General features: G+C 63.0%; 42 protein-coding genes and 3 pseudogenes (2 of these 45 cut by a window edge). 24 read left to right on the top strand and 21 right to left on the bottom strand.

The genetic code is table 11. The features are described 5' to 3' along the window. Positions 1-329, top strand: the 3' end of a protein-coding gene (locus BACI349Y_RS02325) for a mandelate racemase/muconate lactonizing enzyme family protein (protein ID WP_159630101.1). It extends 772 nt beyond the left edge of the window; the window shows 329 of its 1,101 coding nt (coding positions 773-1,101); its start codon lies beyond the left edge, outside the window; the stop codon is at positions 327-329. A gap of 28 nt (positions 330-357) precedes the next feature. Next, positions 358-636, top strand: coding sequence for a muconolactone Delta-isomerase (gene catC / locus BACI349Y_RS02320; protein WP_159635072.1), 279 nt, complete (start codon positions 358-360; stop codon positions 634-636). Between the two features lie 29 nt (positions 637-665). On the opposite strand, the gene BACI349Y_RS02315 is transcribed toward catC, so the two are convergent. From BACI349Y_RS02315 to benA, 5 genes are all read right to left on the bottom strand, one after another. Further along, positions 666-3,497 (bottom strand): AAA family ATPase, encoded by a 2,832-nt coding sequence (locus tag BACI349Y_RS02315; protein ID WP_159630099.1) that lies wholly within the window; start codon positions 3,495-3,497, stop codon positions 666-668. Between the two features lie 60 nt (positions 3,498-3,557). After that, entirely contained in the window at positions 3,558-4,385 is an 828-nt protein-coding gene (locus tag BACI349Y_RS02310; RefSeq protein ID WP_159630097.1) for a 1,6-dihydroxycyclohexa-2,4-diene-1-carboxylate dehydrogenase, read from the bottom strand. Continuing rightward, positions 4,385-5,956, bottom strand: coding sequence for a benzoate 1,2-dioxygenase electron transfer component BenC (benC, locus tag BACI349Y_RS02305; protein WP_159630095.1), 1,572 nt, complete (start codon positions 5,954-5,956; stop codon positions 4,385-4,387). Before benC ends, BACI349Y_RS02310 begins: the two co-directional genes overlap by 1 nt. A gap of 122 nt (positions 5,957-6,078) precedes the next feature. Beyond that, positions 6,079-6,615 (bottom strand): benzoate 1,2-dioxygenase small subunit, encoded by a 537-nt coding sequence (gene benB / locus BACI349Y_RS02300; RefSeq protein WP_159630093.1) that lies wholly within the window; start codon positions 6,613-6,615, stop codon positions 6,079-6,081. A 35-nt stretch (positions 6,616-6,650) separates the two neighbouring features. Further along, positions 6,651-8,036, bottom strand: a complete 1,386-nt coding sequence (gene benA, locus BACI349Y_RS02295; RefSeq protein ID WP_159630091.1) for a benzoate 1,2-dioxygenase large subunit — start codon at positions 8,034-8,036, stop codon at positions 6,651-6,653. A gap of 329 nt (positions 8,037-8,365) precedes the next feature. Here benA and catA point away from each other — a divergent pair, with 329 nt between their 5' ends. Both catA and BACI349Y_RS02285 read left to right on the top strand, forming a co-directional pair. Beyond that, a complete protein-coding gene (gene catA, locus BACI349Y_RS02290; protein WP_201302374.1) occupies positions 8,366-9,247 on the top strand; it encodes a catechol 1,2-dioxygenase in 882 nt (293 codons plus the stop codon). 91 nt (positions 9,248-9,338) lie between these two features. Further along, a complete protein-coding gene (locus BACI349Y_RS02285; protein ID WP_159630087.1) occupies positions 9,339-10,622 on the top strand; it encodes a benzoate/H(+) symporter BenE family transporter in 1,284 nt (427 codons plus the stop codon). Positions 10,623-10,666: 44 nt separating this feature from the next. Here the strand turns inward: BACI349Y_RS02285 and BACI349Y_RS02280 are convergent, their stop codons facing one another. Continuing rightward, the gene (locus BACI349Y_RS02280; RefSeq protein WP_159630085.1) at positions 10,667-10,855 is read right to left on the bottom strand and encodes a hypothetical protein; all 189 of its coding nucleotides are present in this window, start codon (positions 10,853-10,855) and stop codon (positions 10,667-10,669) included. Positions 10,856-11,004: 149 nt separating this feature from the next. Here BACI349Y_RS02280 and BACI349Y_RS02275 point away from each other — a divergent pair, with 149 nt between their 5' ends. The 6 genes from BACI349Y_RS02275 (at position 11,005) to BACI349Y_RS02250 (ending at position 20,215) form a co-directional block, all read left to right on the top strand. After that, a complete protein-coding gene (locus BACI349Y_RS02275) occupies positions 11,005-11,631 on the top strand; it encodes a TetR/AcrR family transcriptional regulator (RefSeq protein WP_159630083.1) in 627 nt (208 codons plus the stop codon). Between the two features lie 100 nt (positions 11,632-11,731). Continuing rightward, positions 11,732-13,270 (top strand): aldehyde dehydrogenase family protein, encoded by a 1,539-nt coding sequence (locus BACI349Y_RS02270; protein ID WP_159630081.1) that lies wholly within the window; start codon positions 11,732-11,734, stop codon positions 13,268-13,270. Continuing rightward, entirely contained in the window at positions 13,271-14,911 is a 1,641-nt protein-coding gene (locus BACI349Y_RS02265) for a GMC family oxidoreductase (RefSeq protein WP_159630079.1), read from the top strand. Between the two features lie 148 nt (positions 14,912-15,059). Next, entirely contained in the window at positions 15,060-16,634 is a 1,575-nt protein-coding gene (locus tag BACI349Y_RS02260) for an APC family permease (RefSeq protein WP_236560693.1), read from the top strand. Positions 16,635-16,784: 150 nt separating this feature from the next. After that, positions 16,785-17,354, top strand: a complete 570-nt coding sequence (locus BACI349Y_RS02255; RefSeq protein ID WP_236560691.1) for a hypothetical protein — start codon at positions 16,785-16,787, stop codon at positions 17,352-17,354. Continuing rightward, complete coding sequence (locus BACI349Y_RS02250) at positions 17,351-20,215, top strand: ATP-binding cassette domain-containing protein (RefSeq protein ID WP_159630075.1); 2,865 nt, start codon at positions 17,351-17,353, stop codon at positions 20,213-20,215. The genes BACI349Y_RS02255 and BACI349Y_RS02250 overlap by 4 nt, the downstream gene beginning before the upstream one ends. Here the strand turns inward: BACI349Y_RS02250 and metH are convergent. Continuing rightward, positions 20,205-23,852 carry a methionine synthase gene (gene metH / locus BACI349Y_RS02245; protein WP_159630073.1) on the bottom strand — a complete coding sequence of 1,216 codons (3,648 nt, stop codon included), beginning with the start codon at positions 23,850-23,852 and terminating at the stop codon, positions 20,205-20,207. The genes BACI349Y_RS02250 and metH overlap by 11 nt on opposite strands. A gap of 150 nt (positions 23,853-24,002) precedes the next feature. On the opposite strand from metH, the gene BACI349Y_RS02240 reads away from it, so the two are divergent. Then, complete coding sequence (locus BACI349Y_RS02240) at positions 24,003-24,470, top strand: nuclear transport factor 2 family protein (protein ID WP_159630071.1); 468 nt, start codon at positions 24,003-24,005, stop codon at positions 24,468-24,470. After that, positions 24,470-25,036, top strand: coding sequence for a TetR/AcrR family transcriptional regulator (locus BACI349Y_RS02235; protein WP_159630069.1), 567 nt, complete (start codon positions 24,470-24,472; stop codon positions 25,034-25,036). Before BACI349Y_RS02240 ends, BACI349Y_RS02235 begins: the two co-directional genes overlap by 1 nt. A gap of 229 nt (positions 25,037-25,265) precedes the next feature. Here BACI349Y_RS02235 and BACI349Y_RS02230 read toward each other — a convergent pair whose 3' ends face one another. Further along, positions 25,266-25,601, bottom strand: coding sequence for a YegP family protein (locus tag BACI349Y_RS02230; protein WP_159630067.1), 336 nt, complete (start codon positions 25,599-25,601; stop codon positions 25,266-25,268). A gap of 231 nt (positions 25,602-25,832) precedes the next feature. Next, positions 25,833-26,324, bottom strand: a complete 492-nt coding sequence (locus BACI349Y_RS02225) for an Hpt domain-containing protein (protein ID WP_159630065.1) — start codon at positions 26,322-26,324, stop codon at positions 25,833-25,835. A gap of 564 nt (positions 26,325-26,888) precedes the next feature. On the opposite strand from BACI349Y_RS02225, the gene BACI349Y_RS02220 reads away from it, so the two are divergent. Further along, complete coding sequence (locus BACI349Y_RS02220; RefSeq protein ID WP_159630063.1) at positions 26,889-27,089, top strand: hypothetical protein; 201 nt, start codon at positions 26,889-26,891, stop codon at positions 27,087-27,089. A 119-nt stretch (positions 27,090-27,208) separates the two neighbouring features. Here the strand turns inward: BACI349Y_RS02220 and BACI349Y_RS02215 are convergent, their stop codons facing one another. Beyond that, positions 27,209-27,505: a DUF4193 domain-containing protein gene (locus tag BACI349Y_RS02215; protein ID WP_159630061.1), complete on the bottom strand. Its 297-nt coding sequence runs from the start codon at positions 27,503-27,505 to the stop codon at positions 27,209-27,211. Positions 27,506-27,703: 198 nt separating this feature from the next. Between BACI349Y_RS02215 and BACI349Y_RS02210 the strand changes: the two genes are divergently transcribed. The 4 genes and pseudogenes from BACI349Y_RS02210 to BACI349Y_RS20495 form a co-directional block, all read left to right on the top strand. Then, on the top strand, positions 27,704-28,270 hold the full coding sequence (locus BACI349Y_RS02210; protein WP_159630059.1) for a recombinase family protein: 567 nt from the start codon (positions 27,704-27,706) through the stop codon (positions 28,268-28,270). A 425-nt stretch (positions 28,271-28,695) separates the two neighbouring features. After that, positions 28,696-29,499 carry a LacI family DNA-binding transcriptional regulator gene (locus BACI349Y_RS02205; RefSeq protein ID WP_223917533.1) on the top strand — a complete coding sequence of 268 codons (804 nt, stop codon included), beginning with the start codon at positions 28,696-28,698 and terminating at the stop codon, positions 29,497-29,499. A 174-nt stretch (positions 29,500-29,673) separates the two neighbouring features. Continuing rightward, the gene (locus tag BACI349Y_RS02200) at positions 29,674-30,249 is read left to right on the top strand and encodes a nitroreductase family protein (protein ID WP_159630057.1); all 576 of its coding nucleotides are present in this window, start codon (positions 29,674-29,676) and stop codon (positions 30,247-30,249) included. 786 nt (positions 30,250-31,035) lie between these two features. Further along, positions 31,036-31,224: pseudogene (locus BACI349Y_RS20495) on the top strand (hypothetical protein); the annotation flags it as partial. 470 nt (positions 31,225-31,694) lie between these two features. Here the strand turns inward: BACI349Y_RS20495 and BACI349Y_RS02190 are convergent. Continuing rightward, positions 31,695-32,387, bottom strand: coding sequence for an SGNH/GDSL hydrolase family protein (locus BACI349Y_RS02190; RefSeq protein ID WP_159630055.1), 693 nt, complete (start codon positions 32,385-32,387; stop codon positions 31,695-31,697). A 613-nt stretch (positions 32,388-33,000) separates the two neighbouring features. Next, complete coding sequence (locus BACI349Y_RS02185) at positions 33,001-34,509, bottom strand: APC family permease (protein ID WP_159630053.1); 1,509 nt, start codon at positions 34,507-34,509, stop codon at positions 33,001-33,003. A 1,511-nt stretch (positions 34,510-36,020) separates the two neighbouring features. On the opposite strand from BACI349Y_RS02185, the pseudogene BACI349Y_RS02180 reads away from it, so the two are divergent. Further along, positions 36,021-36,410 (top strand): annotated as a pseudogene (locus BACI349Y_RS02180) (NADPH-dependent FMN reductase); the annotation flags it as partial. Positions 36,411-36,658: 248 nt separating this feature from the next. On the opposite strand, the gene istB (BACI349Y_RS02175) reads toward BACI349Y_RS02180, so the two are convergent. The 5 genes and pseudogenes from istB (BACI349Y_RS02175) to BACI349Y_RS02160 form a co-directional block, all read right to left on the bottom strand. Beyond that, a complete protein-coding gene (gene istB, locus BACI349Y_RS02175) occupies positions 36,659-37,447 on the bottom strand; it encodes an IS21-like element helper ATPase IstB (RefSeq protein ID WP_159630051.1) in 789 nt (262 codons plus the stop codon). Beyond that, positions 37,444-38,976 carry an IS21 family transposase gene (istA, locus tag BACI349Y_RS02170; protein WP_223993174.1) on the bottom strand — a complete coding sequence of 511 codons (1,533 nt, stop codon included), beginning with the start codon at positions 38,974-38,976 and terminating at the stop codon, positions 37,444-37,446. The genes istB (BACI349Y_RS02175) and istA (BACI349Y_RS02170) overlap by 4 nt, the downstream gene beginning before the upstream one ends. Positions 38,977-39,247: 271 nt before the next feature. Beyond that, a pseudogene (locus BACI349Y_RS20490) lies at positions 39,248-39,385 on the bottom strand (ACP phosphodiesterase); the annotation flags it as partial. A 360-nt stretch (positions 39,386-39,745) separates the two neighbouring features. Further along, entirely contained in the window at positions 39,746-40,090 is a 345-nt protein-coding gene (locus BACI349Y_RS02165) for a cupin domain-containing protein (RefSeq protein ID WP_159630049.1), read from the bottom strand. Then, the gene (locus tag BACI349Y_RS02160; RefSeq protein ID WP_159630047.1) at positions 40,087-41,352 is read right to left on the bottom strand and encodes a flavin monoamine oxidase family protein; all 1,266 of its coding nucleotides are present in this window, start codon (positions 41,350-41,352) and stop codon (positions 40,087-40,089) included. The genes BACI349Y_RS02165 and BACI349Y_RS02160 overlap by 4 nt, the downstream gene beginning before the upstream one ends. A gap of 884 nt (positions 41,353-42,236) precedes the next feature. Here BACI349Y_RS02160 and BACI349Y_RS02150 point away from each other — a divergent pair. The 3 genes from BACI349Y_RS02150 to BACI349Y_RS02140 all read left to right on the top strand — a co-directional run bounded on the left by BACI349Y_RS02150 (position 42,237) and on the right by BACI349Y_RS02140 (position 45,303). After that, positions 42,237-43,742 (top strand): NAD-dependent succinate-semialdehyde dehydrogenase, encoded by a 1,506-nt coding sequence (locus tag BACI349Y_RS02150; protein ID WP_159630043.1) that lies wholly within the window; start codon positions 42,237-42,239, stop codon positions 43,740-43,742. A gap of 84 nt (positions 43,743-43,826) precedes the next feature. Further along, positions 43,827-44,519, top strand: coding sequence for a fumarylacetoacetate hydrolase family protein (locus BACI349Y_RS02145; protein WP_236560689.1), 693 nt, complete (start codon positions 43,827-43,829; stop codon positions 44,517-44,519). 604 nt (positions 44,520-45,123) lie between these two features. Further along, the gene (locus BACI349Y_RS02140) at positions 45,124-45,303 is read left to right on the top strand and encodes a hypothetical protein (protein WP_159630039.1); all 180 of its coding nucleotides are present in this window, start codon (positions 45,124-45,126) and stop codon (positions 45,301-45,303) included. 260 nt (positions 45,304-45,563) lie between these two features. On the opposite strand, the gene BACI349Y_RS02135 is transcribed toward BACI349Y_RS02140, so the two are convergent. From BACI349Y_RS02135 to BACI349Y_RS02120, 4 genes are all read right to left on the bottom strand, one after another. Further along, on the bottom strand, positions 45,564-46,493 hold the full coding sequence (locus BACI349Y_RS02135) for a bifunctional methylenetetrahydrofolate dehydrogenase/methenyltetrahydrofolate cyclohydrolase (RefSeq protein ID WP_159630035.1): 930 nt from the start codon (positions 46,491-46,493) through the stop codon (positions 45,564-45,566). Positions 46,494-46,589: 96 nt separating this feature from the next. Beyond that, a complete protein-coding gene (locus tag BACI349Y_RS02130; RefSeq protein WP_159630033.1) occupies positions 46,590-49,064 on the bottom strand; it encodes a GcvT family protein in 2,475 nt (824 codons plus the stop codon). Between the two features lie 56 nt (positions 49,065-49,120). After that, positions 49,121-49,984: a formyltetrahydrofolate deformylase gene (purU, locus tag BACI349Y_RS02125; protein ID WP_159630031.1), complete on the bottom strand. Its 864-nt coding sequence runs from the start codon at positions 49,982-49,984 to the stop codon at positions 49,121-49,123. A gap of 852 nt (positions 49,985-50,836) precedes the next feature. Next, a complete protein-coding gene (locus BACI349Y_RS02120; RefSeq protein WP_159635063.1) occupies positions 50,837-52,165 on the bottom strand; it encodes an APC family permease in 1,329 nt (442 codons plus the stop codon). A 702-nt stretch (positions 52,166-52,867) separates the two neighbouring features. Here BACI349Y_RS02120 and pmfR point away from each other — a divergent pair. The 3 genes from pmfR to istB (BACI349Y_RS02105) all read left to right on the top strand — a co-directional run. Next, positions 52,868-54,280, top strand: coding sequence for a transcciptional activator PmfR (pmfR, locus tag BACI349Y_RS02115; RefSeq protein WP_223917529.1), 1,413 nt, complete (start codon positions 52,868-52,870; stop codon positions 54,278-54,280). A gap of 1,416 nt (positions 54,281-55,696) precedes the next feature. Next, entirely contained in the window at positions 55,697-57,373 is a 1,677-nt protein-coding gene (gene istA / locus BACI349Y_RS02110; RefSeq protein WP_159630029.1) for an IS21 family transposase, read from the top strand. After that, positions 57,370-57,671 carry the 5' end (the start) of an IS21-like element helper ATPase IstB gene (gene istB, locus BACI349Y_RS02105; RefSeq protein ID WP_159630027.1) on the top strand. The gene runs 517 nt beyond the window's last position, so only the first 302 of its 819 coding nucleotides appear in the window; its start codon is at positions 57,370-57,372; the stop codon falls past the right edge of the window. Before istA (BACI349Y_RS02110) ends, istB (BACI349Y_RS02105) begins: the two co-directional genes overlap by 4 nt.

Raw genomic sequence — 57,671 nt, 5'->3', positions numbered from 1 at the left:
GCGGGGCCAACCTGCTATCCGTCAAGACCGCCCGGTCAGGCTTCACCGAAGCCGCCAAAATCGTTGGCATGGCTGAGGGCATGGGCATCGACGTCTACATCGGCAACCAGATCGACACCCAGGTGGGCACGGTTGCCTCGGTGGTGTTCGGCGCAGCCTTCGCCCACACGGCCAAGCGCGCGGCGGAGCTGTCCAACTACCTCGACATGACCGATGACCTGCTGGCCCGGCCGCTGGCGATCACCGGCGGCCGGATCCGCGTTCCTGAAGGTGCCGGCGCGGGCACTGACGTGGATGACGACAAGCTCGCCCACTACCGCACCGACTGACACCCACCCCTTCAACCGAAAGGTCACCATGAAGTACCTGGTCCGCATGGACGTCAACCTGCCCGCCGGCATGCCCGCCGAAGAAGCCGCCGCAATCAAGGCCACGGAGAAGGCCTACTCCCAGGAACTGCAGCGCTCCGGCAAATGGCCCGAGATCTGGCGTGTGGTGGGCGAATACGCCAACTACTCCATCTTCGACGTCGAATCCAACGACGAACTGCACGGCATCCTGCAGGGCCTTCCCCTGTTCCCGTACATGGACATCACGGTGGTTCCGCTGGCCAAGCACCCGTCGGACGTCAAGTAACCACGGGTTAGCACCGGAGCGTTGCCGGGTCAGTCCTTGGCCCGGAACGCCGCCGCGAGTTCGCTGCGTGACCGGATTCCCATCTTCCGGTACAGCCGCGTCAAGTGGTACTGCACCGTCTTTTCAGCCAGGAACAGGGCCCTGGCCGCCTCCTTGTTGGTTGCCCCCGCAGCCACCAGCTCGGCCACGGCCCGTTCCTGGGCCGTGAGCTGTTGATGGTGGCCGCCCACCGAAGAAAGCACCGGGTCCGCCGGGTCCGGCAGGTTCCCCACGTCCAGGCCGGTGGCCTTCAGCTCGCGGTCGCACCGTTCCACGTACGTTGCCGCGCCGAGGGTGTCATACAGGTCCCGGGCCGCCCGCAGCACTGAAGACGCCAGGCGGCGCTTTCCGGCCCGGCGCATGCTTTGCCCGAACGCGAAACTGATCCGTGCCCGCAGGTAGGGGCGGTTGAGCCCGCGGAGGTGCCCGAGCGCCGCCTCGAAGTACTCCCTTGCCGTGTCCGGGTCCCCCTGTGCGGCCAGCAGCCGGCCCCTGGCCCACGCCACGCGGGCAAGGTCGGAGGGGACTTCCCGCTCGCGGTGCACTCCTTCGAACGCAGTGAGGAACGTCTCTGCGGCGTCGAGCTTGTCAGTCATGACCAGCGCATTGACGTAGGTGTCCTGCCACGGCCAGAAGGACACCCGCTGATCGGTCCAGGGGTCCAGTTCGGCCAGCGGCTGCAGGGCGGCCAGGGCACTTTCGTAGTCGGCCCGTGCCTCGTGGAAGCGGGCGCGCGCCAGGCTGGCCGGGACCTGCATGGCACGGTAGGTTCCCGGCTGCACCGCGGCCTGTGAGACGTAGTAGCGTGCCCGGTCCCAGTCGCCCCGCATGGACCACAGCTCTGCGGCCGTCCAGTACAGCAGCGGCCGGATCAGCGGCATCCGCGAGGTCTCCAGCCGGACGCTTGCCCGGGAGATGGTGGCGGCGGCCGCGTCCCAGTTGCCCAGCACAAGGTGGGTGCGGGCCAGCCAGGCCTCGGCCCACAGGGAAATCCGCAGCGATCCCCCGCGGTACTCGGTGGGGGCGGCCGACTCAAAATTCACCAGCGCGGACTCGGCGTTGTCCAGGCGCAGGGCCAGCCAGCCGGCGCCCATCTGCACCCGCTGCTTCTGGGCATTCTCGGCCGCCTGGGCGGAGGCCCGCTGGTAGGAAGCCTCGGCGTCCGCAATCCGGCCCTGGGCGTAGAGGCCCAGTCCGTAGATGGCCTCCGACTCGATGTGCGCCGGAGTTCCGGGCTCAGTCAGCGCCATGGCGCGTTCAGCCCAGCCGGTAATCATCGGACCGTCCCAGGAAGCTACCCCGTGGAGGACAAACCGCTGGGCCACCTGCGCTGCCGCGGAGGGTTCATGCTGCGGATTGCTGGTGCGCCAGGCCATCTCCAGCTGGCTTTGGGCGCTGTCATTCTGGCCGGACACCGTGGACAGGTACCCCAGCACCGAGGAGCGCAGGGGCGACGGCGGCAGGGCGTCCACCGCGCCGGCCCAGGCCTGCGCCTGGGCCACGTTGCCGGAGCCCACCAGGGCGTCGACGGCTTTCAGGAGCCGGAGGTTGCGGGCGCGGATGTCAGGGGAGAGCCGCGAGGCGGAGAACAACGCGGTGGAGGCATCCTGCCATGCGCCCACCGTGGCCTGCCGCCGGGCGAATTCCTCCAGTTCGGCGGCCAGGGTTTCGTCCGCGGCCGGGGTGGCCGCAACGCGGTGGCCCAGCTGTTCGCCCTCGGACTGGACGACCTCGGCGGCCTTCCGGTGCAGGGCAATGCGCCGGCTGGGGACGATCTGTTCGTAGACGGCTTCCGCGGTGCCGGGTTCCAGGAAGGCGATGGCGGAGCGGGACTGGTCCACGGACAGTCCCAGCAGCCCGGCGCGGTGCCCCTCATCGAGCGCCGGCATGACGGATTCCAGGCCGCCCACCCTGGCCACCTCGGCCAGGCCCGCGCCGGGGCCGAGCACCGCAGCGGCTTCCGCGGCGGCCACCAGGGCAGGGGACGCGGCCGCCAGGACACTGCGGACCCTGGCGCGCACCCGGGAAGTGGGCGGAAGGGACGGGAACCACGACTGCCAGGTCTCCGGCGGCAGCTCACGGAGCAGCTCCACGATGGACTGGGCTATCCCGCCGGTGTGCGTCACCAGGCCGTGGGCCGCCGTCGCACTGAGGTCCAGGCCGAACAGGCTCCGGGCCACGTCCTGGACCTGCTGCGGCGAGAGGGGCTCCAGCGGAATGCGGACCACCTGGTGGCCGGTGAGGAAGTCGAGCACGCCGGCGGGGACGCGGGGCGCGTCTACAGGGTTGAGGGTCAGCAGGAACAGGACCCGCTTGTCGTGCAGCCTGCGCATGACGAAGGTGAGGATGCGCAGGCTCTCCTCGTCGAGCTTGTGGACGTCGTCGACGGCGACCACCACGCTGCCGTGCGTCTGCAGGCCTTCGAGATGGGTGCTGAGGGTGGAGGCGTAGTTGACCACCTGGTCGGGGGTCAGGGAAGCGACGGGCCCCGGCGCGGGGGCCGGGCCGCCGTCGTAATCCTTTGCCGTCCGGAGCGGCAGGGTCCGCATCAACTGGGAGTAGCCGGCCAGGGCGAACTGGGCTTCCCAGTCGTCCCCCATGGCGGACAGCACGCGGACGCCGCGGGCTGCCGTGCGGCAGTGGTCAAGGAAGAGTTCCAGGAGCGCGGTTTTGCCGGACCCGGACGGTCCGGAGAGGACCACGGTGCCCACCTTGCCCTTGCGGACGGTGCGGAGGATTTCCAGCAGCTGCTCGAACGCCGCGGCCCGGCCCGCCAGCGGGAAGTCCTCCGCCATCTCGCCCTGGGTGGAGCCCGCTGTCATGGCCGCCATCCTACCGGAGCGGCCCGGGCGCCCCTGGTGCCGCGCGTCGAGCACCTGCCCCTACCCCAGGTCGCCGCCGGCCACCGGGAGGATGCTGCCGGTCAGGTAGGACGCCTCGTCCGAGGCAAGGAACACGATGGGCGCCGCCTGCTCGTCCAGGGTGCCGTAGCGCTTCATGAACGAGGACTCCACCGTCTGGTCAACGATGGTCTGGTACCAGTCCTTCTCGGTGGCGGATTCGGCGTCCGGCCCGCGCTTGACCTTCCGCGGCGGGGCTTCCGTGCCGCCCGGGGCGGTGGCCACCACCCGGATGCCGTGCCCGGCCACCTCCATCGCCAGCGACTGGGTCAGGGCGTTCACGCCACCTTTCGCCGCGGCATAGGGCACCCGGTGCATTCCGCGGGTGGCTACCGAGGAGACGTTCACGATCGTGCCGGAGCCCTGCTCGATCATGGCCGGCAGGACTGCCCGGCAGGTCCAGAGCGTGGGGAAGAGCGAGCGGCGGATTTCCTTCTCGATCTTGTCCTCGTCGTACTCCTCGTAGGGGCGGGCCCAGATGGTCCCGCCCACGTTGTTGACCAGGACGTCCACCCGCCCGTGGGCCGCGAGCGCGGCCTTGATGGCCTGGGTGGCGCCGGCGAAGGTCTCCAGGTCTGCGGTGACGGCCGTGGCCGAGCCCCCGGAATCCGACGCCCTGGCGGCCTCGCCGATGCCGCGGGCAACGTCGTGGACCAGGTCCGCGCGGTCCACCAGGACCACGGCGCCGCCTTCGGCGCCGATGCGTTCGGCCACCTTCTGGCCGATCCCCTGGGCTGCACCGGTGACGACGGCGACCTTGCCGCCGAACCGGCCAGGGGTCACGTATTGCCCGGCGTACGGCGCAGCCATCAGCGGGCGGCCTTGGCGTCGATGGCCCCGGCCATGGTGTCCTTCGCGTCCTGGGCATGGGCGGTGATGACGGCGCGCAGGTGGTCCTTGTCGCCGCGTTCGAAGGCATTCACGATCTCAAGGTGGTCCTGGGTGACGCGTTCGAAGATCGGCGTGCCGGCCTCGAAGGCCGCGGCCATCTGGGCGTGGACGTCCAGGCGCCGGTAGGACTCCAGGAGCATCGGGTTGTCGCAGACCATGAAGAGGTACTCGTGGAATTCCTCGTTGGTGCGCGCGAACTCCTCGGGGTCGGTGATGTTCCCGCCCTGCACCGAGCCGGTGGTGGCTTCCGCGAGCCGGCGGAACTGGCGCAGCTGCTGCTCGCTGAGCCTTCCCAGCAGCAGTTCGCTGACCGCAAGTTCCAGGCCCATGCGGGCGTCCAGCTGGGCGAAGCTGTCCTCCTTGCGGAAATCCAGCCGGCCGGTCTCCAGCGAGGAGACGGCCTCGCCGCGGCTCATGGTGTCGCCTTCGGCCTGGATCTTCCCGGCCGGTGCCGGGGCACCGGTTTCGGCGTCGCCCCCGGTGGTCTCCTTCGGCGCGAAACGTTCGAAGTAGAAGTTGGCGGGCTTGATGCCTTCGGTGTCCAGCCACTTGGAGACGGCGTTGACCATGGGCGGAGGGCCGCAGAGGTAGATGTCCACGTCGCCGTCGTTGAGGTGCTTCGGTTCGATGATCTGGGTGACGTAGCCGGTGTGCGGGGCGGAGGTGCCGGGCTCGGAGGCGATGTAGTCCCAGCTGAAGCCGGGCAGTTTCGCCTCGTAGGCGCGGAGCCAGTCCAGGCCCACGATGTCCGCCTCGCGGGTGAGCCCGTAGATGAGGTGGACCGGGGTGGACGGCGGGTTCTCGGCAAGCTTCTCCAGGATGGACAGCAGCGGGGCCAGGCCGGTGCCGCCGGCCAGGAGCAGCAGGGGCCGCTTCGGCTCGCGCAGGAAGAAGGATCCGTACGGGCCCGTGAATTCGATGGCGTCGCCTACCGCGGCGCGGTCGCGCAGGTACTCGGACATGGCGCCCTGCGGGGTCACGCGGACCATGAAGGACGCGTCCTGGACCTCGGGGCCGCTGCTGAAGGAGTAGGAGCGCTCGGCGTCGGTGCCGGGGACTTTGAGGTTGACGTACTGCCCGGGGAGGAAGGCCAGCGCGTCGCGGTTGTCCACCTCAAGGGTGAAGGAGACCGTGGTGTCCGTGTGCCGGTTGAGCTCCTTGATGGTGGAGCTGAAGGTGGCGGCCGCCGTCTTGGCCGACTCGGACGTGGCCGGGATCTGGATGGCCAGGTCGGACTCCGGGACGGCCTGGCACGTCAGCAGGTAGCCCTTTTCGAGCTCCTCTTCGGTCATGGCGTCGTCGATGAAGTCGCCCGGGTCGAAGGAGCCTGAATCGCAGAACGCCTTGCAGGTGCCGCACGCGCCGTCGCGGCAGTCCGACGGAATGTTGATCCGCGCCTTGTAGGCCGCGTCCATGACGGTCTCATAGTCGCCGACCTTGATGACTTTGGTGACGCCGTCTTCGAAGCTGAGGGCTACTTTGTGGCCCATGGGGTCCTCCTGACTGGGCGGGCGCGTCGTCGCGTCCGGGGAAAAGTTGGGGCGTGCCCGGCGGGCACGGAATGGGACCTGCCGTGCGGCGCCCGTACGTACCGGGCGCCGGCTGGGGCAGGTCAGATCATGTAGACGTCCACCACGTGGTGGATGTAGTCGTTCTTCAGGACCACTTTCTTCTTCAGGATCACCGGCTGCGGGCCGGAAAGGTCCACCGTGTAGTAGCTGGTGCCGAAGTACGTGTCCGTCGTGTTGTAGCGGAAGTACAGGGTGAACCAGTTGAAGCGCACCTCCACCTTGCCGCCGTCGTTCGCCAAAACCTCCACGTCCGTGATGTTGTGGCCGGTGCGCGGCTCCGGGAGGGAGGTGGCCGATGACCTGTCGGTCTTGATCCGGAATACCCGGTCCTCGATGCCGCCGCGGTTGTCGTAGTAGATCAGGGAGATCTCGTTCTGGGGGTCCTGTGTCAGCTGGTCGTCCACGTCCCAGGCCGGCATCCAGAATTCGGAGTCCGGGTGGTAGCACTCCAGCCATTCATCGAACTGGCGGTCATCCAGCAGGCGGGCTTCCCGGTAGAGGAACGCCCGGACGGTTTCGAGGGTTGCGATTTCCTCCGCGGTCTTCAGGACCGGGGCGGTGTGGGTCAGGTTGGTCATGGGTTCTGCGCTCTCTGTGGTTCCGGCGGGCTCTCTCAGGCGGTGACGGGAACGGAATCCAGGGCGGAACGCTCCTCTTCCTCCGCCAGCGCCCGGTCCATGACTTCCTTCCAGTACCCGTGCTGGATGGGGTAGAGCCCCTCATCTTCGGTGCGCACGCCGGAGGCGATCACCCGGTTCATGCCCAGGGCCTGCGCCTGCTCATCCGGTCCGGCGATCTCGTGGGTGGAGCCGCGGGTCATGTCGTTCCACGGTGCGCTGGTGGCCCAGTAAGTCTTGTTGCAGGAGCGGAATTCCTCCAGGTCGTCCGGGGTGGCCATGCCCGTGGCGTTGAAGAAGTCCTCGTACTGGCGGATGCGCTTTGAACGGTTCTCCTGGGACTCGCCCTTGGGGGCGATGCAGTAGATGGTCACCTCGGTCTGGTCCGCGGAGATCGGCCGGAAGTGGCGGATCTGCGAGGAGAACTGGTCCATGATGTAGACGTTCGGGTACAGGCAGAGGTTGCGGGAGATGTTGATCATGAAGTTGGCCATCTCCTCGCCGTACTTGGCCACAAGCTCGTCGCGGCGGTCCCAGAGCGGGCGGTCCTGGGGGTTGGTCCATTCCTGCCACAGCAACAGGTGGCCGTGGTCGTAGGAGTAGAAGCCGCCCTTGACCTTGCCCCACTTGCCGGCGTCCATGGCCTTGGTCTTGTTGGCGGAGTCACCGGCGCTGCGGCGGGCCGTGGTGGCTGCGTAGTTCCAGTGCACGGCGGTGACGTGGTAGCCGTCGGCGCCGTTCTCGGCCTGGACCTTCCAGTTGCCGTCATAGGTGTAGGTGGAGGAACCGCGCAGCACTTCCAGGCCTTCGGGCGACTGGTCAACGATGGAGTCGATGACCTTGGTGGCGTCCCCGAGGTGTTCCTCGAGCGGGAGCACGTCGGCCTTCAGCGAGCCGAACAGGAAGCCGCGGTAGGACTCGAAGCGGGCCACCTTGGTGAGGTCGTGTGAGCCTTCCTTGTTGAAGGTCTCGGGGTAGCCGGCGTTCCGGGAGTCCTTGACCTTCAGCAGCTCGCCGGAGTTCTTGAAGGTCCAGCCGTGGAACGGGCAGGTGAAGGTGGTGCGGTTGTCCGTCTTGCGGCGGCACAGCATGGCGCCGCGGTGCGAACAGGCGTTGACCAGGCAGTTCAGCTGCCCGTCCTTGTCCCGGGTGATCATCACGGGGGTCCGGCCGATGTAGGTGGTGAAGTAGTCCCCCACGTTGGGGATCTGCGACTCGTGGGCGAGGTACACCCAGTTGCCTTCGAAGATGTGCTTCATCTCGAGTTCGAAGATCTCCTGGTCGGTGAAGATCTCGCGCTTGGCCCGGATGACGCCGTTCTCGCGGTCGTCGATCACGGCGTCGGCAAGGACCTCGCGGGCATGGATCAGGTTCTCGGTCATGGCGTGCTCCTTCATTGGAGATTGCTGGACGGATGGGCGGAGGTCCACTCGGGAAGAGGCTTCGGCGGCGGACGTTGTCCAGCAATTCTTGCCGCTCGTGATTGGCCTCACATCAGGCAAATGCCTAGGTTCCACCAAGGGTGTCTTTATGTACTGATAATGACTCAAAAGACGCCTAGTTGATATTTGTAGCGTCCTTATCTCCGGGCCTACGCTTGAGACCAAGATCACGCGGTGCCGAGCAGGGCAGGTGGAACGTCCCGCCCCGCGGGCCGCGTGCGGAGCAGGAGCCCTTCCTGTCCCATTCAATGAAGAAGGTGGACATCGTCATGACCCAAACCCCAACGGACAGCCGCACGGAAAACGAAGGCACCGCCGTCGAAGCAGGCTCCAAGGCAACCGAACGGTTCGCCGCGTCAGGCAAGCTCTCCCGGGTGGATGTATCCAAGGAACGGGTGAGCCTGCTGGCCGGCGCACTGATCAAGGCCGCCAACGACATCGTCGTCGAGCACCACGTCACCTACGAGGAATACAACGCCCTCAAAGCCTGGCTGATCAAGGTGGGCACGGACGGTGAATGGCCGCTGTTCCTCGACGTCTGGCTGGAACACACCGTTGAGGACGTGAACTCCCAGGACCGTCCCGGCACCGTCGGCACCATCGAGGGTCCCTACTACGTTCCCGGCTCTCCGGAACTCCAGACGCCCGCCACCGTGGAAATGCGCGACGACGAAGAGGGCACTCCGCTGCGGTTCACCGGCCAGTTCACCGACACCGACGGCAACCCCATCCAGGGTGCCCAGGTGGAGATCTGGCACGCGGACGCCGCCGGCTTCTACTCCCAGTACGCCCCGGGCATGCCCGAGTGGCTCTTCCGGGCCACCGTCAAGGCCTCCGACGACGGCCGGTTCGAGATCAACACCATGCGTCCGGCGCCCTACCAGATCCCTACGGACGGCGCCTGCGGGCAGCTGATCAACGCCGCGGGCTGGCACGCCTGGCGTCCCGCGCACATCCACATCAAGGTGTCCGCGCCGGGCTACGAGCCGGTCACGCAGCAGCTGTACTTCCCCGGCGATCCCCACAACTCGGACGACATCGCCTCGGCAGTGAAGCCTGAACTGATGCTGGACCCGCGCCCCCGTACCGACGGCAAGGGCGAGGAAGTAGTTTATGACTACGTCCTGGCAAAGCAGGGCCAGAAGAAGTAGCACGCAAACTGGGAGACACCCCCGCACGGAGGCGCTCCGGAGCTGATGCTTCGGAGCGCCTCCGGTTTTTCCGCGCCAGCCAGGAGTTCCGATGAGCCATCCCCGCCCCGACCCGGCCGCCACATCCGTCGGGTCAGCCCCGCCGGCGCCGGCGCCGGAACCCCTGCTGGAACGCCCGGGGGTCCGGCCCGCGGGTCCCCGCCGGATTCTTCGCGACCTGGAACTGTCCTATGTCTCCAACGGGGCCATCGGGCTCATTTTCGCGGCGTCCGGACCCATCGCCGTCACCCTGGCCGTGGGGACGGCCGGCGGCCTGACCCAGGGCCAGCTGTCGTCCTGGGTTTTTGGCATCCTCTTTTCCGGCGGGGCGGCCACGCTGCTGATGTCGCTCATTTACCGGCAGCCCCTGGGCTTCGCCTGGTCCATCCCCGGCACGGTGCTCCTGGGACCGTCCCTTCAGCACCTGGCCTTCCCCGAAGTCGTCGGGGCCTTCTTCACCTCGGGCGTGCTGATCCTCGCCCTGGGTGCCACCGGGGTGGTGCGTAAAGCCATGGCACTGGTGCCCATGCCGCTGGTGATGGCCATGGTGGCCGCGGTGTTCCTGAAGTTCGGCACAGACATCGTTGCCTCCACCCAGGACAACCCGGCCGTGGCTGCTCCGATGGTGGCCGCGTTCCTGGTCCTCACCGCAGTTCCCGGGCTTGGCAGGTTCCTGCCGCCGGTCCTGGGCACCCTGGTGGCAGGCTGCATCGCCGTGGCGGCCAGCGGGCAGTTCAGGCTGTCCCCCGGCGGGCAGCTCCTGGCCACCCCGGTGTTCACCGCCCCTGAATTCACGTGGGCTGCCCAGCTGGAACTGGTGGTTCCCCTGGCCCTCACCGTGCTGTTTGTCCAAAACGGCCAGGGCATCGCCGTCCTCCGCGCCGCCGGGCACCGTCCGCCCGTGAACGCCTTCGCCATTGCCTCCGGCGCTTTTTCAGTGCTCAATGCCGGTTTCGGCGCCGTTTCGGCCTGCGTCACAGGCCCCACCAACGCCCTGCTGACCTCGTCCGGGAAGAGGGAGCGCCAATACACGGCTGCCGTGGCGTACGGTCTCCTGGCCCTGGTGTTCGCAGCGTTTGCCCCCACCCTGACCCGGCTGATGCTGGCCGCGCCCAAGGAGTTCGTCCTGGCACTGGGCGGCATCGCAATGCTGCGGGCCCTACAGCAGGCCTTCGTCACGGCCTTTGCCACCAGCTTCACCATGGGTTCGCTGGTGACGTTCGTGGTGACCATTTCCGGCATGAACCTCTTCAACATCCACGCAGCGTTCTGGGGCTTGGTCATCGGCTACGGGGTGTCCCGCCTGCTGGAGCGCGCCGACCACGCCCAGCCCTGAGCCGGGCCGGCCATGTTACGGCGCCCGGCAGGGCTTCTTCTGCGTCAGCGCGGGTCCGGTTCCAGCGCCCAGGCCAGCCGGTGCAGGAAAGTCGCCGTCCTGCTCCTGAACGCCAGCCACGCGGCCCGCTTCCACCCGGGCTTCGCGCTGAGTTGCGGCGCGTGGGGCTGCGCACTTTCGCCCGCGCGGACGGCGCCGGCAAACAAGAGGGCAATAAGGCTTGCGCTTTCCATCGTTCTCCAAGCTGTACTGGTCAATCCCGGTGTACAACCACCGTGCCCTGCGGAAGAAGGCTTCAAACATCATCAGCCCCATCGGGCTGCGGGGAGGGCGTGGCGGTACCGCGTTATGCACGTGCAGTGTTAGGCAATAGTCTGGCCAGATGGGGACCAGTGCCGTGACTTCCGGCGAACAAGTGGACAGGCAGACCCGCATCCTCGAAGCGGCAATGGACCTGCTGTCCCGCCACGGGATTTCGGGCGTGAGCATGCGCGCCGTGGCGCGGGAAGCCGGCGTGGCACTGGGCCTGGTCAACTACTACTACGACGACAAGACCACCCTGATCCGCGCTGCCCTACGCCGCGTGGATGAGCATGACCTTTTACTGGTCGCCCCAGACCCGTCGGTTACCCCCGATGAACAGCTGCGCCGCGCGCTCCGGCGCGTTGCCGGCGCTGACCTGCTGACCACCCGCTACCTGTCCCTGCGCCTGCACCTGTGGGCCCTGGCCCAGGCGGACGAGGACTACGCACAGATCAACGCCGCCGCCTTCGACCGGTACATCGACGGGCTCGCGGCGCTGGTGTCCAGCGCCAGGCCCGGACTGTCCTGGGAAGCGTGCAGGGAGCGGGCGTCGGACATCGTGGTCATCCAGAACGGCGTGTGGCTGACGGCGCTGCTCGGGGTGGACAAGGCCTCCATCCAGCGGAGCATTGCGCGCACGGAGCAGATCGCGCTCGCACCGGTCCCGGACGACAACCGCGACGCCCAGGGCCCCTCACAGCCCTGAAACACCCACTCCAGGGGCAACAGTAGCCGCGCGATGAGCATTGAACAAGTGTTCAAGGAAAGTATTGAACACTTGTTCAACGTGCATTACTGTCCTTCCTATGACTTACGCCACACCGGCCCAGGAAGCCGCCCCCAGCACTGAAACCAAGCCCGCCTCCTCCCTGTTCATCAACGGCAGGTGGGAGCCGGCGGCGTCCGGCGCGGTGCGTGAAATCCGCAACCCCGCAGACGGGGAGCTGGTGGCCACCGTGTCCGAGGCAGGCCGGGAAGATGCCGAACGTGCCATCGCGGCGGCCCGCGCCGCCTTCGACTCCGGCGCCTGGTCCAGCGTCCCGGCACCGGAGCGTGGCGCCTTCCTCCTGAAAGTCGCCGCCGGACTGCGGGAACGCCGGGAAAAGTTTGCCCGCGCGGAATCGCTGGACACCGGCAAGCGGATGGTGGAAAGCCGCATCGACATGGACGACATCGCCGCCTGCTTCGAGTACTTCGGCAGGCTCGCCGGGCAGCAGGCGGGCCGGGTGGTGGACGCCGGGGACGCCGCCGTCGTCAGCAGGATCGTCTACGAACCCGTGGGCGTCTGCGGACTCATCACGCCGTGGAACTATCCCCTGCTCCAGGCGGCGTGGAAGATCGCCCCCGCACTGGCCGCCGGCTGCACGTTCGTCCTCAAGCCCTCCGAGCTGACCCCGTCCACCAGCATCCTGGCCATGCAGCTGCTGCAGGACCTCGGCCTCCCGGACGGCGTGGCCAACCTCGTCACCGGTGCCGGCGCCCAGGCTGGCGCCCCGCTCTCGGAACACCCCGACGTCGACCTTGTCTCCTTCACCGGCGGCCTGGAAACCGGCAAGCGCATCGCCGCTTCCGCTGCGGCCACCGTCAAGAAGGTGGCGCTGGAGCTCGGCGGCAAGAACCCCAACGTGGTGTTCGCCGACACGGACTTCGACGCCGCCGTGGACAACGCCCTGAACGGCGCGTTCGTCCACTCCGGCCAGGTTTGCTCCGCAGGCGCCCGGCTGCTGGTGGAGGAATCCATCGCGGACCGCTTCGTGGACGAACTGGTCCGCCGCGCAGAGGGCATCCGGCTGGGTGGCCCCTTCGACGACGAGGCCGAGACCGGCCCGCTGATCTCCGCCGCCCACCGGGACAAGGTCCATGCCTACGTCCAGCGCGGCATTCAGGAGGGCGCGCGGCTCCGCACGGGCGGCGCGGCACCGTCCGGGGAGAAGTACGACGCCGGGTTCTACTACCAGCCCACCATTCTGGACCGCGTCTCCCGCGGCATGTCCGTGGTCACCGACGAGGCGTTCGGCCCGGTGGTCACGGTGGAAACCTTCCGCACCGAGGACGAGGCCGTGGCCACTGCGAACGACACCATCTACGGCCTGGCCGGCGCGGTGTGGACCCAGGACGCCGGCAAGGCGCAGCGCGTCGCGTCCCGGCTGCGGCACGGCACCATCTGGATCAACGACTACCACCCCTACCTCCCCCAGGCCGAGTGGGGCGGCTTCGGCCAGTCCGGCGTCGGCCGCGAGCTGGGCCCCACGGGCCTGGCTGAGTACCAGGAAGCCAAGCACATCTACCAGAACACCAGCCCGCTGGTCACCGGCTGGTTCGCTGACCACAGCAAGGAGAACTAGATGCACTACGACAACATCGAGGACGTGAGCGACCGTGGGTTCGACTACGTCGTCATCGGCGGCGGGTCCGCCGGGGCCGCCGTGGCGGCACGGCTCAGCGAGGATCCGGACGTGACCGTGGCCCTCGTCGAGGCGGGCCCGGACGACCGGAACATCCCCGAGATCCTGCAGCTGGACCGCTGGATGGAACTGCTGGAATCCGGGTACGACTGGGATTACCCCATCGAGCCGCAGGAAAACGGCAACTCCTTCATGCGCCACGCCCGTGCCAAAGTCATGGGCGGCTGCTCCAGCCACAACTCCTGCATCGCCTTCTGGGCCCCGCGCGAGGACCTGGACGAATGGGAGTCCAAGTACGGCGCCACCGGCTGGAACGCCGATGCCGCCTGGCCGCTCTACAAGCGGCTGGAAACCAACCAGGACGCCGGCCCCGACGCTCCGCACCACGGGGACTCCGGCCCCGTGCACCTGATGAACGTGCCCCCGGCGGACCCTGCCGGCGTCGCCCTTTTGGACGCCTGTGAACAGGCGGGCATCCCCCGCGCGAAGTTCAACACCGGCACCACCGTGGTGAACGGCGCGAACTTCTTCCAGATCAACCGCCGCGCAGACGGTACCCGTTCCTCCAGTTCCGTGTCCTACATCCACCCCATCGTGGACCGCCCCAACTTCACCCTGCTGACCGGCCTGCGGGCCCGCCAGCTGGTGATCGACGCGGACAAGCGCTGCACCGGCGTGGACGTGGTGGACGGGGCGTTCGGCCGGACCCACCGGCTTACCGCCCGCCGTGAGGTCATCGTGTCCACCGGCGCCATCGACTCCCCCAAGCTGCTCATGCTCTCCGGCATCGGCCCGGCGGAACACCTGGCCCAGCACGGCATCGAGGTGCTGGTGGACTCGCCCGGCGTCGGTGAGAACCTGCAGGACCACCCGGAAGGCGTGGTGCAGTTCGAGGCCAAACAGCCCATGGTGCAGACCTCCACCCAGTGGTGGGAGATCGGCATCTTCACCCCCACGGAGGACGGCCTGGACCGCCCTGACCTGATGATGCACTACGGCTCGGTCCCGTTCGACATGAACACGCTGCGTCACGGCTACCCCACCACGGAGAACGGGTTCAGCCTCACCCCGAACGTCACCCATGCCCGCTCCCGCGGCACCGTTCGGCTGCGCAGCCGCGACTTCCGCGACAAGCCGATGGTGGACCCCCGCTACTTCACGGACCCGGACGGCCACGACATGCGCGTCATGGTGGCCGGCATCCGCAAGGCCCGCGAGATCGCCGCCCAGCCCGCAATGGCGGAATGGACCGGCCGGGAGCTCTCGCCAGGCATCGAGGCGCAGACCGATGAGGAACTGCAGGACTACATCCGCAAGACCCACAACACCGTCTACCACCCCGTGGGCACCGTCCGCCTGGGCCCGGCCGACGACGACATGTCGCCGCTGGATCCAGAGCTGCGGGTCAAGGGCGTCACCGGCCTCCGCGTGGCCGATGCGTCCGTCATGCCCGAACACGTCACCGTCAACCCCAACATCACCGTCATGATGATCGGCGAGCGCTGTGCCGATCTCATCAAGGCGGACTATGCCGGCGCCGACGCCCTGGAAGAGAAGGAGCTCACCACGTCCCTCGCCTGAGCGGCGGGTCATCAAGGGGCCGCATTGCCCAACAATGGCGGCCCCCGCAGAACGTTATCTCGCCGCACCCCAGGGCGGCCGGTCCCATCGTGCTTTTCTGATCTAGGAGTCCATATTGGAACCCAGCAAGAGTATTGATTCAAGCGGCATGGATGAATTTGGCTACACCCAGACCCTCGACCGGAGCATCGGCAAATTCGCCAGCTTCGCCGCCGGTGTCAGCTACATCTCCATCCTCACCGGTGTCTTCCAACTGTTCTACTTCGGCTTTTCCATGGCCGGCCCGGCGTACGCCTGGTCCTGGCCCATCGTGTTCGTCGGCCAGCTGATGGTTGCCCTCTGTTTCGCCGAGCTGGCCGGCCGCTACCCCGTGGCGGGCTCGGTCTACAACTGGGCCAAGCGGCTGTCCTCCGGGACCTCGTCCTGGCTGGCCGGCTGGCTGCTGCTGCTGTCCTCCATCATGGCGCTGGGCTCGGTGGCACTGGCCCTGCAGATCACCCTCCCCCAGCTGTGGTCCGGCTTCCAGTTCGTCGGTGACGGCACCGGCCCTTACGACTTCGCCATGAACGGCGTGGTGCTGGCCACCATCATGATCACCATCTCCACGCTCATCAACGCGTTCGGCGTGAAGCTGATGACCCGGATCAACAGCATCGGCGTCTTCGTGGAGCTCATCGCCGCCGTGCTGCTGATCCTGGCACTGGGCTGGCACGTGGTGCGCGGGCCGGAGGTCTTCTTTGATACGGCCGGTTTCGGGGAAGGCAAGGACCTGGGCTTCTTCGGCGTCTTCCTGATCGGTGCCATGGCCTCCGGGTACGTCATGTACGGCTTCGATACAGCCAGCTCGCTGGGCGAGGAAACCAAGGACCCCAAGAAGACCGCTCCCAAGGCCATCCTGCGCGCCGTCACGGCGTCGTTCCTGCTGGGCGGCGGAATCCTGCTGTTCGGCATCCTGGCCGCACCGGACCTCAGTGACCCGCAGATCGGCTCCCCCGACGGCGGCCTGCAGCACATCGTGCTCTCCGTCCTGGGCGGCCCCTTCGGCAAGGCCTTCCTGGCCTGCATCGTGGTGGCCGTGGTGGTCTGCACCCTGGCCGTCCACGCCGCCGCGATCCGCATGATGTTCGCCATGGCCCGCGACAACAACCTGCCCTTCAGCCGCCAGCTCAGCAAGGTGGATCCGGTCCGCCGGACCCCGACGGTGGCGGCCATCGTCATCGGCGTCATCGCTGTCATCCCGCTGCTGGTCAACGTGATGCAGCCGGCCATCTTCACCATCCTATCCAGCATCAGCATCGTGCTGATCTACCTGTCCTACCTTCTGGTCACGGTCCCCCTGCTCCGCAAGCGGTTACAGAAGAAGTGGCCGCTCGTCGCAGACGGATCCGAGCCCGGGTTCACCATGGGCAAGTGGGGCCTTCCGGTGAACATCCTCGCCGTCCTGTGGGGCGCCGCGATGACCATCAACCTGGTGTGGCCCCGCCCGGAGATCTACAACTCGGTGCCGCCGTTCGAGTGGTACCTGCAGTGGGGCGGGGTGTTCTTCGTGGCCGCCGTGGTGATTGGCGGGGCACTGCTCTACCGCCTGAAGATCCGCCATCAGACCGGGGTGCTGGCCGAACACGCCGCGGCAGTCGCCGCCCACCCGTCGTCCAACGACCCCAGGTTCGATCCCGCGGAGGACGCGGTGCCGGCCAACGCGGCGATGGCAACCGAGGGCTAGCAACACCACAGCAGAAGGGGCCGACGGCGGCACTCGCTTGAGTGCCGCCGTCGGCCCTTTTGCGTTGGTCGGGCCAGCGGTGGGCGAGGGCCCGCGTCACAGAACGGAACGGCCATCCGCTCCGGAGCGCCAACGCCCTACCCTTGACAGGTGACATTGACTAAACTCCGCACCGCGTCCGCGGGCTCCCTCGCCGCCGCAGGCCTCCTGCTTACCCTCGCCGCCTGTTCCACGCCGGCCTCCACCCAGCCAAGCTCCCCGGCCCCTGCCTCATCTGCAGCGGCTTCGTCGAGCGCCAGCGCCGCTTCAACCTCTGCCGGCCCCTGCGCCGGCGTGAAGGTCATCGTCGATTCGGGCGCCCTGAAGCAGTCCGCCGCCGACACCTCCGCCTGCGTGTCCGTGGATGGCCCCACCGTGGCCGCCAAGGTCCTCGAACAGGCCAAGATCAAGACCGAGGGCACCGCCAAGTACCCCACGAGCTTCGCGTGCCGCGTCAACGGAGTGCCCGCCGCGGACTTCGACATCAAGCACAAGGGTGGCACCACCCGTGAAGCGTGCGATGACAAAAACACTGTCTCGTATTGGGCGCTCTGGGTGAAGCCCGCCGCCGGCACGTGGGCTTACGCGCAGGAAGGCCTGGACAGCCTGAAGCTCAACCCCGGCGAGAGCCTTGAACTGCTCTACACCGTGGACAACGAACCGGCAGCACCCGCGTCATGACCTTCCGGCCCGCGCCGTTGCGCGCAGCGGCGGTTCTCGCTGCTGTGTTCATCGCGGCACGGGTCGCCTACCGGGCCCTTTTCAACGGGGCGGCCACCGGTACCCCGGTCCTGCTGGACCTTCCGCCGCTGAGGCTCCCCGCCCCGTACGCCCACGTGGTGTTCCTGGGCACCATCACGGCCCCGGGGCTCTGGGCGGCGGTGCTGTCAGCGCTGCCGATCGCCGCAACGATCCTCGGCTTCGGCCTGCTCAACGCCTGGGTGGATGTGTCCCGTGGCTTCGTCCGCCTGGCCCGCGGCGGCCCCCTGCAGGGCGTGGCCCGCATGCTGGTGGTGGCGTGGGCGGCCCTCCCGGCCCTGGCCGACGCCGTGGCCTCGGTGCGCCTCGCCTTCCGGCTCCGCGGCGAACGCTTCGGCCCCCGCGCCCTGGTGCCCGTCCTCGAACGCACCCTGGAACATGCCGGCCGCATTGCCGCGGCCCTGGAGCTGCGCGGCTTCGGCAGCCGGGCATCCCGCCAAGGACATCACGACGACGGCCCGCTCCTGGTGCGCGACGCACAGTTCCGCATCGCTGACACGCGCATCAGGGCTGACTCCTTTGCACCGCCGGCTGGGTCCGTCGCGGTGATCACCGGGCCCACCGGCTCCGGCAAGTCCACCATCCTGCGCGGCCTCGCGGGCATCCTTTCGCACGTGGACGGTGGCGCGCTGTCCGGCACGGTGCAGATAGCCGGGACGGACCGCGCCAGCGCTCCCCCGCGTGATACCGCGGGGTTGATGGGCGTCGTCCTGCAGAATCCGCGCGCAGCCTTTGCGACCACCCGGGTCCGGGACGACATTGCCCTGGCCCTCGAACTTCGTGGCGTGCCCTCCGCCGCCGCAAAGGCCCGGGTGCTGGAGGTGGCAGATCGGGTCGGAGTGTCCGCGCTGCTGGACCGGGACGTCAGCACCCTCTCGGCAGGTGAGGCAACGCTGGTGGCCATTGCCGCCGCCGTCGTGGACCAGCCCCGGCTATTGCTGGTGGACGAGCCCCTGGCCGACCTCGATGCCACGGCACGCAGCCGCGTCATCGCCGTGCTCAGTACCCTGGCCCGCGAAAACGGCGTGTGCGTTATCGTGGCCGAGCACCGGGCCGCGGCCCTGGTTCCGGTGGCTGACTCCTGGTGGACCATGCAGGACAGCGCGCTGGTGCCGGGCACCGCACCCTCCCCCTCCGCTCCCGCCGATGCCCGGCCGACTGCCGTTCCGGATCACGGCCACGCCCCCGTGTTGACGGCGACCCACCTCGAGGTACACCGGAAAGGCGCGACGCTGGTCCGCGACGCCTCGCTCGCCCTGCACCGCGGCGAGATCGTGGCCCTGGTTGGGCCCAACGGGGCCGGGAAGTCGTCCCTCCTGGTGGCGCTGGCTCTGGGTGAGGGTACGGGGACAACGTCCGACGGGGGCCGGGTCGCCCTGGTGCCGGACGCGTCGGACGACCTCTTCACCAGGGACACGGTCACGGGCGAGCTGCGGTCGGCGGAGCGGCGGCTGGCGCGCCGGAAGAACGGCACGGCGGTTGCTGCCGGGACCGCGACGGCCCGCCTTACCCGGCTGCGAGGAGGCGTCCATATTCCCATCGGGAACGGGCATCCGCGGGACCTTTCTGCCGGCGAGCGCAGGATCCTGGCCATCGCCCTGCAGACCATGGATGACCCGGATGTACTGCTCATCGACGAACCCACGCGCGGGCTCGATCCTGCCGCACGGACTGCTGTGGCGGCGGCCCTGCGTACCGCTGCCGAGGACGGTGCCGCGGTCCTGATCGCCACGCACGACCTCGACTTCGCCCACGGCCTGGGCGCCCGGATCCTCCCGATGCGCGACGGCGTGGCACCATCCCTGGAAACTGTCCCTGCCCCGGACCCGTACGTCCCGGCACCCCGTCCTACTCTTGCCGGAGCGCAGGCGGCGGCGTCCACCGCTGAACAGCCAGACGCACCGGACGCCAGGAAGCCCCACCGGGTCCGGATGCCGCGGAGCGCCGAGCTTGCTGTCCTCGCCCTCGCCAACCTGGCCGCCCTCGCGGCCTTTTGCTGGCCCCTGCTGGCCGCGGCACTCCCCCAGGACGCTGCCGCCTCCACCCCCTACATTGCCCTGGCCATCGCACCCGTGGCAGCCGTCGCCGTCGTGCTTTCCCTGGACGGATCCGTCCGCTCCGCACACACGGTGGCGCTGCTCGGGGTGCTGGCTGCCGTCGGTTCCGCCGTGCGGGTGGCGAGCACCGGCGTCGGCGGCGTGGAGGCGGTGTTCATCCTGCTGATCCTTGCGGGTCGCGCGTTCGGTGCCCGGTTCGGTCTGCTGCTCGGTGCGGCGACGATTGCCGTCTCCAGTGCGCTGTGGGGCGGGATCGGGCCGTGGACGCCGTTCCAGGTCTTCGCCTGCGCGTGGGTGGGCGCCGGGGCAGGCTTGCTCCCGCGGCGGGTGCGCGGCAGGGCCGAACTGTGGATGCTGGCGGCCTACGGGGTGGTGTCGTCGTACGTGTTCGGGCTGCTGCTGAACCTGTGGTTCTGGCCGTTCGCGGTGGGCGGCGGCACCGGTATCTCCTACGTTCCGGGCGCGCCGCTGGGCACCAACCTCAGCAGCTTCCTGCTGTATTCGCTGTTGACGTCGACGGCTGGCTGGGACACCCTGCGCGCCGTCACCACGGTGATCGGCATCGCCGTGGTGGGCCGTGCGGTGCTCGCGTCGCTGCGGCGGGTGAAGCCGGTGTCCGGGGTTACGGGCCCCGGCGGACAGGGCTCACAGGCGGCCGACGACCAGGGCGGCTCCGCTCACACCCCAGCCGCGCACTCCAGGAAGCGGCGCCAGCTCACACCTTGAAGTACTTGGCCTCCGGGTGGTGGAACACGAACGCGTCGGTGGACTGCTCGGGGTGCAGCATCAACTCGTCGCTCAGGATGACGCCCATGCGCTCGGGCTTCAGCAGCTCGGTGACCTTGCGGCGGTCCTCCATGTCCGGGCAGGCGGGGTAGCCCAGCGAGAAGCGGGCGCCGCGGTAGTCGAGCTTGAAGTACCCTGCCGTGTCCTTGGGTTCCTCGGACGCGAAGCCGAGCTCCTTGCGGACGCGGGCGTGCCAGAACTCGGCGAGCGCCTCAGTGAGCTGCATGACCAGGCCGTTGAGCTCGTAGTAGTCGCGGTACTGGTTGGCCGCGAACATCTTGGAGGTGAACTCTTCGATCTTGGAGCCGGCGGTGACCAGCTGCACGGGCAGCACGTCGATCTGGCCAGACTCGCGGGACTTCACGAAGTCAGCCAGGCACAGGTGCCGGTCGCGGCGCTGGCGCGGGAAATCGAACCGCAGGCGGTCGGTGCCGATCGGGCCGCCTGAACCACCGTCCGGGGCGAGCAGGCCTGCCTGGCCCAGGACGCCGTCGGGATCCTCTCCGTGGTGGAGGACCACCACCTGTTCGCCCTCGGAGACTACGGGAAAGTAGCCGTACGCCACGGAGGCGTCCAGCATGCCTTCGCCCAGGATGCGGTCCAGCCAGTAGCGCAGGCGCGGCCGGCCTTCGCGTTCCACGAGTTCCTCGTAGGAGGCGCCGTCCTCGCCGCGGCCGGGCTTGAGGCCCCACTGGCCCATGAAGGTGGCGCGCTCATCAAGGAACGCGGAGTAGTCGTGCAGCGAGACGCCGCGGACAATGCGGGTGCCCCAGAACGGCGGCACGGGAACCAGGTTGTCGGTGGCGACGTCGGACCGGCCGGGCATGGATTCGGGCTCGGTGATGGTGAACTTTGCCCCGCCCTTGTGGATGCGCTTCTTCAGCGGCGGCAGGCCGACGTCGTCCGGTGATTCACCGCGGGCCACGCGCACCAGGGGTTCCATGAGGGACAGGCCCTCGAAGGCGTCCTTGGCGTAGCGGACCACGCCGTCGAACTGCTCGGCCAGGTCCTGCTCCACGTAGGCGCGGGTGAGGGCGGCGCCGCCCAGGATGACCGGCCACTTCTTGGCCAGGCCGCGGGACTGCAGCTCCGCAAGGTTTTCCTTCATCACCACGGTGGACTTCACCAGCAGCCCGGACATGCCGATGACGTCGGCGTTGTGTTCCTCCGCGGCGGCGATGATCTCGGCGATGCCCTGCTTGATGCCGATGTTGATGACCTTGTAGCCGTTGTTGGTGAGGATGATGTCCACCAGGTTCTTGCCGATGTCGTGCACGTCGCCGCGCACGGTGGCGATGACCATGGTGCCCTTGCCGGAGGAGTCCGACTTCTCCATGTGCGGCTCGAGCAGGGCCACGGCGTTCTTCATGACCTCGGCTGACTGCAGCACGAACGGCAGCTGCATTTCGCCGGCGCCGAACCGTTCGCCCACCACCTTCATGCCCTCGAGCAGGTGGTCGTTGATGATGCCCAGCGGGGTCATGCCTTCGCTGCGGGCCAGGTCGAGGTCCGCTTCGAGGCCCTTGCCTTCGCCGTCGATGATGCGCCGTTCCAGGCGGGCGCCCGTGGGGAGGGCAGCGAGTTCGGCGGCGCGCTGGTCCTTGAGTGCTGCGGTGTCGACGCCGGCGAACATGTCGAGCATGCGGGCCAGCGCGTCGTAGGTGGTGTTGCCGTCGGCGTCGTATTCGCGGCGGTCCCAGACCAGGTCCAGGGCCACCTTGCGCTGTTCCTCCGGGAGGGAGGCGAGCGGGACGATCTTGGCGGCGTCGATGATGCCGCTGGTCAGGCCGGCCTGGACGGCTTCGTGCAGGAACACGGAGTTAAGCACGATACGGGCGGCCGGGTTGAGGCCGAAGGAGACGTTGGAGACGCCGAGGGTGGTGTTGATGCCGGGGTATTTCGCGGTGATCTGGCGGATGGCTTCGATGGTTTCGATGCCATCGCGGCGGGTTTCCTCCTGGCCGGTGGCGACGGGGAAGGTGAGGCAGTCGACGATGATGTCCTCGACGCGCATGCCCCACTCGCCCACCAGGGAGTCGACCAGGCGTGAGGCGATGGCCACCTTGCCCTCGGTGGTGCGGGCCTGGCCTTCTTCGTTGATGGTCAGGGCGATGACGGCGGTGCCGTGTTCCTTGACCAGCGGCATGATGCGGGCGAAGCGGCTGTTGGGGCCGTCGCCGTCCTCGTAGTTGACCGAGTTGACCACGGGGCGGCCGCCGATGAGTTCCAGGCCGGCTTTCAGGACGGGGGGTTCGGTGGAGTCGATGACCAGCGGGAGGGTGGAGGCGGAGGCGAATCGGGAGACGATCTCCTTGACGTCCGCGACGCCGTCGCGGCCCACGTAGTCCACGCAGACGTCCAGGAGGTGGGCGCCGACGCGGATCTGTTCGCGGGCGATGTCCACGCAGTCGTCCCAGCGCTCTTCGAGCATGGCCTGGCGGAAGGCCTTGGAGCCGTTGGCGTTGGTGCACTCACCGATGGCCAGGTAGGCGGACTCCTGGTCGAAGTTCACGTGCTGGTAGAGGGAGGCGACGCCGGCTTCGCGTTCCGTGGGGATTCGTGCCGGTGCTGTTTTGTCCGCTGTGGTGGGCACGGCTTTGGCGCGGAAGGGCGCAAGACGTTCGACGACGGCGGCCATGTGTTCCGGCGTCGTACCGCAGCAGCCGCCCACCAGGCCCAGTCCGAATTCGCGGACGAATTGTTCGTGGGCGGTGGCGAGTTCGGCGGGTGAGAGCGGGTAGTGCGCGCCGTTGGCGCCGAGGACGGGCAGGCCGGCGTTGGGCATGCAGGCGATGGCGACGGAGGACTGCTTGGAGAGGTGGCGGAGGTGTTCGCTCATCTCGTCCGGGCCGGTGGCGCAGTTCAGGCCGATGGCGTCGACGCCGAGCGGTTCCAGGGCGGTGAGGGCGGCGCCGATTTCGGAGCCCATGAGCATGGTGCCGGTGGTCTCGACCGTCACTTCCACGAAGATGGGGAGCCGGATGCCTTTGGAGACGATGGCCTGCTTGCAGCCGTTGACGGCGGCTTTGGTTTGCAGGAGGTCTTGGCTGGTTTCGATGAGGAACGCGTCCGCGCCGCCGTCGATGAGGCCCTCGGCCTGCAGGGCGAAGGTCTGCTTGAGCCAGTCGTAGCTGGTGTGGCCCAGGCTGGGGAGTTTGGTGCCGGGGCCCATGGAGCCGAGGACCCAGCGCATGCGGCCGTCTGTTTCTTCTGCCGCTTCGGCGCGTTCGCGGGCGATCCTGGCACCCTTATTTGCCAGTTCCTCGATGCGGTCGTCGATGCCGTAGTCGGAGAGGTTGGACCAGTTGGCGCCGAAGGTGTTGGTTTCCACGGCGTCGATGCCGGTAGCGAAGTACGCGTCGTGGATGTCGGCGATGACGTCCGGCCGGGTGTCGTTGAGGATCTCGTTGCAGCCCTCAAGGTTCTGGAAGTCCGTGTCGAGCTGGAGGTCGCGGCCCTGCAGCATGGTGCCCATGGCGCCGTCGGCGATGACCACCCTGTGGTTCACGGCGTCCAGGAGTTCCTGGGAACGGGCGGGGCGGGGGACGGACTCGATGTCCAGTGCGAAACGAGGCATTTAAACAGGTTACGGGCGGGGGCGCCTGCGTTGCCCTGTGTGTCTGGATGCTACGGCGGGAAGGAAAGTGTTGACGGGCCCATCGGGCTTCTGTACTTTTAAGTACAGAGTTAACCGATCGGTACACTCTTTGATTGAAAGGACCCTTCCATGACACGACCGCCCCTCCCTCCGTTCAATGAAGCCTCCGCCATCCTCAAGGTGCGCAGTGCCGAAGATGGCTGGAACACGCGCGATCCCGAGCGCATTTCCCTCGCCTACAGCGAGGACAGCTGGTGGCGCAACCGCTCCGTCTTCCTCTCGGGCCGCCCCGCGATCGTGGACTTCCTCACCGGCAAATGGGACCGGGAACTGGATTACCGCCTAATCAAGGAGCTCTGGGCCTACACGGGGGATGTGATTGCGGTGCGCTTCGCGTACGAGTACCACGATGCGGCCGGCCAGTGGTTCCGCGCGTACGGGAATGAGAACTGGCGCTTCGACGATAATGGGCTCATGACCCACCGCCACGCGAGCATCAACGACGTCGCGATTGACGAGTCCGAGCGCAAGTTCTTCTGGGACGCCCCCGGCGCGCGCCCGTCGGACCACCCGGGCCTGATCGAACTTGGACTCTGATGCCCCGGACTGTTCTTGACCGCTCGGACGCAGTCCTTGCCCTCGCCGGCGTCTTCCGCCGGCGAGGCTTCGAAAGCGGCTCGCTGTCCGTGATTCAGCAGGAGACCGGGATTGGGCGCGGAAGCCTCTACCACTTCTTCCCCGACGGGAAAACAGACATGGCCCGCGCGGTGCTGGCACAGGTGCGGGCGTGGTTCGACGGGCAGGTGTTCGAACCGCTTCGCACGGTCACAGACGCCGCCCAGGCGGTGACTTCAATGTCACGCGTTGTGGAGGAGTACTTCGCTTCCGGGGAGCGGGTCTGCCTGTTCGCGGCGATGACCCTGGGGGAAGAACAGGAGACCTTCGCCGCGGAGGTCCGCGCCTACTTCGCCGACTGGGTGGGCGTCCTCGCGGATACGCTGGAGCGGGGCCGGGTTGCGAAGCTCGAGGCCGCAGGCCTTGCCATGGACGCAGTGGCAGCGATCCAGGGCGGACTGATCATGACACGGGCCCTCGACGACGATGCCGTGTTCTCAGGGATTGTGGCCCGCGTGAATGAGCGGCTGCTCGCGGCGCTGGGGTAATGGGGGCGGACTCTTGAGCTGAGGCGGTCTTCGGCATTTCGGGCCAGCGGCTGGAAGGCCTTCGCACCTGCCGCCTTCGACGGTGGCGACCGACCGGCTTGTCGCGCCTGCAGCTTCCACCGGCGCCCACACCTGAGGGTCTTGCTCACCAGACCAGAAAACTTAGGCCGATAATTGATCTTACGTAAAGCTGGAGCTGGGAAGGGGCAGAGGCGGGCCCTCCCCGGGCTCAGGAAAAGTTGTGTATTGCCCCGGCCCAGCGCGGACCGGAGACGGCCCGGCGGACCGCACGGGCGCGCCCATGGAAATCGATTTTGGGAACCCGTTGGGAGCCCGCCGGAGCAGGCGGGTCATTGTAGGCTCGATGTCCGATAGCGCTGAGGGTCGTACAGGAATCGGTAATCAGTCCCATGCCGGCGTACTCGCGGACGGCGGCGATCCCTGCCACGGCGTCGGTCTTGGTCGTGAAGGGTCTGGATACGGCCATTACGGTGCCGTCCGGTGCTGTCAGACGGAACCTGAAAGCTGATTGTGCGTCGATAAACAGTTCGAACATTCCTGCCATTGCGATCCTTTCGGTCTGCGGGACCTCGTGGCTGCACCTTCGCAGCCGGCGGGCGCCAAGCATCGTTGCCAGCGCTTTTCGTGGTGTATCCCGCTCCAAATTTTTCATCAACTCAGCATGCGTCCCCCGAGTCTTGCCCAGGGACGCCCGCGGACGCAAGCCTCGCGTGGCATCCAGGGCGAATTGATGTCCTGCTCTCGGTCCCATTCCAGGGGGCGGCTTCCCCGCATTCTAGGCGTGGGCAGCTGGCATGGAACCAAGCCGGGCCTCCGCTTGCTCCAGCAGCATGGGGGAAGCGGCAGTCAGAGCCTCTACGTCGCACTGCAGGGCCGTTGCATGTACCCGCGCGGACGTGAAATTCCTGGCCCCGACCAGTGGCAGGATGATCGCGCAGCGCTCGGCAATGTGCTTTGCGCCAGCCATGGACGATGCAGTGTGCAAACTACGGACAGCATTAGCTGAGCCCGCGGGGTCCTCCTCGGCCAGAGTGGCGAGGATCCGGGACACTCGAGCCTGCTGCAGGCTGAAAAAGTCGCTGAGGAATTGCAGGGCCAGGGCAGGGCCCTGCGTATCCTCGGCAATGTTCCACAGGCTTTGCAGGTCGAGAGCCGACATATCGCCGGTGACACCCGGCAACGAAGCGGCCGAGTCAGCGTCCCGTGGGCCCATCGCCTCAGCAGCTCCGGGTCGTTCTAAACGCAATATATTGACGGTGGTTCTCAAACGGATCCTCAAAGATTACGAGCGCCGCCAACGGAACCCGAGCCCCGTTACTGGCCAGGCGCTCTGCATGACCTGACCAAGACACTCTTCCTGAAAAGGATCAAGCGGGTGCTTCCTGCGGATCAAGATTTCCTCAAGATGCACGCCTGAAAATGAGTCTCCACTGCCAATTTGTTGGAGCGAAGCTTTTGATGAATCATAGGTTTCGGCGGAGGATGCGCCGCGCGGAAAGTGTTGTTTTCCAAACCCAGCCGGGATCCCATCCCGCCCGTCTTTCATCACAAACTGTTAGGTCGCCAGCTACCGCCGCGGCCCAACGAAGCCGCCTCCGCAGAGCCTGAAACCAAGCAGGCAAGCCGAGCACGCATTCATCGGCTCCAAGCTGACCCAGGGGCCCACAAGCCCCCTGAGGGCGGCGAGATGGCACACCAAACAGCACAACCAAAATCTGTTGCAGCGCGCCCGTCGGCGGCTCCCAGGGTTTTGAAGATCCACCACTCTTCCGGCAACCAGCCCAGCCAAAAGCTTTGCCGCCACTCTTACATTGGACAAAGGAGACCAACAATGTTCACCCACGACACCATCATCATCGAAGCCCACGACCGCGCATCCAGAGATCTGCAGCTTGAAGAAGCCACCCGCCTGCTCAGCGAGAAGGCAACGGACCGCGGCATACTAATCACCCGACACAGCTTCAGGTCATTCACTGCCACCCTAAGCACCGGCGTTGAATACGGACTCATCCAGGAATTGGATCTGCTCTAAAAGCCCTGCCCCTCCCCGAACGGCTCACTGCCGGCAGTGAGTCACCAGCAGTGGCAGGGGTCAGGGAACGACGAAAAGTCCTCGGCGTCGGGAAGGTTGCGGGAGCCGTCCCGAGGTTGTCAGCCTTCGCACTCGATGCAGTAAGGCTGGCCGTTGCGTTCGACGGCGAGCTGGGACCGGTGCCGGACGAGGAAGCAGGATGCGCAGGTGAACTCGTCCTTGCCCTGCGGGATGACCTGGACGATGAGTTCCTCGGAGACGATTTCCCCGCCGGGCGTCAGCCCTTCGTCGTCGGCCACGTCCAGTTCGGTGACGACGCTGCGGGCATCAGGAGCGCTGGCCGACTTCAACGCCTCGAGGGACCGGTCCTGGGATTCCTTGACGTCGGAACGGACTTCGTCGTAATCGGTAGCCACGGTAGGCGGTGCTCATTTCAGTCTTTGACCGGGTCTTTCCCGACCAGAGAGCAACGTACACCATGGCAGGGTTGTTCCCCTGCCGGACGTGCGTTCCTTGGCAATTAGTCGTCAGGCGGTTTTGGACAGACCCGTGTCTTGACCTCTGCGCTGGTGGGGTCGACACTCGTTCTCACACCGCGAGGATTGGAGGCCGTCGTGAATGGTCAGCGCATCGGCTACGTGCGGGTGAGCACCGTGGACCAAAATGAGCTGCGCCAGCTTGATGGCCAGGTCCTGGACCGGACGTTCACCGACAAGGCCTCCGGCCGGGACACCGCAAGGCCGCAGCTGACCGAGTTGCTGCGGTTCGTCCGCGACGGGGACACCGTGGTCGTGCACAGCATGGACCGGCTCGCCCGCAACCTCGATGACCTTCGCGCCCTGGTCCAAGGGCTCACCCGGCGCGGGGTCCGGGTGGAGTTCCTCAAAGAACAGCTCGTCTTCACCGGCGAGGACTCCCCCATGGCCAACCTCATGCTCTCCGTCATGGGCGCCTTCGCCGAATTCGAACGCTCACTGATCAGGGAACGCCAGCGCGAAGGCATCGCGCTGGCCAGACAACGCGGCGCCTACAAAGGACGGAAAAAGACTCTGACACCCGAGCGTGCGGCCGAACTGGTCCAGCGAGCCGGCACCGGCATCCCTAAAGTCGTACTGGCCCGCGATTACGGAATCAGCAGGGAAACGGTCTACCAGTACCTCCGCCAAGCGGCGCTGAAGTAAACCCCTCCCCTGCCCGGCGCTCCCACACAACCCCAAGGTTCACCCTGCAGTGTTGTCCACGGAACTCCGGCCAACCGCTATTTGGCCGGAGTTTCGCCAATTCCAGTGCCTTCGGCCGGCGCCGGCATCGCCTGCCCACTGTCACTGAGGGGTCAGCGTGCGAACGGCGGAACGGAGCATACTGAGCTCTAGCGCTCCCCACTCCCCCGGCCCTACAGAACGTCCATTATCGGCACTTTGGCCCCGCATGTAGAAGTGGCCCAAATTAGGAGTCCGCCCTCTGCCTCATCACCTGAAGCACGGCGAAATTTGGAAGCACAGTGCTCTGCTGCTGGCAACGAGCGCGTACGTGATGGCTTGGCCGCGTAGTGTTTGATTGCGGATACATGACGGTTGGTCCAGGTGAAGAGTTAGGAGGCGCGGCTGTGGCAGGAGCAGCGACGCACCCGGAGGTGAACGGCTCCGGCTCGAACCCGCCCCAGCGGCGGATGACTATTAAAGAAGTCGCACAAATGGCAGGCGTTTCATACGGAACCGTCTCCCGAGTTCTTAACGGCCATCCCGAAGTCAACGAGTCTACCCGGCAGCGGGTATTGCAGATCATTAAGGATGTTGGGTATCGCCGCAATAGGGCCGCTACCACTCTTGTGACCAGTCGCTCGACATCCATCGGCATCGTAACCGATGGGTCCCCGCGTTTTGGGCCGGTCGGAACGCTTCTGGCGCTGGAGAACGTAGCCAGGGAAAAGGGATACTCAACCACTGTAGCTTCCGTCCGACCCCCGTACGAGGAATCGATCCCAAACGCGCTCAACACCTTGGAAGACCTCGGAGTCGACGGCATAATTGTCATCGCGCCGCTGGTGTCCATGGCTGCTGCCGTTTGGCGCGCAACACGTCGGGTGCCTCTTGAAATGGTGGCAGCGGGTGTTTCTTCCACTCCTGATGTCTTCACTTACTCTGAAAATCAAGAACTCGGGGCCCGGCTGGCAACTCAGCACCTCATTGACCTCGGACACACAGACATCGCCCACATCGCAGGTTCCATGGAGTGGTTTGACGGGCGCGTGCGAAAGCGCGGGTGGGAAGCAGCGCTCAAGGACGCCGGCCGAACTGCACAGGCAAGACTTGCCACTGCTGGGATACGCACTGGGCGAGAGTCCGCTCAATTCCGTTTTCTCTCCTCGGGAAATCTTGTGCAAACCTCTTCAATTGCACGGAGTACGTAAAAACCCTGTGCAGAAATTACATAAAAAGGACAAGCCTATCTTGTGAGGGACGCCCTAGTGTTGATGAGAAATTACCCGATCTGACCGTTCTGAGCCCTACCTATTAGGGTGGGCTTGTGACTGAGCAATCGTAAAGAAACGAAGAGAGCTATAACATTGAAACCCTCCGACGTAATGACCTCCCGTACCGCTGACACGCGTGTTCCAATCATCTCGGAGCTGTCTCAGCGTTGGAGCCCTCGGTCCTTCGATCCGGACGTTAGCATCACCGATGCTCAGCTTGACGCGCTTCTTGAGGCTGCGCGCTGGGCTCCCTCGGCGAGCAACAATCAACCCCGCCGTTTCATCGTGACTCGCCGAAATACACCGGAATTCGACACTATCGTCTCTGCCCTTGCTGGTTTAAACGCTTCATGGGCGCACACCGCGTCGGCGCTGGTGGTGGGCATCGCGGAGACGTCCTCGCCGGAAGGGGATGGGCGACCGTACGCAGAGTACGACCTTGGCCAGTCGTTGGCTCACTTTAGTGTGCAGGCGCAGGCAGACGGCCTTTACACCCACCAGATGGCGGGCGTCGATTGGAACAAGCTCACGAAAGCCTTCAATCTTGCTGAAAATCTTAAGCCCATGACCGTCACTGCCGTGGGCACGGTTGCAAGCGCGGATCGCCTCTCCGAGATTCTGGAGCAACGAGAGACAGCCCCACGAAAGCGCCTTCCACTCGACGAGCTTGTATTACTACGCAGTTAAACCCTACAGCGCACAAAAGAAACTTGCCCTAATCAAACAGCGCGGCGCCTACAAAGGGTGGAAAAAGCCGCCTGCGCCAGACCAAGGTGGAGGGAACCAACCTCCCCTGCCTGCGCCGTCGACGTGCAGGACATGGGTTCAGACGAGTTGGATACCTCATAAGTGTGGCTGGCCGCACGAAATCGCTGTATGAGCACGTTGCCCAGTGCAGTGCCGGTGTCAGCGACCCTTTCGCGGTCGGCAGCCGGTCACCTGCGAGGGCAGGAGCGTGTGCAGTCTCCCCTGCCATCACAGCCGTGGCGGGATCGCCGGGGCCGGCAGCAATCGCATGGTAACGGGGCCCGTCCTCGGTACATGCGGTCACCTGGGAGTGGGACCAGCCCGCGCTGCGCTGGTGCTCCGACCCCCACCTAGTACCGGAAGGCAGCGGTCGAGCACCCCCGGGTCGGCGTGTACACCATTGCGCCGGTGGATGCCCGAAGCCCGAGTGCCATTGCCCTGGCGATGCCGCTCCCGCCGCTCCGGGGGCCATCCCCATCACCTCGCCGTACTGAAGAATGCGGCCATAGGCCAGCGCTGCAAGGCGTTGCTCCGGCGCACCATAAGAGAGCGTGGACCTACGGAACGTGGTAGTGAGCCCAGTGCCCCTACTTCATGGGCGGGGCAATGAATTCCACCGCCGTGCGCGAGAGCATTCTCGTTCAGAGCGGGGGCCCCTTGCCTGGAGACATGCCGGCTTTCTTGCTGCTCAACCAACTGATCTAGCGGACCACGGCCCGTCCAACGGACATCGCAGACGCCATCGGCACGGGCCGGTTTAACGTGAGCAGAGTTGTTCGGCGGCTTGAAGTGGCCTGTCTGGTGGGACGGATGCCCGACCCGAAGGACGGAAGACAGAGCGTAGTGTGGCTGCCCCCGCCCGGACGAGAAGCCGCCGAAGCGCATCGTCGAAGTCTCGAGAGGCCTAGGAGGTAATCTTCCAGAACTGGAGCGAATCAAACTTCAACAACTCGAAACTCTCGTTGTCTGGCTCGTGGCGAGCATCCATGACCGCCTTGGCCATGCGATTGAACGCGCTTCCGGTGTCCAAATCCGGAGGCCTTCTCTTGTATAACCGAATCCATAAGTCCTAAGACTTAGCTCAAGGTCCCGGGCTTCGCCCGGCTAAGGCACACCCCAACCTGACGTGGAAAGCGCCTGACAAGGCGAAACACACACGCGTACGTTGGACGGGGGCTTCCCATTCGTTCTTAACGCCTCCTCTGAGGCGCACGCGGGCATAGCTCCTCACGGCCCCAAATTTATCCCGTCTAGCCCCAACTTCTTTGCGTACTTCGACTACTCCCGGGTTTCACCCGCTTAGCCTCTTCCCTTCCGACCGTCCGGCGGTGATCTGAGAACATCATGATCTACTGTCAGTAAATCTGAACTTCGCCTTGAGCCTTTCAGTCGGATAGGGCGGCTCTAAGAATTCTCCCTATTTTGTCTCGCAGGAACCTCTGTCCTTTGGCGCTGGGATGCTCGCCGTCTGGTCCGAGCAGCACACTGGCGCGGCCACCGAGCCAGTGCTCCGCTATGGGATCAAAGAATTTCACCCCTTTATCGCGCACGGCAGAAGCGTCAGAACGGCACACGGCGGCCAACACCTGATCCAGCCCCTCGCTCCCGGTCAACGGACCGATCGCGACGAGACTGGCCTGGGGAGCCAGCGACGACGCGGCGTCGAACGTTGACGCTACCGCCGCCTTGAGCTCCTCAGGATCTGTCCCCGCGTCGTTGTCTGACCCGAAAAACAAGATCACATCGGTTGAAGGTGTGACTGCCGCCTGGACTTCCCCGTGGAAAGTGTCGCCATCAACACCCGTGGCTATGTAGCCGCTGCCGTTCTCGGCAGCATTAGTGATCTCAACCGCACGCTTGTCGAAACCGGGTGCCGACTTAAGGAGTTCTGGCCAAGCCTGTTGTGGGGATGTCCCCAACCCGGTACTCAGCGAGTCTCCAATCACGACAACCCTGGCTATGTCCATTGACATCGTTTCGTGCACAGGCCAGTCGACGCCGGCAGGGGCGCATGCGCTCATAGCAACCAGCAGCGCCGCTCCGGCTGCCGTCTTACTGTTCAGGGACGATTGCTCCATCTACTGCTCCAACAATTTTAGTACGACGCAGGTGAACCCTTCGCTGGCCCGAGGGAGCAAGCCCACGGTGGCTGAGGCATCCAAGGGACCCATCACTCTCTTCCACCTTTACAAAAGGGCAAACTATCGGCGCTTCAGTTCAACTGGAGAGAGCACCTCGAAGAGGTCGTGCTCAGGCATCACGGCAGGGCTAATCTGATGCTTGCATCTGGGTGATCAGCCCCTGTTCGAAGCCGTGATGTCCAGGAAACCAGAGTCGAAAAGGCTTAATCCGAAAGGGTTATGTCTGTCACCCATTGCTAGTGTTCGGCGTAGCTCAGGACCATCACGTAAAAGCTGGCGAGATTAGAAACGGAAAGGGTGCTCGTTAGCTCGGCAAATTATGGTTTGGATAACCACTACGTCGCGGCTTCGAGCACCCTCCTCGTTTCTAACATGCGATTAAGAACGGCGCCTCACTTAGAGCCGAGGCTAGTCCACGCCCTATGCAGAACTGGTCACGACAACCATGGAATGCCCCTTACGAATTTTTCGAGCGATGCTCCCGTGGAAGAGGCGCATCCTGCGCGTCGTGCATCAACCATGCGGCACATGCAAGTAACTTCACCCTCGGTCAGCTTGATTCGGCAGCCGCCGGCCTTGTGGTTGTTTCACCTTTTGCCTTGCCCTCGAACGACGGGTCTTCTTCGTCTGGGTGAGTCGGCACCCATTCCCGGAGCACCAGCTTCACACCATCCTGGAACTTCTTCCTGATGACGTAGGTGATAGGCCCGAAAGAAAGCAGGATTAAAGCGATGAAGATCGAGCTGGCGTCCCCGTAACCCCCCAGATCCGGGTTAAGGAAGCCGACCAAGGCTATGACAGCATCAACTATCGCAAGGACCGCGGCAATACCCACCCAGTAAGATCGCAACTTGAACGGCCTCGGCCAGTCTGGGCGGTCCTTGCGCAGCAACACGAACCCGGCGACTGCGAATGTTGTGCACACGAGGTATCCGAAGTTGCTGGCGAATAGTACCGCCAGTGTTGACCCAAGGAAGAACACCATCGCAACATTGACCACCATGTCCAGTGTCATCTGGCGCACGGGCATGCCACTTCGCTTGCCAAGATGGTCCAGCTGTTTGAGCGTCATGCCCTCGCGTGCGAGTCCGAAGAGGGCTCGTCCCGCGCCACCACTGGAGGCTGTCATCGAGGCAAACATTGATGCACAGACAACTAGAGTGACGAACCCCGAGGCTGGCCCGACTAAGTGCTGGAAAGCCAACACTGCGTAGCCAATGGGATCATTGGCTATAGCGTTCTCGCCGAGCGTGCCGGCTGCACCGATAGGCACCAAGATATAAATAGCAACCATTGTGAACCCGTTGAACGAAGTCGCCTTGGGCACGTCCCGCTTCGTATCACCGAACTCCGGGGCGAAAGTCGCAATAATTTCGGTACCGTATACGCTCCAGGCTGCCAAGTACATCAAAGCTATAGCGAGCTTCCAGCCGCCCCATGCCCCCGAGAAATGGAACGTGAAGCTCTCCGCGCTCCATTGTCCTGTTATGAATGGCATAACCACGAATACGAGCAGGACAAACACAACTCCGATGTTGAGGATCCACAAAACACGAACTGTTGGCTTGACCCCTAACACATTTAGCATCCACACCAAAATGATTGCGCCTGCTGCAATAAAATGCTGAGTACCAATATCTACACCAAAGATTGTAAAAAAGATTCCCGTATCCGGAAACCACTGTGCTTTCACAAGATTGCCAAAGGTCAAACCGACCGCCGAGAGCGCGAGTGACCAAGCCATCCAGTATCCGTAGACACAGAACGGACCAATTGGTGCAAAATACTTCCGCCAGGCCTCGTGGGCGAACACGCCAATGCCGCCAGTCTTGTTGGGAAACATTAGCGCCATTTCAGTGAACAGCATGACCTGGAGTAGTCCGATCAACGCGGCACTTACCCATACAGCGATCATGCCCCACAGGCCTACCGTACCCATTGTGTATCCGACAGAGGTGAAAATACCCGTCGTCATAACCCCGATCGTCAGGGCGAAGCCATCGGTCCATTTCAGCCGCTTTCGCATTATGTTCTTGGCACTAGCTGCGCTTTCTGCCATAGTTCACCATTCTCCTTTTCCTTAATGGATCTGAAGACGCCCGTGCTGCGCCGTCTTGAGTGACACGGATAACTATGGGGCCCGGCAGACCGTTCACGATTGTCGTGAATTGATAAAAATGCCGCGCACCTTGTGTCGCTACGTCTAACGCTTCGAGTGCGTTCCTTGGCGAGTAACAATTGCATGCTCTGGCCGGAACGGCGAAGCACGCAGACCGTACATGGCTGCCAGTGTGGAAACCTACGGCTTGGACCCTGATCTTTAGCATTGTGGTGCGGCCCGGCGAGGCCGTCCTTTGTAAAGTAGTTTCGGGTGTAGGTGGGAATGATTGTATAGACGACGGCAGTATCGTTGGCCGCTGCGCAACCGTACGTGCGTACAAAAAGCAATGACCTCTCAGTCATTGACTGCATGGCCTTGGGGGTCACAGGCACGCTAAATTCGGTTAAGAATTGGCTTTTTTGACGATCGCCTTCCCGTCGCCATGGCTCCGGACTGTTCAGTGGCAGCCAACGGCGGTGCCCCACATAGGAGTTTGTATGGATTGCAGTGGTTCCGAGAACCCCGCTCCCGGTTCGAATGAGGCCATGAAAGCGTACTCGTTCCCTCACATATCATCGCTTGCATTCTTTTCCATGTGGGCGGATGCAGCTGCCGCGTTAGTAGACGCACGGCCGACGATGGGTATTGACGTTGGACCTCGGGATAACTGTGGAGTCCCTTTTCCCAAGGCGCACGAGAAGGGCGAAGAGCTCTTGGCCGCCGACTGGGCCCAGCTGGAGGAAGGTCACTATGTAATCGTTCAGCGGGACAGTGAGCCGGCGGTCTCCGGGGAAGTGGATGTCGTTACACAAGATGCATCGGTCTTCTGGGTCTGGCTTGACGGCGGCCGCGGACGCATAGCCGTCTACGGCGATGAGGGTTTCCGGGTATGGCTGCCACAAGGTTATCGTCTATGAATTTCCTGGAACCGACTGGCAAGATCGGAAAGGCCGTGACCTGGCTAAAGAGCTTGAAAAGGAAAGCACGGAATGAACTACCGAGCAAGGATCCCCGATTGGGTGACACCAGCAATTCCAGCGCCGCCCCTCCCTGCGGGCGTGACAACTGGACGGCACGGCTTTGATGTCATCTTTTACGATCCACTCTCTGCCGTAAGCGGGGGCCAAAGGTGGGATGGCAGATTGAGTTCGGCGCGCGGAGGTTCCGATTCACCTAGGAAACAGAGGAATGTCGGGGCCACGCGGCCCGGCAAGATCAGTGCTTTGAAGGCTGTAGAAGGTGAACTGGCAATCCTGTTGTTGCGAAAGCGAAACGCGGAGTCGTGTTCCCGATTAACCACAAAGGTCAAGCCCAGTTCGTCTCCCTTGATCGGTCCTGGCCAGGGTTGTCGCGGCCTCCTAGGATACGTTCGTTTGGAGAGCGATACCAAGTAAGCCGGACCAACTTAGCGGCGGGATGAGCGGACCTTCGCCATGCCGGAGGTGAGGAGCGCCACGACGCTGGAATTGATCCTCTTCGTGTCTCACGAATACAACCGTTCCATTCTCGATAGCCCTTAAAAACGCTATCGACTGTGGTTCTCGTCGTTGGGGGAAGAATTCATTCGCCCGTAAACCCACGGGAATCATCGGGACCTCTCCCGGAAGCATCGGCACAGCAGTGATGCAGTCGTCCTTCCGCAGCATCCTGGACGCATCCCAACTGAATTCGCCTGAAGCGTACGTTCATATGACATCGAAGTATTTGAGGAACGGGGCGAAGTCAAGGATGAACGCACGGCGAAGTTCCTACGCCACTACATGGACGAGTCCGGCGCCTTCGTCGCCCGAGTCCTGGCGGCAAACACAGCCGGGCACATCGGCGATACGGAGCCGGATCGGGACAAGCTATCCCGCTAAAAAACGACATACCGCAGGAATGTGTGTAGGTTTTGGTGCTTCTTGCTTTGGAGTTTCCTTGTGAGCACCGATCGCCAGGTTGGCCGCACTAACGCCTAACTGAGCAAGTATGTATGTCAATGGCCATTAGTTTCTGCCCACGGGCGGCCATTTAAAGTGCCCGCCGGTGGCCAGTAAAACTGCCCGGTGATGGCCAACAGATCTGCCCACTGAAGGTTCTCGGCGGGGTTGGCCATTGTCGGGTGGTGTTAGTTCAGTTGGGTGACTCCTTTTCCGGCGAGGGCCTGGGTGAGGCGGATCGAGTCGCCGCTGGTTTGGCAGACGTGGGCGTGGTGCAGGCGCCGGTCAACGGTGGCGGTGGCGAGGGTTTTGGGCATGAGTTCGTCGAACCCGGCGGGGTGCAGGTTCGAGGAGATCGCGACGGAGCGTTTTTCGTAGGCTGCGTCCACGACCCTGTAGAGGCCTTCGGCGGCGTCGGTGGCCACCGGCAGGAGCCCGATGTCATCGATTACGACGAGTTCGGCGCGCAGTATCCGGGCGACGGCTTTGGTGACGCTGTCGTCGGTGCGGTGTGCGCGGATGAGGGCGCCGAGGTCTTCGAGTCTGAACCAGGCCACGCGCATGCCTGCTTCGACGGCTTGCTGGCCGAGGGCTTCGAGGAAGAACGTTTTCCCGGTGCCGGAGGGCCCGCAGACGACCAGGTTCTCGCGTCGGGTGATCCATTCCAGCGTCCGGAGCGCTTGCTGGGTCGGCGCCGGGATCGACGAGGCCGCGGGGTCCCAGGCGTCGAAGGTTTTGCCGGTCGGGAAGCCTGCCGCCTTGCGTCGGGTGGCGAGCATGGACCGGGCCCGGCCTGCGGCTTCTTCGGTGAACAGTGCCTTGATGATCTCGGTTGGTTCCCAGCGCTGGGCGCGGGCGGTCGCGATGAGTTCCGGTGCCAGTGCCCGGGCGTGGGGCATTTTCAGTTGCCGCATCAGTGCTTCCAGGTCGGCCGGCAGGGCCGGGGCGGTGGTGTTCGTGGTGGTGACCGGGCTCATCGGCTCTGCTCCTTTGCGGGGGCGCTGGACGGCTCGGCGCCGAGGCCTGCCCAGGCGCTGGTGCCTTGGGTGAGGGACCTGGTTTCGTTAGCGGCGTGGGTGGTGGTGCGGCGGATGTTCGCGTTCAGGATGGAGGGCAGGTCGCCGTGGGCGAACCGGCCGTGCAGCGCGGCGTCTCCCAGGGCACGGTCCACGGACTCGGTCCCGGCGATCTTGGCCAGGGTCACGGCCTCGGCCATTTTCATGTTCATCCGGCCTGTTCCTGCAGCCGCGGCTTCCACGAGCCAGGTCTTGGCGCCGGCGCCGATGGCCAGGAACTCGGCTTCACCGGCGGTGCGTGCCTTCACGGCGTAGTCGCCCGGGGTTCTGGTACTGGTCCCTGGGAAGTGCTCCTCGATGACCGCGGGACTGCCGGGCCTTGCCCGGCCGTGGCGGGCGACTTCGACCGGGCCGGTCGGGCCGTGGTGGACGATGATGACCTGTTCGTCAGGGCCGGTGCCGTGGGAGCGGACGAACACCTTCGCGCCGAGCAAATGCGACGGCACCGAGTACTGGGCGTTCTCGAAGGAGACCATCGGGGTGTTCTCCGGGACTATACGGGCCAGCCCGAACGCGACCGTGTGCGCGGTCTCCGGGATCCGGTGCAGCCGGGCCGCTTCCTCCGCCAAAACCATTGCGGGTTTACGTCGGGTGGCCCGGTGTTCGCGGTTGTTGACCTCGTCCATGAACGCCTCGCAGGCGGCCTCCAGCTCGGCAAAGGAAGCGTAACCGGGCCTCAGGTTCGTGTCGGTGGGCACGAGGTCGGCTTTGGCCAGTTTCACCGACGCTTCGACTCCGCCTTTCGTTGCAGGGTCCGCGGGCTGGCAGGTCAGCACGGTGACCCCGTAGTGCCGGGCGAAGTCCAGGGTCTGCTGGTTCCGCACCGGAACCCCTGCGACATGGGCCGTTGTCACGGTTTTCTCGTTATCGGTCAGGACATACGTTGGTGCCCCGCCCAGGATCCGGAAGCACCGGTCGAGGGCTGCGAACACGCTCGGCGCGGTCCGGTCCCGCAACGGGATCACGATCCGGAACCTTGAGAACGCCAGCCAGGCAACGAACAGAATGGTTTTTACGCCGCCGATCCGTGGCCCGTCGCCGAAGTCGTACTGCAGCCACATCCCAGGCTCGGTGATCCACGGCCGGTGCACACGGGTGTGTCCGAGCCGCCACGCGGCCTTGACCTGCGCGATCGCCCGGCGCGTAGACCGCTCGGACCCCTCATAGCCTAGGGCGAGCAGCTTTTCGTGGGCCTTGTCGGCGCGGATCCGGCCCTTGGACGCCTCTACCCATTCCTCGATCTTAGGCAGGTAAGCGTCCGTGACCCTGGGCCGGGGCGCCGGTTCTGCAATTGGCCGGCCGGCGTCCCGCGCGGCGACGTGCCTGGCTACAGTGTGGTGCGAGCAGCCCGTGAGCTCCGCGGTGGCGCGCAACGATCCGGTCAGATCATAGGCAGCAAGAATTTCCATGATTTCTCCGTCATGCTTCATACAGGGCCTCTTCCTGGGACGACATTTGGTGCGACTAGACACCGTCATCAAATCCCGGGGAGAGGCCCCCGCCGCTGAAGACGCGGCAGGTTCAGTTGAGGAAGTGGGCAGATCTCATGGTCACCGATGGGCAGTTCTACTGGCCGTCAGTGGGCATTTTCGTGGCCGCCTATGGGCAGTTTTTCATGGCCGCTAACATATGTATTCGTGCATGTCGAGGCGACATCGCAGTCCTCGCCTGTACGCACCACTGGCAATATATGACCCCCGGCATACCGTCGGATGCTTCGATAGCACGCTTCAGCGCCAGGCATTCCGGGGAGAAATCGGCGTCGTAGTCATAGCTATAGAGCGGGAGATTCTTGATGGGGATTTCGTTGAACTCGAGGTCATCCTGGGCAAGCTTTAGTTATATGCGGAGACTGTGACCAGACTTGTCCGGAGGCCGGTTTATTCGGTGACCCACCCGAGCCAGGGAAGAAGATCGTGCACTTCCGGACTGCGATTTGCAGCGGGCGTCCACGAGAGTGACGCAGGAAGGTCCGCGTCGCTGGATTTCTCCGCGGACATGCAGCCGGCCGCGAACAGCCGATCTCGGAAGTAAAGCGCGCGATGCTCGGTTGACCGCATGGGGCAAAACCTGGGACTGAACGGGTGTGACGAGTGCTTGTTCACGTCTAGACCTTCTGTAGAACGATGGATGTAAACGTCTTTCGCTTTGGCCCGGGTGTAAAAGCCTTCCGGGATGCGTGCTTGCCCGTTTGCTGGTTCACACTCGAACTGTGGCATAGGACTTAACAAGAGTGCTGTCGATGCTCCATCGACCGCTCCAACCGTTTTCAAGAATTAGGACTGTTCCGGGTTTGAGCGTGATCAGCGAGCCGTCATCATGAGTCAGTTGGCCTTCTCCTTCGAGAACGCTTATAAATTCCTCGTATCCCTGATGGACGGTGGTGAACTCACCAGGGCTGACCCGCCACAACCCAAGTTCCGTTTTGTCATCGGTGAATAACACGACAGTGCTCGCGGCGGGTGTCCCCTGGATGATTCGTTCGGAAGCAACCGGGACCGGTTTTGGCCAGTGCGCTGAAGAAGCGTTAAGTACGGTGCTCATGCTTTGGTTCTTTCGGAATCTGAGTTGCGCGAACGTGCTTGAAGGCGCTGAATGATACGTCCTGCTGCCCGCTCGCCGCTGCGTATAGCTCCTTCCATTAGGCCAACAAATTCCGGTTCGCTATATTCGCCGGCCCAGAAAACATCTCCAACCGGTTTCTCCAAGAGAGCCGTTCCAGCGGCCGTTACACCTGGGGCGTGGGCGGCATATGCCCCACCAGCCAGCGGATCTTGAGACCATATAGTGGTCAGCGCGGAAGCGTCCTCTGGGATGGTGAGATCGGACCGGAGTGCTCGCGCCTTAGCAACCCACTCCTCCGGGTGTTGCGTAAGGTTGGCGCGGGATATTGCTGATGAGGAACCCATAAAGGCGTTTAGGACTGGGACCACTCCCCCCGATTCATCAGTGGCCGTCCAAGTCCAGTAGCGGCCTTCCACCGACATGACAGCACTTGTGGTGGGCTGAGTTTCCAAAGGGAGGTGCAGTTTTGCAGCATGACCTTGAAGAACGTACTTCAAGGCTGAGTCGCGCGCTTCGTTCGTGGGCAGTGTCACCTGGGGGTGGCGGACTACGGCCAGTGGAAGAGCGACAACTACGGCATCAAAAACCGAAGTGCCGCCATCAGTGGTGACGAGAACGCCCCCGTCACTAATGTTCTCAACCGCTTTCACGGTTTCGCCATAGCGGACTGCATCCCCAAGTGCACCTGCCATGGCGTCGGGCAGCTGCTGATTGCCGCCAGCCACTCGCCAGCTGGGTTTGGGTTCGAACGATGCAATATGCTGCAAGGATTTCGCCGTAACCTCTGATGCGCTCACCGCCGTCGAGATCTCTATGCGGGCACGAAGGGCGTCCACTAGTTCCGGCTCGTCGGGCAGGTCGGCCAGCAGCGCTTCGGCGGTCCCTTGGAGGCCGCTGCTACTGGCTAGTTGCAGCGCTTCCCGCCCGGTACGAATAATGTCATCACAAGTGATGTCAGGCACGTCGCCGGGCTCACGAACGTAGTAGCTCATGCCAGTATCAACCAAGCGAAGCCCGAACTGGGAAAGCAACCGTCGCATTGAGGTATAGCCGTCAAGAACGAATTCCGCACCTCGTTCTATGACATAACAGCCGGTTGACGTGTCAAGCGTTTCGGACCACACCCGACCGCCGGGGCGGTCGCGGGCTTCGAATACTGTGACGTGCTCTCCGGCTTCGGCAAGTTTTGTAGCAGCTGCCAGCCCAGCCAGGCCGGCACCAAGAATCCCTATGCGGCCCATACAGCCATCTCCTTTTCGTTTGTTCAGGGGCGCAGACAGATTGCATCTGCTGCTTCCACCTCAGGCTAGGCCGCTTGGTTCACCGTGAAAATCGTGCGAAAGCGAGAAATAACTGCCGTTTTTGTACTCTTGGACAGTTCTTGCGTAGTCCTGGCACGAAACCTCTAGGGACAAGAGCGGCCGCGGAGCTTAAAGACAAAAGAATACGGTTGTCCTGCAGACAGTTCTTACAGGCGCAGGGAAGACATAATTCAGACTCAAGTACAAAATATGCACCGAAGTCATCCGCAAGAACTGTTTGCGGACCACCCTTCGCGGCTTCATACTCACTGCTACAGGCGTAGGGCCGTGAACTGTTGCTCGAGTTCATACTGAAACAACAGATCCCACAAGAAGCGCTCTCATGTCTGAAAGATTGCCTGGTCGGAAACTCGCGAACCGCTTCGGAAGGAAACCTTGGCATGGCAGCGCACATAGGCTCTTACAACAAGGTCATCACCGTAGATCATCGATATGAGATGGAAGAACGACTCAGCGCCGTGGTCAACGAGGCAATGGTGCACGCGCTCCACACTTCAAATCACGGGATTGTTGTCACGCGTCATGATCAAAAAACGTTCAGTGTCCGTCTTTCGACGGACATTACGCCAAGGACTACCGTCGAACGGGATCTGTGGAGAAACAACATTGGATATTTACCGCACATCTAACGCTCACTGGTTACCTCCGAGCGTGAAGGCCTTTTTATGCACGCGGCCCCGATTGTCTCGCTCCGCGCACCTTGGCCGCAGACTCACGTCTTTCGTGAATTAATCTCCCTCCGCGCCATGTGCAGTGCCCGCAGGGCAATCATCGCTTACAAATCAATCTCTTGAGGACTACAAATGACCGTTGAATCAGCTGTGCTGCCCACCACTCCCCAAGAGCGCGAAGCATCTCTGCTCGCGTCTGTGCCGACGGGCTTGCTGATTGGCGGCCAGTGGCTCGACGCGTCCGACGGCGGCACGTTCGATGTGCGTGATCCTGCTACCGGGGAGGTCCTGACCACTCTGGCTTCCGCCACTAGCGAGGATGCTGTTGCCGCTTTGGACGCAGCTTGCGAGGCGCAAGCCTCGTGGGCGCGGACCGCTCCCCGAGTGCGCTCCGAGATTTTACGCCGTGCTTTTGACTTAGTAACAGCACGATCGGAGGACTTCGCGCTGTTGATGACGTTGGAAATGGGCAAGCCACTCGCGGAAGCCCGGGGAGAGGTCGCTTACGGGGCTGAATTTCTGCGGTGGTTCTCCGAGGAAACCGTGCGGGACTATGGCCGTTATCTCACCACCCCCGAGGGCAAGAACAAAATCCTGGTCCAGCACAAACCCGTAGGACCATGCCTGCTGATAACCCCGTGGAATTTCCCCTTGGCGATGGCTACGCGAAAGGTTGCTCCCGCAATCGCCGCTGGCTGCACGATGGTTCTCAAGCCCGCCAAGCTGACACCCCTGACTTCACAACTTTTCGCCCGAACCATGATGGAGGCCGGTCTTCCCGCCGGGGTTTTGAACGTTGTTTCTTCATCATCGGCTTCAGAGATATCTGGACCGCTGCTGAAAGATTCGCGCCTGCGGAAACTTTCGTTCACGGGGTCCACTCCCGTCGGCAGGCGCCTTATGGCAGAGGCATCGCAAAATGTCCTGCGGACTTCAATGGAATTGGGCGGCAACGCGCCGTTTATCGTGTTTGAAGATGCAGATTTGGACAAAGCTGTAGAAGGTGCCATGGCGGCGAAGATGCGGAATATGGGTGAGGCCTGCACCGCTGCAAACCGGTTCCTCGTCCACGAATCCGTGGCTCAGGAATTCACTCGGAAGTTTGCAGGCGCGATGGGCGCCCTCACCACCGGCCGCGGCACTGACCTTACTTCCCAGGTCGGCCCGCTGATTGACGACGGTGCCCGCGACGACGTCCACGCCCTCGTCAAAGCTGCCATCGATGCCGGGGCCGTCGCCTTGGTCGGTGGGGGCCCCGCGGAGGGGCCAGGCTACTTCTACCAGCCCACTGTCCTTGCCGATGTCCCTAACAATGCGGCGATCCTCAGCCAAGAAATTTTTGGTCCTGTCGCGCCGGTCACCACTTTCACCACTGAACAGGACGCCATCGAACTGGCCAACGCTTCAGAATACGGGCTGGCGGCCTACCTCTACAGCCGAGACTTCAACCGCCTCCTCCGCGTAGCGGAACAAGTCGAGTTCGGGATGGTCGGGTTCAACGCGGGCATCATCTCCAACGCCGCAGCCCCCTTCGGCGGCGTCAAACAATCCGGCCTCGGCCGCGAAGGCGGCACCGAAGGCATCGCCGAATACACCACCACCCAGTACATCGGCATCAACGACCCGTATGAGAACTAAACGACTGCCGGCGTCACTGGCCGACGGAACGAGTGGATAATGCGGCTCGCTAGGATACAAACGAACGCAGGCCCTCAGCATGCAGTGCTGCGGGACGGCAAGTGGCACCACCTGACTGACCCGTTTGCCAAGGTCATATCCTTTACAGGTCAAGTTACGCCTGCGGAAGGGGCGAAGCTACTTGTTCCCGTTCTTCCCTCCGTGCTCATTGGAATGAGTCACAACCCCCCGGGGAAAAAACATCCGCTCCCCGTGCAGGCATGGCACAAATCAGTCCATACGCTTGCGAACCCGGGTGATCATATTCACCCGGTTCAAGACGCAGGTGCAGTACACGCTGAGGGGGAGCTGGCAGTAGTTATTCGCAAAAGCACTGTCGGATTAACTGCCGAATCTGCGATGGACTATGTGCTGGGTTACACGATTGCAAACGATGTCACAAACGCGGACCAGGGACTTGTCGACGAGAAACTTTTCCAAGCCAAAGCCGGGGTAAATTACACACCTCTTGGACCCTGGATTGAAACAGAAATCAGTGATCCTGACAAAGTCAGCATCACTGTCCGCGTGAACGGCCGAGTTGTAGCCGACTCCGGGTCCTTCAACCTACCCACGAGCGTGCTGGACTGCCTCGTATACGTCACCCGTTGGACGGCTCTTGAGCCTGGCGACATCGTGATGACGGGTGCACCGGGGACATTCGCTGCTATTAGCCGGGGAGATCGCGTTCAAATCAGCCTCGGGGGAATAGGCACTTTAACCAGTCCTGTCACCTGAGCGCCATAAAGGGCCACTCAACGAACGGACGGTCAGAGACAGGCCCGGGAAGTGTCAACGCCTAGCATTGGCCTTGATCAAGGTGCCCAAACAGTACTACTCGCTCCGGGCACATTACTGGTCCTTCACAGATGAGCGTGGTTGGGACCTCTGACGCCAGTGCCGGGAGTGTGTTCTGATGACGCTGCGGCATGGTGCGGAGGCGAGAGCTCAGGTGCAACTTTGAATTGGCAGCGACCAAGCTTCCAAATAACAAAGTGACCCTGCTATGCCCAATGCTACTTCCTGCCCGGGCGGTGCGAGCGGGCCGACGCCCTTCTTGATGTGGAAGGTATCCACGTCTGCTCTGTCACAGCGGCCGGGACCGGCCTGGTTCTGCGCGTGGAGACAGCACAAACTGTCAGTGGCAGTCCGGACTGCGGCATCGTCGCGATCGGGCATGGCCGCCGACCGTCCGGCTCCATGACACCCGTGTTTCGGCCGTCCGGTGCGACTGCTCCGGGCCAAGCGAGTCTGGCGGTGCCCGGACCCGGATCGCCCAAGAACCGCGTTCACCGAAGAGCACGAGTTGGCCTGGCCCCGGGCAGAACTCACTGCCAGGACCGTGACATGGGCGGCCGACGGCCTGCAGCGTTTCGACACCTCGGTCTCCGCCCTGGCCCACCAGCTCCGCGTCTCCTGGCACACTGCCTGGGACGCCATCAAGGCAGAAGCCGCCCGGCGGATCACAACGGCCGGCAGGCTGACAGGAGTGGACGCTCTCGGCGTTGACGAGCCCGTCTGATCCCATACCGGACCACCTGGCGCTGGTATGGACACCAGGGTCATGGATCACGTCCGCGACCCCAAGGTGTGGTCCACGCCAAGTTGCTGGACCTTGTTCCGGGCCGTTCCGGTAAGGCCTACACGGACTGGCTCAAAGAACAGGGAGGGGAATTTACGGCAGGCATCAAAACCTTGGCGCTTGATCCGTTCCGCGGCTTCGCCAACGTGATTCGCAACGAACTGCCCGAACCGCCACCGTCCCGCACGCGTTCCGAAATTTCATTTAAGAAGAAGGTCCCGTTCGGCCGCCTCAACAACGTTGGCAAGGAGCATCGCCCGCGTCATAGGACCCACTCCGCCGGGATTGGGCGAGATCCAGGAGGCAACACGCAAAGTGTCGGCAGCAACGTCTCCGTTAAGGACGGCCTTGCCGGTGCTGGCATCAGTGTTCCGCGATACTCCGACGTCTAAGACGATTGACCCCTGTTTGAGGTTTTTGCCTTGCACCATACCCGGTACCCCGGCTGCGGCCACGACAACATCTGCACGCTTAAGCAGCTTAGGCAGATCAACGGATCCGGTATGGGCTGAAGTGACAGTTGCATTGCACGCGCGCCGTGTTAGCAGCAGACCCAGGGGCCTACCAACTGTCACTCCACGACCGACGACAAGCACCTCCAAACCATTGAGAGAGATCCCGTGTCTGGTCAGCAGCTCCACGATTGCGTTAGGGGTGCAGGGCAGAGGAGAAGTAAGATCCCCGCTGACGTTCAGTACGAGTCTTCCAAGGTTGATCGGATGGAGACCGTCAGCATCTTTTTGAGGGGCTATCCTTTCCAAGACAGCGTTTTGGTCGATGTGCGGGGGCAACGGCAGCTGAACTATGTAGCCTGTGGTTCGGCTATCTTCATTCAGCTCATCCAGTACGCTCTCCAATTCCCCTTGAGAAATTGTGGACGGTAAATCCCTACGAATGGATGCAATTCCCACTTCAGCACAATCTCTGTGCTTCCCCGCCACGTATGAATGGCTTGCCGGATCATCGCCGACGAGAACTGTACCCAACCCAACCGTCTTGCCAAGGTCCTTTAACGCTGCAACGCGACTTGCGAGATCAGTTTTTACGACAAGAGCTGTTGCCTTGCCGTCAAGGATTTTGCCAGTGTTCGCCAATTGGCCCTCCGGTTTTTGCATCGCGTCCTTAGCCATGGGCCTTCCATTCAATGATCGTGTGAGACTCCGGCTGTCCATAAGCCGCCCTGTCGACATCTGAGTTCATCTCAGGGGATTTTGAAGGACGCGGCTCTACCCGCGGAGTCGTTCGCCCTTGGGATCGTAAAACGGCCGCCGGGAGACCTTCGCGGGGTAATTCTGTCCCTTACACTTGACCTCAAAGTCACCCGAGAGGTCTACGCCAGGGTCAATAGCGGCAATTCCGACTGCTCGTCCCAAGGTGTGGCCATAGCTGCCGCTCGTCATGCGTCCCACGGGAAGGCCGTTGCAGTAGACCGTCTCGTCATGTACGAACACTGGATCCGGATCTTCCAAGGCCACATACACTGTCCGATGGTCAGGCGCTGCAGGATCGAGCTTCAGGAGGGCGTCCCTGCCCACGAAGCCTCCCGGTTTGTCCATGGAGATCGTGAAACGAAGGCCTGCCGAATACGGATCATCGATAGGCCCGATATCGTGGCCCAAGTGCCTGAATCCCTTCTCGCTGCGCAGTGAATCCAATGCGTGATAGCCGGCCATTTTCACTCCCAGATCCTGCCCTGCTTCCCACAGCGCATCCAGTACGTTCACTGCTATATCGGCGCTCGGATACAACTCGTAGCCTAATTCGCCAACAAAGCTAACGCGGAGACTATAGGCATAGCCATCGGCAATTTCGACCATGCGTCCGTGGGTGTATTTCTGTGCCCCGTCGGACCAGTCCTCTGGGGAAACCCTGCTAAGAAGTTCTCGGCTCTTGGGCCCCATGACTCCGATGGTTGCCAGAGCCGCCGTGCAGTCAAACACTGCGGCTGCTTTTCCCCGTGCGACTCGTTTGAGGTATGCGGCCGTCTTTTGCTGCGTGAACGATGGCGTAACGATCAGGAACCGGTCACGGCCGAGACGAGTGATGGTTCCGTCCAGTTCGATTCCCGCTCGATCATTCAAGAAGAGCGTATAGACGGCTTTATCAGTCTCAACGTCGACGTCTGCTGTTGCTGCCATCTGACAAACTTCGAGGGCATCAGGGCCCGCAACTTCGAACTTCGCGAATGGACTCAGATCGAAAAGGACCACACCCTCACGCGCCGCTTCATGCTCCTCGGCTACGCGGTCGAACCAGGTCGGACGTCCATAGCTGTAGTCATAATTGGGAGACGTTCCTGGGTCCCCGTACCAGTTCGCCCGTTCGCCGCCGTTTACTTCACCAAAGCAGGCACCGAGCTCAGCCAGACGCCCGTGAAGGGGCGTTCGACGAACGTTGCGGCCCGTCTCCATTTGGAGGTTCGGCCAGTGCATTGCGTACAGCCGTCCCAGGCCCTCTTTGGTTCGTGCATTAAGATACTTGCGATTGTTTTGGTGTTCCGCGAAGCGCTGTACGTCGACCGAGGATGAGTCAAAGCCGGGCGTTCCTGAAATGACCCACTCGGCCAACTCCTTGCCGATGCCGGGAGCAAAGATGATGCCCTGAGAGTTGAAACCCGCTGCGACGAAGAGGTTAGAAAGTTCTGAGGTTTCGCCCACGGCAAAGTTGGCATCCGGAGTGAAGCTCTCCGGGGCATTCAGAAATCGATCGAATCCCGCTGAAGCAAGAGCCGGCACTACCGCTTCGGCCTTGGCTCTAATCGGAGCGAAGTGTTCCCATTCCGGCCCGAACTCGGCGAAACCGCTGGATGGGATTTCCTTAAGCGGCCTTGGAAGCCCGTCAGGCTCAAATGCACCGACCAGGAGCCTCCCTGCCTCGTGACGGATGTAGTAGCTGTTGTCTAGGTCCCGATATACGGGCAGTTCAGCGACAGCCCCGTCAATCTCTGCGGATCGGACATGGATGTGTTCGGCAGCGTACAAGGGGACCTTCACATCGGCAGTGGCCGCGAGATCCCGAGTCCACAAACCGCATGCCAGAATCAATCGATCGCAGTGTACGATTCCTTGGTCCGTGAGCACGCCGACGACGAGATCACCCTGGCGAAGGATTTTTTGGACGGATACGTTTTCGCGTATTTGGGTCCCCAGGCCGTACGCGAGTTTAGCGAGAGCCACTGTTGCGTGTCCGGGATTGATATGACCATCGTCAGGTAGCAGGAGCGCTCCGGCGACTCCTGAGGAGGAGGCCAGGGGCCACAATTCCTCGTAACGGTCCTGACTCAGCCATTCAGTCCGTATCCCCTGCTGGTCGGCCACGTCCTTTGCATATAGAAGCTCATCAACGCGGCCAGCGGTCCGCGCAACGCTAAGGGAACCGGAACGTTGAAATGAAACGTCCAGACCTGACATCTGCTCGAGCTGGCTGTAAAAGTCCAAACCGTACTTGGCCAGTTTCGTCATAGTCGTGGTGCCGCGGGCTCCTGTGACCAGTCCTGCCGCATGCCAAGACGTGCCGCTGCCCAGGACATTGCTTTCCAAGAGCAGAGTGTCGTTCTCACCTGCAGCTGCAAGATGATAGGCAATACTTGCACCTATGATTCCCCCACCGACCACAACTGTCCGCACGTGCGTCGGCATTGGGTCGTGAGAAGTATCCGTAAACATCGTCGCGCTGATTGTGCGGTCGACAAGCCTGTCCATTAGGGGCCTCTTTTCTGCTCAGGTCAGTGCACGACCCAGGCACGGGATGGTTGTGCTTATTTGAAAACGACGGTGCGGTGGCCGTTTAGGAGGATTCGCTGTTCGGCGTGCCACTGAACAGCCCGGGACAGTGCTAGTCGCTCTGCGTCCTGACCTGTCACTGCTAGTTGAGCTGGGCTGTATTCATGTCCGACGCGGAGGACTTCCTGCTCAATGATGGGTCCCTCGTCCAGTTCGGCCGTGACATAGTGTGCCGTCGCCCCGACGAGCTTTACCCCGCGGTCAAATGCTTGGTGGTAGGGCTTGGCGCCCTTAAATCCGGGAAGAAATGAATGGTGGATATTGATGGCCTTGCCGAAAAGTTCGCGGCAAAGGTCGTCGCTGAGCACCTGCATATACCGGGCTAAAACGGTTAGATCCACGTGATGTTCTGCCAGGAGAGCCAGGAGCTTTTCCTCTGCTTCTTGCTTGGTTTCCGGTGTCACTGGAATGTGGAAGAACGGGATGCCATGAGCGTCTGCAACTTGCTGGAGAGTTGTATGGTTTGAGGCGATGAACGGAAAATCCACCTTAAGTTGTCCGGAGCGCCAACGGAAGAGTAAGTCGTTGAGGCAATGCTCAGCTTTGGAAACGAGCAATGCAACCTTGGGCCGATCGGCGGCATCAACCAGCGTCCACTCCATCTCGAATGTGGAGGCCAGAGCGAGAAAAGCTTTTTTCAGGTCGCCAACGGATAGGGCCGCTGGGCAGGACACCTGCACGCGCATGAAGAATCTGTCTTCTGCGTTGTCGTCGAACTGCTGACTGGCAAGAATATTGCAGCCGTGGGATACCAGGAACCCAGAGACAGCATGAACGATTCCAATCCTGTCTCTGCAACTGAGTGAAAGAATTACTTGGCGGAATTGGGCGTTTTCCATAGGACTCCTATTGGGAGATTTAGTTCGTTGGGGTGCCCGTGCGGGGAGGGACGGTTTGGACAGTGCCTAAAACTAGGCTTAGCCCTGCCATCTGCACCTGCATCCTGCCTCGACCATACGGCCCAAAATTCGGCGCGACCATGCAGTATTTGTATGAAAAGATCATAGTTTTCATACTCCAGAAGGCTGACAACTGAGAAAGCGGGAGCTTTCTGTGCACGTGTGGGTGCTGGCCTCACCGTATGCCTAGTCACGCCCACACTGCGCCGGTGTCGGCGACGCGCATAGGGGCCCTTGGCGAGCCGTGCTGCCGTCGCCCCGCTACACCGAGACTAGCGCCCCACAGCTGACACCTGGCGTCACCGCCTGCCAGAGCCACGCGATTACCTGGTCGAAGGAGCCGGCTTGGCCCAAATGCTCACAGGCACCAAACCGAGTCACCTTGTGCTGTTCTCCTGAAATCGTTGGCAGTCGGCTTCCCCAAACAGGGAGGGCACGACGCGCGACCGTCTATGGCGCGGAATGACCGAATAGCAACTGCTTCCATAAAACCGCTCGTGCCAGCCCAGGTTGGTCGGGCTGCCGGATTCATGAAGGCTTCTACATCCGTGGCGGATTGCGTGGCGCAACTGTCAAGACGGATTCTGAGACGTAATCGACCATGCGGCAGATCGCAGGCCTCCGTACACCGCCCATATGAATCACGAGCGATGTTGCAATGAAAAGGCTCCCGCCCAGGGGGACTGGACGGGAGCCTCTAGGCTTTGGGGCAATTTCGGAGAGTGCTGCCCGTCGCCGCAGTTGAAGCAAAGCGCCGTGGCCTGCCTGCAGTTAGTAGTGCAAATGAGGCCCCTACGTGGAAACCGCAGTCTTCCTCTTAATCCGGACGGACGCCACAAAGCCGATGAGGAACACGGCAACCGTCCCGATCATTACATAAGGCAGTGCGCTCAGCGGCCCCGCCACGGGGTACAAGATTCCATTGACGTAAAGCCAAAGGACAGTAGCCGATGCCAGGACAGCTCCAATGTTGACCAGAACGGACTTCCTAGGGCCGGTGCGGTTCAACAACACCGCACCGCCGATGCAGATGAGGAAGTATGGAATTACCCAGAAGTAGACCAACAACGTAGCGATATAACCATATATTTCCAGCGGCGCGGCTGATGTTAGCCATAGCATCACTGGGGGACCAACAAGCGAAGGAATTCCAAGGAAGCCAATAGCCGCCACTGGACTCTTGTGGCGCTTGCTGACCCTGGTTAATGCAGAAGGTAGGAGCCCGTCTGAAGCAGCACTGACAACAACTCGCGATCCGTAGTTGAAGAAGCCGATGAGGCTGGCGAAGACGGCAGCGGCAAGTACCAGGTCACTGATGTTCGACAAAAGGCCTACCCCTGCTGCTTCAGCTAGTACCGCATTCGGTGAGACACCAAGGGCAAGTTGATCAGCGGAATCGACAAGGGTGGGTACCTGGATCACTGTGGCAGCAAGGAAGGCCGTGCCGAGGACGAGGGGAACCACCATGATCGCCCGAGGAATAGCGCGGGTCGGGTTTCGGGTTTCAGCGCCAAGGGCTGCGCTGCTTTCGAAGCCGATGAAGAATGTCGAACCTATTGCTAAACCTTGGAGGAAACTGTTGAAGGTGAAATCGCTGAGGCTAGCTTGCCCCAGCAAATCGATATTTCCTGCGAAGGCGGTTGCTACGGTGATAGTCAACATGACCGGTACGGAAACGACTGTGAGGATTACGCTGGCCCGGACGGACACATCCAAGCCACGATAGGCGATACCCATGGCCACCAGCGCGGCCAGGACATAGATAACCAACTGAGTGTCCGGTCCTGCTGCGCTAGGCAGGCCCACGGACATGAGGAAACTTCCGATATACAGGCCCAGCGATACGACCAGAACCATAACTACAACTATGTAACCGGGCACCATGGCTGCCGCGATAATGAGCGGACTCCACGAGCCGAACACGTGGCGAATATACGAATAGAGAGACCCCGTCCCGATATACCGTCGCGCGAACACGGTGATAAAAAGCCCGATGATTGTGAAAGCCACGACGGAAGCGGCCATCGCTAACCACGAGGAACGCCCTGTGTAAGAGGCGAGAAACGCTGGCACTGCTGAAAGACCGACAGCGGGGATGAAGGACGATATTGAAAGTCCCATCACCTGCGAGCCGGTAAGGTGCCCTAACTGCAGATCTGCGTGGGCTGTATCTTGAGTCGGTGGGCCGTAACCACCGCCTGCTGATGCTCCTGCGTTTTCACAAGAAGTTTGCAAAGCTGTACGCCTTTCAGGTGAGTCGAGGCCACGGAGCGGCTACGACGCGTAAGTGTAATTTTCTTTAGAACCTTGTTAAGGCAGCGGGTGAGAAGATGCGTCCTTACACCTACTCGATAGTGACTTCGACGCGGTTGGTTCACGACTGATCTGTTTGTTCAGCCCGAGTCGTTCGCCGGTATTTTTTCAGCGCCTCACCAACTGGCCCAGCCTTTCGGCAGGATGCTATCCAGAAGGGGTTGAGTCTTGCTGTTCTCGCACGAATGAGAGCACCGCCCTCCCGCCTCACGGAGAAACCAAGTGAAGCCGCCGGTCAACCTCGACGATCGATACGCAGGGATCGCTTAAAGAAGCGTCACGTCCTCGCTAGGGTGCTCCCAGGGGGGGCTCAGAACCGTTCAGCACAGCTTTGGGAGTCGAGCCATGAGGGGAGTCGATCCGCCGAAGTCATTCGTTAACTCCCCTTACAAAGGCCACACATTACGCAGCCGCTCCCGGGGTCCGAAATTGGGCTAGTGAACAAATTGTGGGCTGCCTTCGTTCTTTAGTACTAATTCTTCCCTCATCCACCAGTACTAAGATGCACGTATGGAACAGCAAATGCTGACGGTCAGGGATCTTGTTACTGCCCAAAGTCTGGGTACGAAGGTAATTGCCGGCGCGGGCGGCCTTGACCGGCAAGTTCTCTGGGCGCATAGCTGTGAGTTGAGTGACCCCGACCGCTGGCTCGGTCCGCATGAGTTACTGATGACCGTGGGTTTGTGCGTTCCACGAAGTGCCGAGGAACAACGGACTTTTATTGGCAAGCTTGACGAGGCCGGCCTTGCCGGTGTTGCCTTCGGGGATCACCCAAGTCTTCCCCCTCTCACGCAGGAACTATACGAAGAAGCAGAGAAACGCTCCTTTCCTGTGCTTCTTACGAACGATGCCACTCCCTTCGCCGCAATCGGGCGAACAGTTGCTGCTGCTACGGCCACTACCCAAACCATGCAAGTACTCAAGCTCAGCAAGCTCTACCAGTTGTCCACCTACGCCCGTACTGATCCGGTACGGATGATGAATGATTTGCAGGCGCTTCTTAGGGCTGGGCTCAGAGTCTTGGATGAGCAAACAGGGCTCCCAATTGTGGAGGGCACACCGCTGGAATCCATGCTCTCTTTGGCACGTGAACGCACCTATGCGCTCCCGGGGGACAATGACTCCCGGCTCATGATTTTGGAATACCCCGGGGAGGAGGTCAGCAGTTTCCTGCTAATCCACGTCCTGCAAGTGGTGGATGTCGCCTTGAGTCAACTTTTAAGGACTCTTCGACGCCGTGCGGAACGCTCCGCGCAAATGCTAGCGTCCGTCCTGGAAGGGCGGAGCCCGGAAGGCTTGGAGACCCTGCTTGGCCCGGGCGGCACTTCACTGGGATATCAATTTGTTGCAGTGGCAGCAGAGGACGGCAACAAGGTCGCCCGAGCCGCCTCCATCAAGTCACTGCCAATCCTGGCTGGCTCCGGAGGCAATTCGTTTTTTGTCCTAATGCCCGAGCAGAGCCGAAATGAGGTCAGGCAGCTGCTCCGCCGCCTCGACATCCGGGCCGGAGCATCGTCAACTTACCTTGACCTGCGGGATGCTAAAGCAGCTGCCGATGAGGCCGCAAAGGTTTTTTCATCCGGTGGGACGAACGACCAATGGACCGATTTCGTCGGAGTCCCTGTATCGCTGCTTACTCGTTCCAAAAAGGAAGCTTGCGCCATTGTTCAACAAGTGCTGGGTGGGCTTGCGGCTGCAGATCCTAAATCGACTGCTCTGCGTGAAACACTTTTCGCCTTCCTTGCCCACGACCGCAGCTGGAATGAAACGGCAGCCGCTCTCGGAATCCACCGTCAAACCTTGTCTTACAGATTGACCAGAATCAAAGAGGTCACAGGGCGAGACATCGCTTCTTCAGCGGATTTTTCGGCCTTCTGGCTCGCGTTTCAAGCCTGGCCGTCCTACTCGTCCAAATCCGACTGAACCCTACTGTCAAGTGCGATTCCAGCTGCTTTTCTGGAAGAGAGCCGTACCAAGGTTGGCGTCCCTTCCCGGTAGTTACGATCCATAACCTCTGCCTTTGAAATCAACAGTTCCCACTGGGAGTCCTAGGAATCACACAAAAAGCGCTCATAATTTTGGCTTTCGGTATCATGACTGCCGCCGCCGGAACGTCTAACTTCGATGAACAGGGGTTGTCGTTGGTTTCATGAGATACGGCAACCCCTGCGCAACAAGAACCGTAACCCAATTTACTTGCACCTTTCTATGGGTTGATACCTGTTCTTGCGCAGGTCAAGTCCCTGTAGTTAAGCCCTCCCCTTACCCTCTCGTCCACGAGAACCTGGGCTTGAGGAACAGAAAGGTCCGATAATGACAGCAACAGTTCCGGCCGGACACATCACAAAACCGGTCAGCTCCGTCCCCAGCCTGGGATGGCACCCTTACCTTTCACTTGAGCCTGCCGGTTCTGGTTGCGAAGAGCATCCGTGCAGATTTTGCAACATTCCGGAGACCGATTGATGTGTCGGGGAAGGGCAGGCAAGGGGCTGTGCTGTGCGTAACGGTATTCAACACGCCCGCGCAACGCCGCCGATACTATACATGCGCCCTCTAGCCAGAGGTACATCCCGTTTGACACGTGTGCAAATGAAGTTGCGAAGCGAGGGACTGCAGTTAGGTCGCGTCGTTTTTCGCTGGTCCTCGATTTGTCCAAACTGCAGGCGCCGCCGGAGAATGATCAGCACTTACCGGGGTGGATGTCGCGGACGCTGCGGACGCCCTTGGCGTCGAAGATGATAGCCTTTCACCTGCAGGCTGAGGAGGCACATGATTCGTTTCGCGGGACTTGCTTCTAGCTAGAAGCGGCAAGGGCCCGCGGCTGCTATGTTCAGAGAAGGTTATCCAGGACCTGTCAATTCCGATATCGGCACCTCGCCACAACTAACTTGCTCCTTTGACCGGTCAGGACCGAAAATACTTCACGGCTGGAGCAGAGGCGGGCGCTCTCACTGCGATGCATCCTGTCGAGGGTATTCGAGTCCCCCGTGGGCACAAGTAATCTCCACTGGCGCCCTTTCCGTTTCGGCAGCAGCTCTTCGACCCTTTGTATTTGACTGGCAAAGCCCGCTAGCAGCAGCCGGTAGGCCGGTCATCAATCCCAGCCAGCTCCATTGGTCATCGCTCGAAGCTGGCCCAGACCAAGTCTCTCTACGGCCAAATAGGGCCACAAGCAACCAATCCAACAGCGGTTGGCTGTGACAGGTTTGGATGGCCCCGGTAGGACGGTCATATCTGGCCCCACTTCATGACTCGCCGGGCACCTGTGACGGTTATTCGTGGCCCCACCTTCAACGTTGGATTTCATCAGTGGATGGATGCGGCGGAAGGCTGGTCTGGATGGAGTCGAGAGTGGAGTTGTTCGCGCGGATCCGAAGGGACGCCCGGGTTGAAGGCCTGTCGGTTCGTGCGTTGGCCGCCCGGCACGGAGTTCACAGAAGAACCGTGAGGCAGGCACTGGATTCAGCTGCCCCTCCGGAGCGCAAACAGAGACAAGGTGTCTCCTGGAGGCTGGAGCCGTTCAAGGGCGCGATCGACGCGATGCTGATCGAGGACACGACGGCTCCGCGGAAGCAGCGCCATACCGCACGAAGGATCCTGGCCCGGCTCATCGAAGAGCACGGTGCGCAGGAGCTCTCGTACTCCACGGTGCGTGATTACGTCAGGGTCCGCCGGGCCCAGATTGACGTGGAGGCCGGCCGCCGTGTTGAGGTGTTTGTTCCTCAGGAACACGCACCCGGCGCAGAAGCCGAGGTGGACTTCGGCGAGGTCTATGTCGTGCTGAACGGCGTGAAGACGAAGTGCCACATGTTCATCTTCCGGTTATCCCATTCGGGCAGGGCCATCCACCGGATCTACCCGACCCAGGCCCAAGAAGCCTTTCTCGAAGGGCACATCGAAGCCTTCAACGTTCTGGGCGGCATCCCCACCAAACACATCCGCTACGACAATCTCACCAGTGCTGTCACCGCGGTAGTGTTCGGGCAGGGCCGGCAGCGCCGGGAGAATGACCGGTGGGTGTTGTTCCGTTCGTTCTACGGCTTCGATCCCTTCTATTGCCAGTCTGGCATCGCAGGGGCCCACGAAAAGGGCGGGGTTGAAGGAGAGGTGGGCTGGTTCCGCCGCAACCGGCTTTCACCGATGCCGGTCGCTGACTCCCTGGACGAGCTCAACGACCGTATACGGGCCTGGGAAGCCCATGACGAGGACCGGCGGATCAATGACAGGATCCGCACCATAGGCCAGGACTTCGAGATTGAACGGCCGTTCCTGGCCCCGTTGCCGACGGAGGAATTCGATCCGGGTCTGGTACTAAGCCCGAGGGTCGATAGATCCTCGATGGTCACGGTCCGGATGGTGAAGTATTCCGTCCCGGCCCGGTTCATCGGCCGGAGGGTCCGGGTCTCGCTGCGGGCGTCCGAGGTGGTGGTGTTTGATGGCCGCACAGTGGTCGCCAGGCATCAGCGGGTCGCCGCCCGGTCCGGACAATCGGTCCAGCTGGACCACTATCTCGAGGTCCTCAAAACCAAACCCGGAGCTCTCCCCGGTTCCACTGCTTTGGCGAGGGCGCGGGAATCCGGGACGTTCACGTCCGCCCACGAAGCCTTCTGGGCCGCCTCCCGCCGCGTCAACGGCGACGCCGATGGGACTCGTGAACTCATCGACGTCCTGCTCCTTCACCGGTCCATGGATGCCGAAGACATTCATGCAGGGATCAGTGCGGCGCTGGCAGTTGGCGCGGTCAGCGCCGACGTCGTCGCGGTCGAAGCCCGCAGACATGCCACGGCATCTTTGCCGGGTGGGGCCAGCTCCGGCCGTCATCCCGGTGTTCATGCTGAAGAGAAAGTGCAACGGGTTGTCAGTCTTACCCAACGCCGGCTCATGGACCCCGCCGCGGTCATTGCCGGGCTGCCGCATGATAGCCGGCCACTGCCTTCAGTCCGTGCCTATGACGAGCTGCTGGCCAAACGTTCCGAACACCCTGCAGGAACCGCGTCGAAGGAGAACATCTCATGAGCCCCACCGCACCGACGACCACCATCACCCCGACCTTGCGCCGGCGGCGCGGCCTGACTGAGCAGGCAGCGGTCGCCGCCGTGGACCAGGCCTGCCGTCGGCTACGCCTGCCCACCATCCGCGGGGTCCTCGATGAAGCCCTCGCCGTCGCGGGGAAGGAACAACTGTCCTACCAAGGATTCCTGGCCGAATTGCTGCTGGCCGAGTGCGACGACCGGGACCGGCGCTCCTCGATCCGGCGCGTGAAAGCCGCGAACTTTCCCCGGGACAAGTGGCTCGGGGACTTTGACTTCGATGC

This window comes from Arthrobacter sp. 8AJ, from assembly GCF_902506025.1.
In the GTDB taxonomy this organism is placed as follows: Bacteria; Actinomycetota; Actinomycetes; order Actinomycetales; family Micrococcaceae; genus Arthrobacter.
This window is presented reverse-complemented; position numbering and strand designations above follow the sequence as displayed.

Bases quoted from the DNA above. Each gene is read 5' to 3' on its own strand.
- metH (WP_159630073.1), bottom strand. From the start codon at position 23,852: ATGCCTCGTTTCGCACTGGACATCGAGTCCGTCCCCCGCCCCGCCCGT.
- BACI349Y_RS02250 (WP_159630075.1), top strand. From the start codon at position 17,351: ATGACCTTCCGGCCCGCGCCGTTGCGCGCAGCGGCGGTTCTCGCTGCT.
- BACI349Y_RS02160 (WP_159630047.1), bottom strand. From the start codon at position 41,352: ATGGGCCGCATAGGGATTCTTGGTGCCGGCCTGGCTGGGCTGGCAGCT.
- BACI349Y_RS02190 (WP_159630055.1), bottom strand. From the start codon at position 32,387: ATGGAGCAATCGTCCCTGAACAGTAAGACGGCAGCCGGAGCGGCGCTG.
- BACI349Y_RS02185 (WP_159630053.1), bottom strand. From the start codon at position 34,509: ATGGCAGAAAGCGCAGCTAGTGCCAAGAACATAATGCGAAAGCGGCTG.
- BACI349Y_RS02275 (WP_159630083.1), top strand. From the start codon at position 11,005: ATGGGGACCAGTGCCGTGACTTCCGGCGAACAAGTGGACAGGCAGACC.
- BACI349Y_RS02220 (WP_159630063.1), top strand. From the start codon at position 26,889: ATGTTCACCCACGACACCATCATCATCGAAGCCCACGACCGCGCATCC.
- BACI349Y_RS02310 (WP_159630097.1), bottom strand. From the start codon at position 4,385: ATGGCTGCGCCGTACGCCGGGCAATACGTGACCCCTGGCCGGTTCGGC.
- pmfR (WP_223917529.1), top strand. From the start codon at position 52,868: ATGGAACAGCAAATGCTGACGGTCAGGGATCTTGTTACTGCCCAAAGT.
- BACI349Y_RS02265 (WP_159630079.1), top strand. From the start codon at position 13,271: ATGCACTACGACAACATCGAGGACGTGAGCGACCGTGGGTTCGACTAC.
- BACI349Y_RS02280 (WP_159630085.1), bottom strand. From the start codon at position 10,855: ATGGAAAGCGCAAGCCTTATTGCCCTCTTGTTTGCCGGCGCCGTCCGC.
- BACI349Y_RS02165 (WP_159630049.1), bottom strand. From the start codon at position 40,090: ATGAGCACCGTACTTAACGCTTCTTCAGCGCACTGGCCAAAACCGGTC.
- BACI349Y_RS02150 (WP_159630043.1), top strand. From the start codon at position 42,237: ATGACCGTTGAATCAGCTGTGCTGCCCACCACTCCCCAAGAGCGCGAA.
- BACI349Y_RS02260 (WP_236560693.1), top strand. From the start codon at position 15,060: ATGGATGAATTTGGCTACACCCAGACCCTCGACCGGAGCATCGGCAAA.
- BACI349Y_RS02130 (WP_159630033.1), bottom strand. From the start codon at position 49,064: ATGGACAGGCTTGTCGACCGCACAATCAGCGCGACGATGTTTACGGAT.
- BACI349Y_RS02200 (WP_159630057.1), top strand. From the start codon at position 29,674: ATGACCTCCCGTACCGCTGACACGCGTGTTCCAATCATCTCGGAGCTG.
- BACI349Y_RS02120 (WP_159635063.1), bottom strand. From the start codon at position 52,165: ATGGGACTTTCAATATCGTCCTTCATCCCCGCTGTCGGTCTTTCAGCA.
- BACI349Y_RS02240 (WP_159630071.1), top strand. From the start codon at position 24,003: ATGACACGACCGCCCCTCCCTCCGTTCAATGAAGCCTCCGCCATCCTC.
- BACI349Y_RS02135 (WP_159630035.1), bottom strand. From the start codon at position 46,493: ATGGCTAAGGACGCGATGCAAAAACCGGAGGGCCAATTGGCGAACACT.
- benA (WP_159630091.1), bottom strand. From the start codon at position 8,036: ATGACCGAGAACCTGATCCATGCCCGCGAGGTCCTTGCCGACGCCGTG.
- benB (WP_159630093.1), bottom strand. From the start codon at position 6,615: ATGACCAACCTGACCCACACCGCCCCGGTCCTGAAGACCGCGGAGGAA.
- istA (WP_223993174.1), bottom strand. From the start codon at position 38,976: ATGAAGCATGACGGAGAAATCATGGAAATTCTTGCTGCCTATGATCTG.
- BACI349Y_RS02315 (WP_159630099.1), bottom strand. From the start codon at position 3,497: ATGACAGCGGGCTCCACCCAGGGCGAGATGGCGGAGGACTTCCCGCTG.
- BACI349Y_RS02235 (WP_159630069.1), top strand. From the start codon at position 24,470: ATGCCCCGGACTGTTCTTGACCGCTCGGACGCAGTCCTTGCCCTCGCC.
- BACI349Y_RS02270 (WP_159630081.1), top strand. From the start codon at position 11,732: ATGACTTACGCCACACCGGCCCAGGAAGCCGCCCCCAGCACTGAAACC.
- istA (WP_159630029.1), top strand. From the start codon at position 55,697: ATGGAGTCGAGAGTGGAGTTGTTCGCGCGGATCCGAAGGGACGCCCGG.
- benC (WP_159630095.1), bottom strand. From the start codon at position 5,956: ATGGGCCACAAAGTAGCCCTCAGCTTCGAAGACGGCGTCACCAAAGTC.
- catC (WP_159635072.1), top strand. From the start codon at position 358: ATGAAGTACCTGGTCCGCATGGACGTCAACCTGCCCGCCGGCATGCCC.
- purU (WP_159630031.1), bottom strand. From the start codon at position 49,984: ATGGAAAACGCCCAATTCCGCCAAGTAATTCTTTCACTCAGTTGCAGA.
- catA (WP_201302374.1), top strand. From the start codon at position 8,366: ATGACCCAAACCCCAACGGACAGCCGCACGGAAAACGAAGGCACCGCC.
- istB (WP_159630051.1), bottom strand. From the start codon at position 37,447: ATGAGCCCGGTCACCACCACGAACACCACCGCCCCGGCCCTGCCGGCC.
- BACI349Y_RS02285 (WP_159630087.1), top strand. From the start codon at position 9,339: ATGAGCCATCCCCGCCCCGACCCGGCCGCCACATCCGTCGGGTCAGCC.
- BACI349Y_RS02230 (WP_159630067.1), bottom strand. From the start codon at position 25,601: ATGGCAGGAATGTTCGAACTGTTTATCGACGCACAATCAGCTTTCAGG.